Below are 56871 nucleotides of genomic sequence, written 5' to 3'. Positions count from 1 at the left end.
GCCAAAGCCCAAGCCAAAGCCAAAGCCAAAGCCAAAGCCAAAGCCAAAGCCAAAGCCAAAGCCAAAGCCAAAGCCAAAGCCAACGCCCTCGCATCCCGCGATCCCGCTTCCGTCAGCAGCTTCCGCGCCGCAGCCCGCGCTTCCATGCTCACCTCGGCACCGCCCAGCATGCGCGCCAGCTCTTCCTCGCGGCCCTTGGCGTCAAGCAGTTCAACCGCGCTCTGGGTCATGCCTTCCACCGGCGCCTTGCTTACCCGGTAATGGGAATGGCCCTTGGAGGCGACCTGCGGCAGATGGGTCACGCACAGCACCTGACGGCGTTCGCCCAGGGCGCGCAGCTTCTTGCCGACGATGTCGGCGATGGCGCCGCCGATGCCGGAGTCCACTTCGTCGAAAACCATGGTCGGCACGGCGTCCAGACCTAGTGCGGCGACTTCGATGGCCAGTGAGATGCGCGACAACTCACCGCCGGAGGCGACCTTGCGCAGGGCGCGGGCTGGCTGGCCGGCGTTGGCGGCGACCAGGAACTCGACCCGCTCGGCACCATTCGGGTCCGGGCGCAGCTGTGCCTGCGGCTCCAACTCGATCCGGAACTGACCGCCACCCATGCCCAGCTCGCCGATCAGCGTGGTGGTGGTGTCGGACAGTGAGGTGGCAGCGGCCTGGCGGCTGCTGGAAAGGATCGCAGCCACGGCTTGCCAGCGGGCAGCGGCCTTGTCGATCTCGCCGGCCAGCTTGGCCAGGCGCTCGTCGGCACCTCGTAGTTGTTCCAGTTCGGTTTCGAGGCAGTCGCGGGTGGCGGCGAGCTCTTCCATTGGCACGCGGTGCTTGCGGGCCAAGTCGTGCAGACGGCTTAGCCGACGCTCGATGTCCTCGAAGGCTTCCGGGTCGCTGTCCAGGTCGTCCTGTACCCGGTCCAGCTGGGCAAGCGCTTCGTGCAGCTGGATGCCGGCGGCATCCAGCATGGCGTCGACCTCGCCGAGGCGAGCGTCGTGCTGGCTGACCCTGCCCAGTTCGTGGCGTACCTGCTGCAGCAGCGACAACAGCGAAGGGCCGTCTTCATCGCCATTGAGCAGGCCGCCGGCGCGCTGGCAGGCTTCGATCAGTGCGGTGGAATGCGCCTGGCGGCGGTGGCTGGCGCCCAGCGCGACGATTGCCGCAGGCTCCAGGTCTTCGCGTTGTAGTTCGCCGAGCTGGTGCTCAAGAAAGCCGATCCGGTCGGAGACATCGCCCTGCTGCGACAGCGCGTCACGCTTGTCCAGAAGAGCTTGCCATTGGGCGGCAGCGCTGCGCACGGCGCCGCGCTCAGCTTCATTGCGGGCAAATGCGTCCAGCAGGGCGAGCTGGCTGGGCCGCGACAGCAGCGCCTGCTGGTCGTGCTGGCCGTGGATTTCGACCAGGAAACTGGCCAATTCCGACAGCTGCGACACCGGTACCGGGCGGCCGTTGATGAAGGCGCGGGAGCCGCCATCGGCGCGGATCACCCGCCGCAGCTGGCATTGCTCCTCGTCGTCGAGCTCGTTGTCGCGCAGCCAGCTGCGCGCCGGGGCGTCGTCGTCCAGGCTGAATTCGGCCGACAGCTCGGCGCGGCTGGCGCCGTGGCGGACCACGCCGGAGTCGGCGCGCAGGCCGGACAGGAAGCCTAAAGCGTCCACCATCAATGACTTGCCGGCGCCGGTCTCACCGGAAACGACAGTCATGCCTGGGCCGAACTCGAGTTCGGTGGCGCGGACAACGGCAAAATCCTTGATCGATAGATGTCTGAGCATGGCGGGCAGGTCTAGGGGCCGCGCAAAGCTAGCATGCGGGCCGGGCAGGTCAATGTAGGACAGGCGATGGCCGGCCCAGATTAGGAACAATGCGTCTCATGGAGTGAGTCGGAGCCTTGAAACTTTCGGTACAGCCCACATACGGGTCGGGGTAGGCGGCAGAACATCCGCCAAGGAACCGAAAATGAACCAAGAGCACACTGAATTCGACCCCGAGAACGCCGCCATGGGCGGTGACGACGCGCACCACGACCAGATCGAGGCGCTGCGCGCCGAGCTGGAGCAGGTCAAGGCCGAATCGCTGCGCGAGCGCGCCGATCTGGACAACCAGCGCAAGCGCGTGGCCCGCGACATCGACCAGGCCCGCAAGTTCGCCAACGAGAAGCTGCTTGGCGACCTGCTGCCGGTGTTCGACAGCCTCGATGCAGGCTTGGCTGCCGCTGGCAGCGAGCCCAATCCGCTGCGCGAAGGTATGGAACTGACCTACAAGCAGCTGCTCAAAGTAGCCGCTGACAACGGTCTGGTCCTGCTGGACCCGGCCGGCCAGGCCTTCAATCCGGAGCATCATCAGGCCATCAGCCAGGTGCCGGCACCGGCAGGCGTGGCCCCGGGCGCGGTAGTGACCGTGTTCCAGAAGGGCTACCTGCTCAACGAACGTCTGCTGCGGCCGGCGTTGGTTGTGGTGGCCCAGGCCGACTGATCGGCCGCGCTGGCTGGCCGCTGCCTAAATCAGGCGCAGCCGCCGGCAAACAGTGTTCCGGGGATGACTTGAATGTCATCAGGTCCTTCCCCATATCCCATTCATCCCCGGCGGCTGCCGGCAAACGAATACTCAGGAGTCCCCCATGGGCAAGATCATTGGTATCGACCTCGGCACCACCAACTCGTGCGTGGCGATCATGGACGGCGGCAAGGCCCGCGTCATTGAAAACTCGGAAGGCGACCGCACCACGCCCTCCATCGTCGCCTACACCAAGGACGGCGAAGTACTGGTGGGTGCCTCGGCCAAGCGTCAGGCCGTCACCAACCCGAAGAACACCTTCTACGCGGTGAAGCGCCTTATCGGCCGCAAGTTCACCGACGCCGAAGTACAGAAGGACATCGCCCACGTGCCGTACGGCATCCTGGCGCATGACAACGGCGACGCATGGGTACAGACCAGCGATGCCAAGAAGATGGCACCGCAGGAAATTTCTGCCCGCGTGCTGGAAAAGATGAAGAAGACCGCCGAAGACTTCCTCGGTGAAAAGGTCACCGAAGCGGTCATCACCGTGCCGGCCTACTTCAACGACAGCCAGCGCCAGGCCACCAAGGACGCAGGCCGCATCGCCGGTCTGGACGTCAAGCGCATCATCAACGAGCCGACCGCGGCTGCCCTGGCCTATGGCCTGGACAAGGGTGACAACAAGGACCGCAAGATCGTTGTGTACGACCTGGGCGGCGGCACCTTCGACGTGTCGATCATCGAGATCGCCAACGTCGACGGTGAGAAGCAGTTCGAAGTGCTGGCCACCAACGGTGACACCTTCCTGGGCGGCGAAGATTTCGACAACCGCGTCATCGAGTACCTGGTTGAAGAGTTCCAGAAGGACCAGGGCATCGACCTGCGCAAGGACCCGTTGGCCCTGCAGCGCCTGAAGGACGCCGCTGAGCGCGCCAAGATCGAGCTTTCGTCCGCGCAGCAGACCGAAGTGAACCTGCCGTACGTCACTGCAGACGCTTCCGGTCCGAAGCACCTGAACATCAAGCTGACCCGCGCCAAGCTGGAAAGCCTGGTCGAAGAGCTGATCAAGAAGTCGATCGAGCCGTGCCGCGTTGCGTTGAATGACGCCGGCCTGCGTTCGAGCGACATCAGCGAAGTGATCCTGGTCGGTGGTCAGACCCGCATGCCGAAGGTGCAGCAGGCTGTTACCGAGTTCTTCGGCAAGGAACCGCGCAAGGACGTCAACCCGGACGAAGCCGTGGCATTGGGTGCTGCGATCCAGGGCGGCGTGCTGGGCGGCGACGTCAAGGACGTGCTGCTGCTGGACGTGACCCCGCTGTCGCTGGGTATCGAGACCATGGGTGGTGTGTTCACCAAGATCATCGAAAAGAACACCACCATCCCGACCAAGGCCTCGCAGACCTTCTCGACCGCTGAGGACAACCAGTCGGCCGTGACCGTGCACGTGTTGCAGGGTGAGCGCGAGCAGGCCCGTTACAACAAGTCGCTGGCCAAGTTCGACCTGTCCGGCATCGAGCCGGCACCGCGTGGCATGCCGCAGGTTGAGGTGTCCTTCGACATCGACGCCAACGGCATCCTGCACGTGTCGGCCAAGGACAAGAAGACCAACAAGGAACAGAAGGTCGAGATCAAGGCCGGTTCGGGTCTGTCCGAGGAAGAGATCGCACGCATGGTCGCCGACGCGGAAGCCAACCGCGAAGAAGACAAGAAGTTCCAGGAGCTGGTGCAGACCCGCAACCAGGCTGACGGTCTGATCCACGCCACCCGCAGCGCCATCACCGAGCATGGCAGCAAGGTTGGCGGCGACGTGATCGGCAAGGTTGAGGCCGCACTGGCCGATCTGGAAACCGCGATGAAGGGCGACGACAAGGCACAGATCGAAGCCAAGTCGAAGTCGCTGGAAGAAGCCGGTCAGGCACTGTTTGCCGCCGCTTCGGCTGGTGAACAGGGCGGTCCGGCTCCGGGCGGCGACGCCGGTGCCCAGTCCAATGACGACGTAGTGGACGCTGAGTTCACCGAAGTCAAGGACGACAAGAAGTAAGCAAGGCCGGAGTTGTACCTGGGGATTCGGGATTCGGAACTACTGTTCCGGCTTCCGGATCCCCTTCCGGTATCTGCAATACCAGGCTTTCCGTCCCTGATTCTCAACCCCGATTACAGAACCTCATGTGCCAATGAAACGCGATTATTACGAAGTACTGGGCGTAGCCCGCACCGCCACCGATGAAGAGCTGAAGAAGGCCTATCGCCGTTGCGCGATGAAGCACCACCCGGACCGCAACCCGGGCGATGCTGCCGCTGAATCCGCCTTCAAGGAGTGCAAGGAGGCGTACGAAACCCTGTCCGACGGCAATAAGCGGCGCATGTATGACGCCCACGGCCACGCTGCGTTTGAACACGGCATGGGCGGTGGTGGCGGTGGTCCGGGTGGTCCGGACATGAATGATATTTTTGGCGACATCTTCGGCAATATTTTTGGCGGAGGTGGCGGCGGTCCGCGTCAGCCGCGTCGCGGTGCCGACATCGGCTACGTGATGGAGTTGGACCTGGAAGAAGCGGTGGCCGGCGTTGAGCGCCGCATCGAGATCCCGACCCTGGCCGAGTGCGGTGATTGCGACGGCAGCGGCTCGGAAGACCGCAAGGTCGAGACCTGTAATGTCTGCGGTGGTCGTGGCCAGGTGCGTGTGCAGCGCGGCATCTTCGCCATGCAGCAGGCCTGCCATAACTGTGATGGTCGAGGTCAGATCATCAGCAAGCCGTGCAAGACCTGCCACGGTAACGGTCGCATCGAAGAAGACAAGGTGTTGTCGGTCAAAGTGCCGGCAGGCGTTGATACCGGCGACCGCATCCGGCTGCAGGGCGAGGGCGAAGCTGGCCCGGCCGGTGCACCGGCAGGCGATCTGTACGTTGAAGTGCGCGTGCGCGAGCATGCCATCTTCACCCGTGATGGCGACGACCTGCACTGCGAAGTGCCGGTGCGCATCTCGCAGGCAGCGCTGGGCGACGCGATCCGCGTGGCAACCTTGGGCGGCGAAGCGGAGATCCGCATCCCGGCCGAGACCCAGACCGGCAAGCTGTTCCGTCTGCGTGGCAAGGGCGTCAAGTCGGTGCGCAGCCGCACCGAAGGCGACCTGTACTGCCGCGTCGTGGTGGAAACCCCGGTCAACCTGACGGCCGAGCAGCGCAAGTTGCTGGAGCAGTTTGAAGCCACCTTCAGCGGCGAAGAAGCACGCAAGCACTCGCCGAAGTCGGCGACCTTCATCGACGGCGTGAAGGGCTTCTGGGAACGCATGAAGTCCTGATGCGTCACCTGTAGTGCCGAGCCATGCTCGGCAATGGCGTTACCGATGGAACTTCTATCGAGCATGGCTCGGCACTACATGAATCAAAGCCGCAGCTTGCTGCGGCTTTTTTCGTTATGCCATCTGCTATTGGTTGCGCGCGCAAGCGTATGCAGTCGCGCCTTGTCCTGCGGACGTAGAATAGGGCGATGAACGAAGTCGACCATAGCCATCTCGTGCACGGTCGTCGGCAACGCCCGGATGGGCCGTCGCCGGTGGACGTGATTTCCGTGCAATCCCAGCTGGTCTACGGCCATGCCGGCAACAGCGCGGCAGTGCCGCCGCTGCGTGCCCTGGGCCTGCGCGTCGCCGAAATTCCCACCACCTTGCTGAGCAACGCGCCGTTCTACGCGACGCTGCGGGGCCGCGTGCTGCCTGCAGACTGGTTCGCCGAACTTCTGCAGGGAGCCAGCGAACGGGGCCTGCCGCAGCGAGCCGGTGCCTTGGTTTCAGGCTACTTCGGCAGCGTCGCCAACGGCGCCGCGTTTGCTGATTGGCTGGACGAAGTGCTGCCGCAATCGCCGCAGCTGCGTTACTGCCTGGACCCGGTGATCGGCGATACCCATACCGGCCCTTATGTTGAGCCGGGGCTGGAAAAGATCTTCATCGAGCGCCTGCTGCCGCATGCCTGGCTGGTCACGCCCAATGCCTTCGAGCTGGGCCGGTTGACTGGCTTGCCTGCGCTGGAACAGGACGACGCCATCGCCGCCTCGCGCAAGCTGCTGGAGCGCGGGCCGGAATGGGTTATCGCACATTCGGTGTCCGGTGATCCGGGCGAGTTGGTGACCTTGGCCATTGGCCGCGAGCAGATCTGGCGTTGGACGTCGCCGCATCTGCCGGTGGATGTGGCCGGCACCGGTGACGTGTTGATGTCGCTGCTGGTCGCCTTCCTGCTCAAGGGCCATAGCTTCGAGGACGGCGTGAGCCGCGCCATCGCCGGCGTGCATGCGGCGTTGGAAGCGACCCTGGCCACCGGCGTGGAGGAGTTCGACGTGCTGGCCGCTGCTCCGGCCGCGTTGGGTACCCCGTACCGCTTCCGCGCCGAGCGTCTGGCGTGACCATGCGTCCAGTCATCGGCATCGTCGGCAGCGGCGGTGCCTTTGGACGTTGGTTGCGTGGCTTCTTCGAATCGCGCATGGGCTTGCAGGTGATCGGTCACGATCCGGTCGATGCGGACTCGCAGACGCCGGAGCAGTTGCTGGAACGGGCCGATGTGCTGCTGTTCTCGGCACCGATCCGGCATACGCCTGCGCTGATCCGTGACTACATCCGCCAATCGGCCGGACGTGAGCGCGGCAAACTGTGGCTGGATGTCACCTCGATCAAGGCCGAGCCGGTGGCGGCGATGCTGGAATCACAGGCCTCGGTCGCCGGCCTGCATCCGATGACTGCGCCGCCCAAGGCGCCGACCTTGAAGGGCAGGGTGATGGTGGTCTGCGAAGCGCGGCTGGATGCGCGCTGGCAGGTATGGCTGGATGAGCTGTGCATCGCTTTGCAGGCCGAATGCGTGCGAGGCACTGCCGAACACCACGATCGGGTGATGGCGCTGGTTCAGGCGATGGTGCATGCCACGCACCTGGCCCAGGCTGGCGTGCTGCGCGAATATGCGCCGATGCTGGGCTCGCTGAGCGAATTGATGCCGTATCGCTCGGCCGCATTTGAACTGGATGCGGCGGTGATCTCGCGCATCCTGTCGTTGAACCCGGCCATCTATGAAGACATCCAGTTCGGCAATCCGCATGTCGGTGAAGTGCTGGATCATTTGCTGCAGCAGCTGCAGCAGCTGCGTGGTCTGGTGGGACAAGGCGACGATGCCGCGCGAGCGCTGTTCCGTAGCCAGTATCTGGCTGAGAACAAGGCAGCGGTGGACGATCAGACCCTGCGCGAGGGCAACTACAGCTTCGAGCGGGTCGGTTATCTGCTGGCGGATCTGACCGACCAGAGCGCAATGAGTGTGCATCTGCCGGAGGATCGCGCCGGCTCACTGCGCGAGTTGCTGCATGTGTTCGAGCGGCACGGCATCAGCCTGGCTTCGATTCACTCCTCGCGTACGCCGAGTGGTGAGGTCCACTTCCGCATGGGCTTCGTGCAGGCCTACGCGGCTGATGTGATTTCAGCGGCCAGCGACGAGATCAACAGCAGCGGCATAGGCCGTGTGCTCGAGCGGTAAGCCTGCAGCAGTTTTAGGAGGGCTGTGGGAGCGGCGTGAGCCGCGAAGCTCCCGCCACCAGCCGAAGCCGATAGCGCATTGCAGTTGCCTAGGTGTCGTAATCGTTCGGGATCGCCAGCTTCGTGGCTTACGCCGCTCCCACAAAAGCCATGGCGGCTAAAGCACCCCTCCCCAACCCTACCCCTTTGCTGTGCAAAAGGGAGGGGGCTCAAGCTTATTTGCGTCTCACCGGCTGCGACTTAATCCACAGCGGCGTGTGCGCAAGCATGTGGATAATCACTGACATCCCTTGGGGCACAAGGCTGTCAAGATGGTTGGTGAAAAATTGAGCAGCCACGGGCTGCATCGGCAAAGCGTATTCAGAATTACCCGGCCTGCCGGCAGCGGGGCCATCCTGTTGCGCGCCGGCAATGATCACGGCGCGCTGCAGAAGATGGGAATCAGGCCCGGTAGGGCTGGTTCATCGACAGGCTGACTTCGCCATCGGCACTGAACAGATTACTGCCCCGACGCAGTAGCGGCCGGCCATCGGCAAGCTCGTAGCGCGGCGGACGGCTTGTGCTGCTGGCCTGGCTGGTGCCGGGCTCATCCAGAAACTCGATGACGATGCAGCTTTCGCCATCGCGGGTGGTTGCAGGGAATTGTCGGAACGCCATAGCTCGCCTCCAATGCTGGGAAGGTGGTCGCAGTCCATCGGTGCGACCACCCTGTGAGCTTGCCGCCAGCGTTGTTAGCGATGCGTTACCGCAGCGTTCTCAATCTATGAATTGCAGCCGCGCCAGCTCGGCATACAAGCCATCCTGTGCCAACAGTTCAGCATGCGTGCCCTGCGCGACGATGCGGCCGTGGTCCATCACCACAATGCGGTCGGCCTTGAGCACGGTTGCCAGGCGATGCGCGATGACCAGCGTTGTGCGCCCAGCCATCAGCCGTTCCAATGCCTGCTGCACAGCACGTTCGCTCTGTGCGTCCAGCGCGCTGGTGGCTTCGTCCAGCAGCAGTACTGGTGCGTCCTTGAGCAGGGCGCGGGCGATCGCCACGCGCTGCTGCTGGCCACCAGACAGGCGTGCGCCACGTTCGCCCAGGTCGCTGGCATAGCCTTCCGGTAGCTGCGTCAGGAAGTCGTCTGCCTCGGCTGAGCGGGCGGCAGCGCGAACTTCCTCGTCGCTGGCTTCGAGCCGACCATAGCGGATGTTGTCGGCGGCGCTGGCCGCGAACAGGGCAGGCTGCTGTGGCACCAGGGCAATGCTCTGGCGCAGCTGTGCCGGGTCCAGCTCGCGTAGATCAATGCCATCCAGGCGCAGGCTGCCGCTGTCCGGATCGTGGAAACGCAGCAGCAGCGACAGCACCGTGCTTTTGCCGGCACCTGAGGGTCCGACGAGCGCCACGGTTTCGCCTGGCGCCACGGTCAGGCTGAAGTCATCCAGTGCCGGGTGATCGGGGCGTTGCGGATAATGGAACGACACATGCTCGAAGCGGATTTCGCCGCGGACCGGCGAGGGCAGCGGATGTGGCTGTGCGGGTGCGGTGATCTGCGGGTTCTCGGCCAACAGTTCACCAATACGGCCCATGCCGCCGGAGGCGCGCTGCAGTTCGTTCCAGACTTCGGCCAAAGCGCCAACCGAGCCGCCGCCGATCAAGGCGTACAGCACGAACTGGCCAAGCGTGCCGGCCGTCATGCGGCCGTCGACGACGTCGTGTGCTCCTGACCACAGCACCGCAACGATGGCCCCGAACACCAGCACGATGGCGATGGCGGTGACGAAGGACTGGGTGCGGATGCGGCGCTTCGCGGTGGCCACGGAGATGTCCAGCGCTGCCTCGAAGCGGCCGCGCTCGTAGGGTTCGCGGGCATGCGCCTGCACGGTACGCACCGCGCCGAGCGTTTCTGCGGCCAGGGCATTGGCATCGGCGACGCGGTCCTGGCTGGCGCGGGAGATTTTCTGCAGCTGGCGCGCGCCCAGCACGATCGGCAGTACCGCCAGCGGAATGCCGATCAGCGAATACACGGCCAAGTGTGGACTGGTGACGAACAACATCACCATCGCACCGATCACGGTGACGCTGCTGCGCAGTGCTACCGACATGGTCGAGCCGATCACGCTGCGCAGTAGTTCGCTGTCGGCGGTCAGCCGCGATACCAGCTCGCCGCTGCGGGTGCGGTCGTGGAAGCCGGCGTCCAGTCCGATCAGGTGCGCATAGAGCTTTCCACGCAGGTCGGCGACGACCTTCTCGCCCAGCAGCGATACGAAGAAGAAGCGTGCGGCGGTGGCCAATGCCAGCACTACCGCGACAATGAACAACAGCATGAACGCGCGGTTGATCTCGCCACCACCGGAGAAGCCGTGGTCGATCATCTGCTTGACCGCCATCGGCAGGCTCAAGGTTGCCGTCGAGGATACTGCCAAGGCAACCAGCCAAGCGGTGAACAGGCCGGCGTGGCGACGCACGAACGGCCACAGGGTTTTCAGGCTGCCGAGTTTCTGCAGCTTGCGCTGCGGCGGTGTGGAAGCTGCTTCAGTCATGGTCGACGGGTTTGCTCAGGCGTAGGCGGTCGCGGGTGGCGTCGCGCAGGCGTAGTGCCAGCGCATCGATCTGGTCTGCCGGCAGGCGCACATGCAGGCGCAGGCCTTCGGGCAGGAAGTGTTCGTCAAGTTTCTCTGCGCCGGTTGCGCTGAGCAGGGTATGCACGATGCCCATGTCTTCAAAGCCGCATTGAAGGATGCGTTCGGTCATCGGCACCAAGGGACTGCGCTGGGCCTGCCGCAGGCATTCGGCCGCGGTGCCGCCATAGGCCCGGACCAGGCCACCTGCACCGAGCTTGATGCCGCCGTACCAGCGTGTCACCACGACTGCGATGCGGTCATAACCCTGGCCATCTATCGCGGCGAGAATTGGACGTCCGGCGGTGCCTGCCGGCTCGCCATCGTCGCTGGAGCGGTAATCATTGCCATGCCGGTAGGCCCAGCAATTGTGGGTGGCATCGGCATCCGAAACTGACTGGATGAACGCCATCGCCGCGCTGGCATCGCTGATCGGCGCTGCCTGCGCGAGGAAGCGACTGTGTTTGATCTCCAGCTCGTGGCTGGCGGGTGCGGCGAGAGTGTCGAGCATTGCCGTCATTCTAGTGGCAGCGCTGCAAAGCGGTAGCGGATGCCGCTCAATCCTTGAGCAACGGCCGCAGGTCGCGCGGAATGCGCGCTTCCGGGTAGTCGTGGGCAAAGCGGCGCAGGCTGGCCTTTGCACCTTCCACATCACCGGCTTCGTGGCGCTGGCGGATGCGTTTTATCCATTGGTGGCGTGACAGCGTGGCGTCGGCCTCGATGTCGGATGTGCTGTCGGCGGCGATGGCTTCGGCACGCTGGCGACGCGCATCGGCGGCTTTGCTTACGGACTTGGTGCCAGCATGCGGAATCGATGTGGAGCCAAAAGGCGTCGGACGTGGCGGTGCAGCGCGTGCTGGCGCGGCCTCGCTGCGATAGAGGTCAGCTTGCGCGCCAGCGGTGCTGACGGTCTGTTCGGCTTGAACCGGGGCGGCCATAGGTGCCGGGGCCATCATCGGCATTGGTGCTGCGGGAGGCGCGGGTGGTGCCGGGGGCGCGACCGGTGCAGCTGAGAACGCACGTGGTGATTGCCCTGCATTGCTGGTGCTGGGTTGCTCGATGACGTTCGTTTCGTCGTTGCGCGCAACATTTGCCTGCGCAGCTTGTGCCGTATCGGCGCTGCGCTCTTTCGTGCTCGCCATGGATCGTGCTTGCGGCGCTGCAAGCGCCGGGGCGGCGGCATCTTCGGCTGCCGGGCTTGGCATCGGCGCAGCGGCCGGAACGGCAGCTGCCTCCGCGGCTGCCATATCGGCAGCAGGCGCGGCCACTTCGGCGTGCTGCATCGCTGGCTGCGGCGGTAGCGGGCGCAGCTGCCAGGCCAGGCCAACCACCAGCACCAGTGACGCTGCCACAGCCAATGAGGACACCAGTCCGCGACGGCGCCCCCAGCCACGGTTGCGCGATGCTGGGGGCAAGTTGGCTGTGGGCGCTTTGGGATGCGCGGCCTGCGTCTCTGATTGGGGCTGGGTCAGCGGCTGCGGGTTACCGTGGGCCATGGCCAGAATCCGGGCGTCCAACTGCGCGCTGGGCCCTGTGGTACCAGCTCCAGGGCGCCCGAGCAGGCGGGCCAGCTCGCGCTCTTCGGGAGTCAGCATGTCTGGGATGTTCATTCGCTCAACCTCGCGCGCAGCTTGTCCATCGCATAGCGCAGCCGCGACTTGACGGTTTCCCGGCCTACGCCGGTGATCTGCCCGATCTCCTCCAGGCTGAGTTCCTGTTCCAGTCGCAGGATCACGACTTCCTGTTGTTCCGGCGGCAACTCGGCCAATGCCTGGCGCAGTTGCAGGCGCTGGGCCTGTTCGTCTGCCAATAGTTCAGGCGTGCAGTTGTCGGCCAGGCGTGCGGTGCGCTCGTCGGCGTCTTCCGGTGCAGCCGGCCGATGGCGGGCCGCCCGCCAATGGTCGTTGAGGCGGTTGTGGGCGATGCGGAACAGCCAGGTGGCGAAGGCCGCGTCGGGCTTCCAGCCGGCGCGGGCATTGATCATCTTCTGCCAGACGTCCTGAAAGAGCTCCTCGGCCAAAGGCCGGTCGCGCAGCTGGCCGAGCAGATAGTGGAACAGTCGCGCGCGATGCCGGGCGTAGAGCTCGGAGAACGCATCGCTGTCACCGTCGGCATAGGCCAACATCAGCACTTCATCGGTAGGGGTTTGGACAGCGGTATCCACCCCGCAAGCGTAGTGGCTGGCTTGGATTCTGCCTAGCTCAACGGGAGTCTGTGGCGGTTTCATTCATAATTGTGAATAGGAATCTTTTTCTGCGACGCACTGCTCTTGACCGCTGTGAAAGGTATGCTGCGGGTTCAGGGGGGAGTTCCGGGATGCTGGGACCCAGAGAGAACGGATACATGTCGTATAGCGAGCTTGACGCGAAGGCCGAAACCCAGCGCGCCGATACATCTTCGCCGGTCACCAGAGTGGTAGCGACATTGCAGAGCTTGTTGCCTCCCGTCAGCACGGTTGCGCTGGCGTGGCGCGATGGCCTGCTGGGCAAGGGTAGCTGCAGTTTCCCGGAATCCGCCGATGGTCTATGCCAGTTGGCGCGTGACTGCCTTGCAGGCAAGGCTAGAGATCTTCCCGGCTCCGTCCAACTACTGGAATGGAGTCACGACAGCGACGCGGACTACGTGCTGCTGATCGATCCCGAACAGGCATTGCCGGTGGCGCGCCGCGAAGCATGGCAGGGCACGGCGCGGATGCTGATCTGCTCGGCCATGGAGCTGATGCGCCAGCGCATCCAGATCGAAGAACTGCAGCGCTCCAAACAGCTGCAGAAGGCCCTGTTCGAAATAGCGGATCTGGCCGGTGCCGATCTGGCGATGACCGAGATGATGGCGCATTTTCACCGCATTCTTGGTTCGTTGATGTACGCGGAGAACTGCTACATCGTCGAGTGCGATGAAAACCAGCAGAGCCTGGAATTCCTGTACTTCGTTGATACCCATGACAGCTACCTGCCTGACCCCGGGCGTCGCTATCGTTACGAGGAAATGCCGGCCAGTTTGACCTTTGCGGTGCTGCGCAATGGTCGGGCACTGAGCGGGCCGTCGCGTGAGCTGGCCAAATATCTGGAACAGCCGTACGAGGTATCGGAGGGCGAGGAGAGTACCGACTGGCTGGGTGTGCCGATGTGGCGCGACAACCGGGTGTGCGGTGCCATCGTGGTGCAAAGCTATGTTGCCGATGCCTGCTACGGCGAGGAAGAGCTGGCGCTGCTGAACTTTGTCGCCAAGCACATCCTCACCGCGATGGATCGGCATCAGGCGCATGCGCAGCTCGAGCAGCGGGTATGGCAGCGCACCCAGGATCTGGAACACATCAACGACCACCTGCAGGGCGAGATCATCGAACGCCGGCGTGCGGAATTGCTGCAGGCGGCGCTGTTCAACATCTCCGAGCTGGCGATGAGCGGCAAGGCCACCGGCGATTTCTATGCACAGGTGCACGAGATCATCGGCCGGCTGCTGGATGCCAGCAATTTCTACGTGGCGATGGTGACCGCAGATGCGACCGGCATCGAGTTCGTCTATTCAGTCGATCGCTTCAATCGCGAACGCGCAACCCGGATTTTCAGCGATGGCCTGACCGAGTACGCGTTGCAACGCCGCGAGCCGGTGCTGTTGACGCGGGCGGATATCGACAGGTTGATCGCGGCAGGGGACTTGAAGGAATTCGGCGCCAAGTCGCAGTGCTGGCTGGGCGTGCCCTTGTTCAGTGATGACGAAGTAGTAGGCGTCATCGCGGTGCAGAGCTACAACCCGGAGGTCGCGTTCACTGCCGATGATCAGCGCTTGTTGGTATTTGTTGCCCGCGCCATCGGCAACAGTCTTGCCCGCCAGCGCGATCAACAGCGCTTGCTGCAGGCCCACGCCGACCTGGAGCTGCGAGTGACAGAGCGCACCCGTGAGCTGGGCGAGGTGAATCAGAAGTTGCTGGGACAGATTGGCGAACGTATGCGTGCCGAGCAGCGTTTGACCCACCTGGCCATGCATGACGTGCTGACCGGGCTACCCAATCGCCTGCACCTGCAGGATCGCTTGGAGCGTGCAATCGAGAATGCGGAGTTGGGTATCGCCCCGCATTTCGCCTTGCTGTTCCTCGATCTGGATCGCTTCAAGTGGGTCAACGACAGTATCGGGCATGCTGCTGGCGACCAGATGCTGGTCGAGGTCGCGCGCCGGCTGGTGGGTCTGGTGCGTGGTGAGGACGTTGTGGCGCGGCTGGGCGGCGATGAATTCGCGCTGCTTGTGCACTCCGATCGCGGCTCGAATGCAGCGATGGACCTGGGTCGTCGCCTGCTCAAGGCGCTGGAAGCGCCGATGTGGGTGGACGGGCGTGAGCTGTTCCCGTCCGGCAGCATCGGCATCGCGGTATGGGATGCGCGCTATACCTCCGGCGCGGACCTGCTGCGTGATGCGGATGCTGCCATGTACCGGGCCAAGCTCAAGGGCCAGGACCGTTGCGTGATGTTCGACGGCGCGATGCACGATGAGGCGATGCGTAGTCTGGAGCTGGAAGCGGACCTGCGACGGGCGATCAAGAAGCGCGACTTCCTGCCCTATTACCAGCCCATCGTGTCACTGCTTGACGGCAAGGTGGTTGGCCACGAGGCGCTGCTGCGCTGGCAGCACGAGCGTCGCGGCGTGCTGGTGCCGGGCGAGTTTCTATCGCTGGGCGAAGAGAGCGGCCTGATCGAGCAGGTGGACTGGCAGATATACGAGCAGGTGATGCAGGACATGGCGGCTTCGGCTGCCGGCTACATCTCGGTCAACGTCTCGCCACGGCACTTCCGTTCGGCAGAATTTGTGCCGCGGCTGCTGGGAATGCTGGATGCGGCGGGGGCTGATCCCGGGCGCCTGCGTGTTGAGATCACCGAGATGGCCTTGCTCGATGACGAACCGCGCACCTTGCGTGCATTGCATCAGTTGCGTGAGCGCGGCGTGGTGGTGCAGCTGGATGACTTCGGCACTGGCTATTCGGCGCTGTCCTATCTGCATCGTTTCCCGATCAGTGCGCTGAAGGTGGACCGTAGTTTTGTTGCCGGTCTGCATGATGAAGGCAGCAACAGTACGCTTGCGCTGGTGGAAGGCGTGCTGTCACTTGCACGCACGCTGGGCATCGAGACGATAGGCGAGGGCATTGAGAATGAACGGCAGCTGCAAACGCTGACGGAGCTGGGCTGCAACTTCGGCCAGGGTTACCTGCTGGGCTACCCGGCGCCCCGCGAAGAGACCTTGCAGCGCGCATAAGCGCAGGCTTTTGTAGGAGCGGCGTCAGCCGCGAAGCCGGCAATGTCCCCGACGCGCATCGATTGCGATTGCACGATGCATGTTGGCCTTTGCTGTTGTTTGCTTCAAAGGCCTGCGGTCTGTGCAGGATACGAGCTTCGCGGCTCATGCCGCTCCCACAAAAACCAACCGGACGATTGTGGGAGCGGCGTGAGCCGCGGAGCCACAAATGCATCCGGCGCGCATCATCTGCAATTGCACGATGCAGGTTGGTTGTTACTCGCATGGAAGGCTGGCGATCTGCATGGAACGCCAGCTTCGCGGCTCACGCCGCTCCCACAAAAGACCGCCGTTTGCCTCAACGCAGCGCGTTGCGCTTCTTCTCGTCGAACCACTTGTCGGCCTGGGCCGGCGAGTAGTTGCGCATCCACTCCAGCATCTGCGTGGCGTCGTCGCCGTACCACAGGTCTTCGCGCTGCTCCGGGTGCAGGAAACGCTCGCTGACCATTGTGTCGATCATGCCGATCAGCGGCTGGTAGAAACCGTCGATGTCGAGGAAGGCGCAGGGCTTGTGGCCGATGCCGAGCTGGCGCCAGGTCAGCATCTCGAAGATTTCCTCGGCCGTGCCGAAGCCGCCGGGCAGGGCGACGAAGGCGTCGGACAGGTCGAACATGCGCGACTTGCGCTCATGCATGGAGCCGACGATCTCCAACGAGGTCACGCCCTTGTGCGCGACTTCCATGTCCACCAGGTGCTGCGGAATCACGCCGGTGACTTCGCCGCCAGCGGCGAGCACGCCGTCTGCCACCGCGCCCATAAGGCCGGTACGGCCGCCGCCATAGACCAGACGCAGCCCTTCGTTGGCGATGCGCGTGCCCAGTTCGGTGGCGCGTTCGACGTAGATGGGCTTGGCGCCGGGGTTGGAGCCGCAATAGACGCAGATGGACTTCATGTGTTGTTCCTGATGGATGGGAAGAGGTGGTCGTTCTGCCGCCGATGAATGCGCGTGCAGACCGGGGACTACAAAAGCAAGAAGGCTCCGCCTTGGCGGAGCCTTCAGGTCACAGGCCGTGGAGCTTAGTTGGCCTTGTGGATGGCGCGCTTGGTCACTGCCATTGCCGCGTCGTGTACTGCTTCGGACAGCGACGGGTGGGCGTGGCAGATGCGGGCCAGGTCATCGGACGAGCCGCTGAACTCCATGGTCAGCACACCTTCGTGCACCAGCTCGGAGACATTGGCGCCAACCAGGTGCATGCCCAGCACGCGGTCGGTTTCGGCGTGTGCCAGCACCTTGACGAAGCCAGCCGGCTCCACCATGGCGACGGCGCGGCCGTTGGCGGCGAACGGGAAGCTGCCGGCCTTGTACGGGATGCCCTCGGCCTTGAGCTGGGCTTCGGTCTTGCCGACCCATGCCAGTTCCGGCTCGGTGTAGATGACCCACGGAATGGTGTCGAAGTTGACGTGGCCCGGCAGGCCAGCGATCAGCTCAGCCACGGCGACGCCTTCCTCAAAGCCCTTGTGGGCCAGCATCGGGCCGCGCACGCAGTCACCCACCGCCCAGACGCCATCGACGCCGGTGTGGCAATGGTCGTCGACCACGATCTGGCCACGCTCGTTGATCTGCACGCCGGTGCCATCGGCCAGCAGGCCCTTGCTGGCAGCGCGACGGCCAACGGCCACCAGCAGCTTGTCGACGGTCAGGCTCTTCTCGCCTTCGGCATCGGTGTAGCTGACGATGACTTCTTCGCCCTTGATCTCGGTCTTGGAGACCTTGGCGTTGAGCAGGATGTTCAGGCCCTGCTTCTTGAATTCCTTGGCGGCAACCTTGGCGACTTCAGCATCGGCAGCAGCCAGGAAGTCCGGCAGTGCTTCCAGGATGGTGACGTCCGAACCCAGGCGCTTCCACACGCTGCCCAGTTCCAGGCCGATAACGCCAGCACCGATCACGGCCAGACGCTTCGGCACTTCGGTGAAGTCCAGTGCGCCGACGTTGTCGACGATGTGCTTGCCGTCAAACTTGGCGAACGGCAGTTCGATCGAATCCGAACCTGCAGCGATGATGACGTTGGTGCCCTTGAGCTCGACTTCCGAACCGTCGTGCTGCTTGACCTTGACCACGTTGCCGGCCTGCAGCTGGCCGAAGCCATAGTAGGTGGCAACCTTGTTGGCCTTGAACAACTGGGCGATGCCGCCGGTGAACTGCTTCACGATGGCGTCCTTGCGGCCGACCATCTTGTTCACGTCGATCTTGGCGTCGTTGAAACTGATGCCGTGCTGATCGAAGATGTGGCCCATGTTCCAGTACTGGCGCGAGGAGTCCAGCAGCGCCTTGGACGGGATGCAGCCCACGCGCAGGCAGGTGCCGCCCAGGGCCGGCTTGCCGTCCTTGCCCAGCGCTGCATCGATGCAGGCGGTCTTCAGGCCCAGCTGTGCGGCGCGGATGGCAGCGTGGTAGCCGGCCGGACCAGCACCGATGACGACGACGTCGAATTGTTCAGCCATTTGAGATTCCTTGTTGCCTGTCCCTTCTCCCGCCGGGAGAAGGTGGCGCGTAGCGCCGGATGAGGGTGCGGGTGAGGCTTGCCCTCACCCCAACCCCTCTCCCGCGGGCGGGAGAGGGGCTCGGAGCAATTACAGGCCGAACAGCATGCGGCCCGGGTTTTCCAGCTGGTTCTTGATGTCCACCAGGAACTGCACCGAATCCTTGCCGTCGATGATGCGGTGGTCATAGGACATGGCCAGGTACATCATCGGGGCGATCACGACCTGGCCGTTCTCGGCGATCGGACGGTCCTTGATGGCGTGCATGCCGAGGATGGCGCTCTGCGGCGGGTTGACGATCGGGGTCGACATCAGCGAGCCGAAGGTGCCACCGTTGGTCACGGTGAAGGTGCCGCCCTGCAGTTCTTCCAGCGACAGCTTGCCGTCACGGGCCTTCTTGGCGTAGTCGGCAATTGCCTTCTCGATGTCGGCGAACGACATGCGCTCGACGTTGCGCAGCACCGGGGTCACCAGACCTTTCTCGGTCGACACGGCGATCGAGATGTCCGAGTAGCCGTGATAGATGATGTCGTCACCATCGATCGAGGCATTGACCAGCGGGAAGCGCTGCAGTGCGTTGGCGGCAGCCTTGACGAAGAAGCTCATGAAACCGAGCTTGATGCCGTGGGCCTTGACGAACTCTTCCTGCAGTTCCTTGCGCGCAGCCGAAACCTTGGACAGGTTGACTTCGTTGAAGGTGGTCAGCATGGCGGTCGAGTTCTTCGACTGCATCAGACGCTCGGCAATGCGCTTGCGCATGCGGGTCATCGGCACGCGTTCTTCCGGACGTGCACCGCCGGCCTTGCCGACGCCGCCGTTGCGGGCGAAGTTGACGATGTCTTCCTTGGTCACGGCGCCGTGGCGACCGGTGCCGGACACGTCAGCCGGGTTCACGCCCTCGGTGATGGCCGAGAAGCGGGCGCCCGGGGGCAGGGTGTCGGCAGCCGACTTGGCAGCCGGGGCCGGTGCAGCGGCTGCAACCGGAGCGGCGGCGGCCGGGGCAGCAGCCTTCGGTGCTTCAGCAGCAGCGGCCGGAGCGGCAGCGGCAACCGCGCCTTCCTCGATGATCGCCAGCAGCTGGCTCGAGGTGACGGTGTCGCCTTCCTGGAACTTGATTTCCTTCAGCACGCCATCAACCGGCGCCGGTACTTCCAACACGACCTTGTCGGTTTCCAGGTCGAGCAGGTTCTCATCACGCTTGACCGCATCACCCACCTTCTTGTGCCAGGTGGCGATGGTGGCGTCGGAGACGGATTCGGGCAGTACCGGTACTTTGACTTCGGTGGCCATTTGGCTGATTTCCTGGTTTCGTTATTCTTGTGGAAAAGGGGGCTTATTCGGCGTAGTTGTCGTCGATCTTGTTGACCAGCGCGTCGGCGAGCAGCTGTGCGAGTTCGCGCAGGTGATCGGACATGTGGCCAACAGCAGGCGACGGAGAACGCGGGCGACCGGCATAGTGCAGCGCCTGGCCATCGGCCACGCATGCCTGCAGGTGGTGCTTGATCTGGTACCACGCACCCTGGTTCATCGGCTCTTCCTGGCACCACACGACGTCGGTTGCCTTGCCGTACTTCTTCAGTTCGGCAGCCAGCGCCGGGCGCGGGAACGGGTAGAGCTGCTCAACGCGGACCAGTGCCACGTCGTCCTGGCCGCGCTTGGTCACGTCTTCCAGCAGGTCGTAATAGACCTTGCCCGAACACACGACGACGCGCTTGACCTTCTTGACGTCCGCGGTGGCGTCGCCGATCAGGTGCTGGAACTCGCCGTTGGCCATTTCGTCCAGGCTGGACACGGCCAGCTTGTGACGCAGCAGCGACTTGGGCGACATGACGACCAGCGGCTTGCGGGTAGCCATGCGCATCTGGCGACGCAGCATGTGGAATGCCTGCGCCGGGGTCGACGGCACGCAGACCAGCATGTTCTCCAGCGCGCACAGCTGCAGGAAGCGCTCAAGGCGCGCCGAGCTGTGTTCCGGACCCTGACCTTCATAACCGTGCGGCAGCAGCAGGGTCAGGCCGGAGATACGGCCCCACTTTGCTTCGCCGGAGGCGATGAACTGATCGATCACGACCTGGGCGCCGTTGGCGAAGTCGCCGAACTGGCCTTCCCAGATGCACAGGGTGTTCGGATCGGTGGTGGAGAAGCCGTACTCGAACGCCATCACCGCTTCTTCGCTGAGCAGCGAATCGATGATGGTGGCCTGTTCCGGCGACTCGACCAGCTGACGCAGCGGCAGGTAGTAGTTGTCGGTCTTCTGGTCGTGCAGGATCGCGTGGCGGTGGGTGAAGGTGCCGCGGCCCACGTCCTGACCAACCAGGCGCAGTGCGTTGCCTTCGTCCAGCAGCGTTGCGTAGGCCAGGTTTTCGGCAAAGCCCCAGTCGCCCAGGATTTCACCGGCGGCCATCTTGCGACGGTCGTCGTACACCTTGGCAACGCGCGAATGCACTTCCACGCCTTCCGGAATGGTGTTGATCATGGTGGCCAGCTGGGTCAGCTTGCCCATGTCGACCTTGGTGCTGACCGGATCGGACAGCTTGCCCGAGAGGTACTTCGACCAATCCACGTACATCTTGCTGGTGGCTGGAGTCTTTTCGACCTTGGCCAGCTCGGTGGTGACTTCGCCCGAGTCCAGCTTGTTGCGGTAAGCGTCGACCATGTCCTTGCCGGCACCAGCAGCGATGACGCCTGCGGCTTCCAGCTGCTCTGCGTAGAGCTCGCGGGTGGTCTTGTGCTTGCGGATCACCTGGTACATCAGCGGCTGAGTGATCGCCGGTTCGTCGGCTTCGTTATGGCCCCAGCGGCGGTAGCAGACCAGGTCGATCACGACGTCCTTGTTGAACTGCTGGCGGAAGTCATAGGCCAGCTTGGCCGCGAACACCACGGCTTCGGGATCGTCGCCGTTCACGTGCAGGACCGGTGCAGCAACCATCTTGGCGATGTCGGTGCAGTACAGGGTCGAACGCGAGTCGTCGCGGTTGGAGGTGGTGAAGCCCACCTGGTTGTTGATGACGATGTGCACGGTGCCGCCTACCGCGAAACCGCGGGCCTGCGACATCTGGAACAGCTCCATCACCACGCCCTGGCCGGCGAATGCAGCGTCGCCGTGGATCAGGACCGGCATCACCTGCTTGCGTGCGGTGTCGTTGCGGCGTTCCTGGCGCGAGCGCACCGAGCCGACAACCACTGGATCGGCGATTTCGAGGTGGGACGGGTTGAAGGCCAGGGCCAGGTGCACCGGGCCGCCATCGCTGGCGACGTCGGCCGAGAAGCCCATGTGGTACTTCACGTCACCGGCAACGGCGCGGTCGTCGTGCTCGAACTTGCCTTCGAATTCGTCGAACAGCTTGCGCGGGTTCTTGCCGAGGGTGTTGACCAGCACGTTCAGGCGGCCGCGGTGGGCCATGCCGATGATCACGTCCTTGACGCCTTCCTTGCCGGCGTCGCGGATGATGGTGTCCATCATCGGGATCAGCGAGTCGCCGCCTTCCAGCGAGAAGCGCTTCTGGCCGACGTACTTGGTGTGCAGGTAACGCTCGAGGCCTTCGGCAGCGGTCAGGCGTTCCAGGGTGCGACGCTTGGTGTCGGCATCCAGGTTGTAGTTGCCACCGGCAGCTTCGAGGCGCTGGTAGAGCCACTGGCGCTGCTCGACTTCGGCGATATACATGAACTCTGCGCCGATCGAACCGGTATAGGTCGCCTTCAGGCGCGCAAACAGGTCACGCAGCTTCATCCGCGGCTGGCCGCCGACACCACCGGTGCTGAACTCGTCGTTGAGGTCGGCATCGCTGAGGTGGTGGAAGGGCAGGCCCAGGTCCGGCGGGTTGACCGGCGGTGTCAGGCCCAGCGGGTCGAGGTTGGCGCCGAGGTGGCCGCGCGAACGGTAGGCGGTGATCAGACGGCCGACGTTGCGCTCGCGCTCGTCGCCGGAACCGGCGTTACCGCCGACCTTGCCAGCGTTCTTTGCGGCTTCGGTGATGTGTGCGATGGCGGCGGAGTGCGGCACATCGCCAGCTTCGCGGCCTTTGAAGCCGTCAAAGTAGGACTTCCACTTGGGGTCCACACTGTCCGGGGAGACGAGGTACTGTTCGTACAGGTCCTCGACATAGGAGGCGTTGCCGCCGGCGAGCTGCGATGATTGCGCAAACTGCTTCAGTAGATTGTCCACGATGGAGAGTCGGATTCACTTGTGGGGTAGTTCTGGGAACCGGCGGACCTGCTACAGCGTCCCGCGCGGGCGTGTTCTAACCACGAAATTATACCCCTCACTGGACAGGAAGGGGCACCTACACTGTCCCGCGCATTAATACCTGACTGCGGCTTGTCCTGCCCCGGTCAATGCTCAGACACCTAGTACGCGAAGCCCGTTGCAATCACGTGAACGTTCCCAGATACGCTTGAACAGCGCTTCCTGCTGCTGCGCGTGGGCGGGGCTGTCCAGGGACAGCTCGCCTTCTACGCGGGCGCCCATTGGACGAAAGTAGCAGTCGCCCCGATCGTTGCTGATAGCGGCCGAACTGACCTCGCAGTCCATCGGGTCTACCGGCTCACGTAGCTTGAACACACTGGGCAGGCGCTGCGCCAGGGCGATGAAGGCTGAGGGCAGGGCTGGCAGGTCGGCTTCGTGCAGCAGCACCAGTACCTGCTTGTCGCGGCGGGCGGTGGCAAAGCGGCGCAGCGCATCCAGGACCAGCGCTTGGCCGAGCAGGGCGTCGTTGCCGCGCAGCTGCAGGTGCACGTGGCGACGTGCGCCGTGGATGACCGCGGCCATGGCGGCGCGGGCCTGGTCCGGGTCCTGCACCCGCATTGCCCCGTCCAGACGCCGGCGCATGGTCTGGTGACCGATGCCGGCTTCTTCAAATTCAACACCTTCCGGCAGAAACCCGTTACTGGCATAGAAGTCGCGGGCATGCAGCTGGGCATGCAGGCTGACTTCGCCCCAGCCGCGCTTGCGGGCGGCACCCAGTAGCGTATTCAGCAAGGCTTGGCCGACGCCCTTGCCGCGCCAGGTGGCGAGCACGGCCATGCGGCCGATGCGCTGGTCGGGGGTCAAGCGGGCGGCGCCGATGGCGTGGCCGTGTTCATCCAAGGCCAGGGCGTGGTCGCTGAGCGGGTCCAGCTCGTCTATTTCCAGCTCGGCAGGGACGTTCTGCTCGCTGACAAATACGGTATGACGCACGCCGTGCAGCAGGGACTGCTGCACGGTGTAGTCGGCGATCTCTACATGGAAGATCGCGGTTTGACTCATGCCGACGGGGTTTCCGCGTCGTCTTCGTCTTCTTCCTCGCCGTCGTCGCAGATCACCACGACCTCGACGCCTTCCTCATTGACCAGTACGGTCTCGATGCTGGCGCTGGACGGCTCGCCTTCACCGGCTTCGCTGTACTCGATCACTTCGATCTCGACTTCCGGGGCATCGGCTTCGTCGTCGAAGTCCTCGTCCTCGAAATCTTCCTCGGCCACGTCTTCCATGGCTTCCAGCGCATCCTGCTCGGCGAGCATGGCGGCAATGGTTTCCACGTCCAGCAGCTGGTAATGGCCGCCGACGATCAGTTCCATCAGCGCATCTCGGCCCTTGTTGCCGAGCTTGTTGAACAGGGTGATATCGATCTGCTCGGCGCCGGCCAGGGTCTGTGCGTCCTTGATCGACAGCTGGAACGCCAGCCCCGAGCAGTACAGCGAGGCACCGCGGGTGGCGCGGCGCCAGGCCAGGCGAGCCCAGGGGTGACGCTCCAGCACGCCGCCGTTTTCCAGTTCAGCGGTCACTTCTTCCGGCGACGGCGGTGCCTGCGAGGGCAGGATGTCGCCAGCGGCGCGGTAGGTGGTGATGAAGCGGCCGAACCAGTTGCCGAGACGATCCGGGTCGTTCATGCGCAGCGCGTTGAGCGCGGCGACCACACGCTTCATCGCGGCGGCGTCGATCTCGTTCGGGTCTTCCGGCAGCTTCAGGTCCGGGTCCTGGAAGCGGATCGATTCGTCGGCATCGGCGACCAGGTCGTCCAGGTAATCGCTGATCAGCTCGGCCGAGGACGGCGCGCGCATGCCGAACGAGAAGGTCAGGCAGGGGTTCACGGCAACGCCGTTGTGCGGCACGTTCGGCGGCAGGTACAGCATGTCGCCCGGGCCCAGCACCCAATCGTGGGTCGCCTTGAACTTCTTCAGCAGCTTCAGCTCGACGTCGGGGCGGAACTCCAGCGACGGACGCTTGCCCTTGGTCGACTCGCTGGCGTCGATCTGCCAGCGGCGCTGGCCATGGGCCTGCAGCAGGAACACGTCGTACTGGTCGACATGGGCGCCAACCGAGCCGCCAGTGGCGGCAAAGCTGATCATCACGTCGTCCATGCGCCAGCGCGGCAGGAAGTTGAAGTAGGAGGTCAGGGCGCGCACTTCCGGGTCCCACTTGTCCACGTCCTGCACCAGCAGGGTCCAGTCGTGGTCGGGCATGCCGGGGAAGTCTTCTTCCTGGAACGGGCCGGTACGCAGGGTCCAGCCATCGGTGGCGCGGTCATGGCTGACGATGCGCGCCAGCGCACCTTCTTCGCAGGCCAGGCCGGCCAGGTCTTCCGGCATTACCGGGGTTTCAAAATTCGGGAAGGCGGCGCGGATCAGCAGCGGGCGCTTCTGCCAGTAATCGCGCAGGAAGGTAGCCGGGCTCATGCCCAGCGGCAGGCCGGGCTTGGCCTGGACTTCAATCGGATAGGTCTTTTTCATCGTGCGCAACACCTTGGGGGAAGCCAAAATCAAAACCGGCCGATATCGGGCGGCGGGACACCATTTTCACCCAGGCGCTGCCAAAGCGCCTAACGGATTCGGCTCGACGGGCGTGAAGACCGCCGAAATCGAGGGATGTGCCCATGTATCGTCCTGCAACAACTCGCTCAGGGCCTCGGCCGGGCAGGGGGGGCTGAATAGATACCCTTGGGCGAGGGTGCAACGTTCTTCGCGCAGGAAATCCAGATGCTGTGCGTGCTCGACACCCTCGGCAATGACTTCCAGTCCAAGGCTATGGCCCAGCCCGATGATGGCGCGGCTGATCAGGCTCAGCTCGGTATCTTGTGGAACACCGCCGATGAAACTCTTGTCGATTTTCAAAATGTGCAATGGAAACCGTTTCAGATAGCTCAGCGAGGAGTAGCCGGTGCCGAAATCATCCAGCGCAAGGCGGACACCCATTTCCGCCAGTTGCCGCAGGGTGGCCAGTACCGACGCGCTGTCCTGCATCAGCTGGGTTTCGGTAAGCTCCAGAACCAGGCTGGCTGCAGGCAGGCCGCTGCTGCGCAGTGCGCAGATTACCGTGCTGACGAAGCTGTCCTGTTGCAGTTGGCGGTGCGACAGGTTTACCGAGCAGTACAGGTGCACATGACCGGCTAGTTGCCAGCGCCGGGTCTGCTGACAGGCTTGTCGCAGCACCCATTCACCAACGGCGATGATTTCGCCGGATTCTTCCAGTGATGGAATGAACTCCAGCGGCGCAATCAGGTGCCCGTTGTGTTTCCAGCGCAGCAGGGCTTCAACCCCGACCAGCCGTGCCTGCGGCTGTGCCAGATCGTGGATGGGCTGGTAGTGCAGCTCGAATTCCTGCCGGTGCAAGGCCTGCCCAAGGGCGCTTTCCAGCTCGAGCTGACGCATGGCGGCGGCTTGTAGCTCGGTGCTGTAGTACGCGAACTGGGCTTTTCCGCCTTTTTTTGCAAGGTGCAAGGCGAGGTCGGCCGATTGCAGGGCGTCTTCCTGATCGGGGGTGTGTTGCAGCCTTGCGATGCCGATGCTGGCATTGACCACCAGGGTTCGTTCGTCCAGCTGCATCGGCTGGTGCAGGTGCGAGAGGATGCGCTGGGCAACCTGTTCGGGGTTGGTGGCGCTGGCCGGATGGGTGAGCAGCACCACGAACTCGTCACCACCAAAGCGGAACAGGTGGTCGTCCTGGCCCAGGCACTGGCTCAGGCGCTCGCCGACCAGGATCAGCACGCGATCACCGAACAGATGCCCAAAGCTGTCGTTGATCAGTTTGAAACGGTCGAGGTCGATGAACAACAGGCTGGCCGCGGCAGCAGTGGCAGCGGGCGATTGTTGGATGCTGGCAAGCAGCTCATCCAGGCGCAGACGGTTGGCCAGTCCGGTCAGGGGGTCGTGGCGGGCAGCGTGGTGCAGTTCCTGTTCGATTTTCTTTCTGCGGCTGATATCGGTCTGCGATCCGGTCACGCGGATCTCGCCCTTGCTGTCGGCCTCGGCAATGCCGCGGCTCAGCACCCACAGCCATTCACCATCGTGGCGACGGATGCGGTATTCGTGGTGGATGGACTCGGTGATGCCGGTGAGGTGCAGGTGGATGGCGTTGCGCAGGCCTGGCAGATCATCAGGGTGTACGCGCGCGTACCAGCAATGGCTGGTGCGACCGAGGTTGTCCGCGGGCATGCCGATCATTTCCGCCCAGCGCTCGGACACGTACAGGCTGTCTTTGCCGACGTGCCAGTCCCAGATGCCATCATTGGCGCCGCGCAGTGCCCGCGCCAAGCGCGCTTCACTGTCTTCCAGCGCCTTGCGTTGCGCAGCGCTGTAGGTGTCGATGGCGATGGTCATGTCGAAAAATACTGCTTTGAGCAGACTGCACAGCAGTTCCACGCCATCGCTGTCAGCGCACAGGCGCTTGCTCATTTCATGCAGATACAGCCGATAGGCGCCCAGGTACCACTTCAGGTCGACCTGGTTCAGATGGTGGATCAGACCGATGCACAGCCGGTTGTGCAGGTAGTGGTCATCGTAAGGGCCTTGCCACAACTGCTGGTAGTACTGCAGTTGCTTGTGTTTGAGGCGCTGCAGCATGGCTGCATCGTCCAGTTGTGCTGACGGCGCCGGGAACTGTTCCAGATGTTGGTAGAGCTTGTCTATGAAGTCGCGCTGTGCGCCTGCGACGCTTCCCGCAGCGTGATTGAGCGCCAGCCTGTCACCATCCTGCCATTCAAGCAGCTGGTGGCGTTCGGCAAGCTCGGCCTGATCCAGGCCGATGCGCTGGATCAATTCCTGGAGTAGTTCGGCAGCACCCATTAGGTCCCCCTGTACACAACGGCGGTAGTGAAAAGACGCCGCGATTGCCACTGGGGCGCTACGGCAGTCACGGCAGCCTGTGCTGCAGGACCCTGGGGTCCTGCGCGGCTCAGTCGCTGTAGATCCTTCGGTGGCGCGCTGTCAGCCGGGTGTGGACAGATCTTCCAGCAGGCGCAGCAGGCGCTGCCGCAGTTGCCCCATCTCGCGCGAGCGGAACGCATTGCGGCTACGTTCCAGCGTTTCGATCGCATCACATAGCGCTGCCTGGACATGGCCGGCGGGGCCGAGTTCGCTGGGGTCGAGCCAGCGGCATAGCGGAGCTTGGCTGCAGTCACTGCTTTGGCTGATGACCTGGCCGTCCTCGAGATCTTCAAAGAACAACCGTAGCCGGCTTGCCAGTTGCGGGTCCGTGCAGACAATGCGGTTCATCACAGGCCTTCCATCGCGGGCCGGAAGTCTGGCGCGGCGCATGGCCGGTGTTTCTGCAGCGGCGGCGGTGTGCAGGGTGAGCGGGGTTTCATGCAAGGGCGGTGGGGCATCGCTGGCAATCGCGTCAACATCTTCGTTTCTCTCAACGGCTGGAAGCATCAACTTTCCTGGAGCTGTGTAAGGGGTGCCGGTCTGCCGCAGTGGTGCTGTCGTGGCGATGGCCGGGTGCAGGCGTTGCATCAAGTTGGAATCGCGAGATGGCCAGGGTCAGTGCATCAGCCTGTTGCTGCATGGCGTGAGTGGCGCTGTTGGTGTCCTGTACGAGTTTGGCATTCTGGCGGGTGGTGATATCCATCTGAGCGATGGTCCGGTTGATCCGCGATATGTCGCTGCTTTGTTCGCGGGAGGCGCTGGAAATATCGGCTGTTATCGCGGTGGCTTGACGGACCGAGGCGACAATGTCTTCCATGGTGATACGGGCCCGCTCCGCCAGCGCGGAACCGCTGGCTACCTTGTCCACGGATTCAGAGATGAGCTGGCGTATCTCCAGTGCCGCTGCCGCGGAGCGTTGCGCCAATGCACGTACTTCCGTGGCGACCACTGCGAAGCTTCGGCCGCTGTCACCGGCACGGGCGGCTTCCACGGCGGCATTCAGGGCCAGGATGTTGGTCTGGAAGCTGATGCCGTCGATGACGCTGATGATCTCGGCGATTTTTTTTGACGAGGCTTCGATCGCCAGCATTGTGGTTGCCACTTCACCAACCACTTGGTCGCCTTGTTGCGCGACGCAGGCTGCCTGCCGGGTAAGCAAGCTTGCTTGTTGCGCGGCATCAGCATTGTGGGTGATGACCTGGGTCAGCTGATCCAGCGATGATGCGGCTTCTTCCAGCGTTGTTGCTTGTTGCTCGGTGCGCGTGGAGAGCTCCTCATTGCCGCTGCCTATCATCTGCGCCGAGGTGTCGATGTCATTGGCGGTCTGCTGGATGCGGGCGACGATGGCAGCCAAGTGTGCGGCGGTGGCATTGGCATCCCCTTTCATCTCGCCGAACACCCCTTGGAAATCGCGTTTGATGCGATGGCTCAGGTCGCCACGGGATAGGGCGGAGAGAATCTGGCGCATTTCATTGGTGCTCTCCGAGGTGGCTTCCAGAAGACGATTGATTCCGTCGGAGAGGCGCCCCATCAGGCCGTCGTCGGTGTGGCTATGCAGGCGTTGATCCAAGTGGCCTTGAGCGGCGGCATCGATGATTGCGGCGATGTCCTGTTCCATGCGGAACTCGGTGGTACGGTCGTGCCACTCAACTACGAAGCCCATTGGCTTTCCGTCAGTGCAGTGCATCGGAGTGACGTTGAGGTGGAAGTGTGCGTCACCGATCTGGATGCGGCTGGAATGCGGGGCAGTAAGTGTGTCCAGTAGTGCACGCACGCGTGCCGGGTTGCGGTGGAATATATGGATGTTGGTGCCGACAAGTCTGTCGGGATCAAAGTTGGAAAATGCCTTGCGCAGCTCCTGCTGTTGATTGCGCAGAATGGCGATCACCGCGGGATTGGCGTAGACGATCTCATGGCTGGTATTTGCAATCATCATGCCGGCACAGGAGAAGCTCAGCGCACGTGCCATGTGATCTTCGCTGGCCAGTTGGGTGGATGAGGGTGGCGGTTCCAGGGTGCTGGAATTTGCATCCTGAGTACCGTTGGAGTTGTCGGTCTGGCTGTCTGCAGTGGCGGGATGCGGCGTGGAGAACACGCAGGAAATGCCTGCAACCAGCAATAGGCTGCTTATGTGTAGTGGCGTTGCAGCGTTGGCTTCCAGCCAGGTGTCATTGGCACTTGGCCAATGCGCGGCCAGATGGTGGACGACCATGACGATCGCCGCGCTGATGACGGGTGCGCGTTCACGGTAGTGGGCAAGCAGGCAGAGCAGGACGAGTTCGGTTGCCCACGCTTCATCGTGCAGCGTCGGCATCTGTATGGAAACGGCAACGACTACAACGCTCAACGACAGGGCCAGGATCACACGACTGCGCATGCCGCCGCTGGCTTGCGCGCGGCTGAACCAGGCGCCTATCAGCGTAGCTGGCACGGTTGCGCCCAGAAACGGTAGCCATGCGCCGGATCGTAAAGCCAGCAGTAACGAGGCGAGGCAAATAGCGCCAAGCGACAACCTGAGTAACCGGTCAGCGTGAATGACCGGGGCAGATGGAGCCAATGTCTGGACAGTAGCCATGAATTTCCCCCCTGTTGAAAATTCGGGCAAAAAAAAAGCGCCACCACATCCTCTCCATTACGAGTGGATGTGGTGGCGCTTCGTCTTGCAGGCCCTGTGTGTCCTGCCCGGCAAAGCCGGTCGCCGCCAATTGCGGCACCGCTAATCGCCTTTTCTACACTATTGGTTTCCAATCTTCCAGAGCCCTGAGGCAAGCGCGGGCACTCGCGACTTGTCGGTCAGCAATAGCGTTGTCATCCACGATCGGCCCGCGCTTCGCGGTTACCGGGTTTTGGCTGGCGGTGGATTCGAACGTTTCCGTCTGGCGGCGGATAGATAGTGAAGAGTGTTTCGGTTCCTCTCACCCGATGATGGGGGAGAGGAACCTGCGCTGCTGAGGGCGTTGGGCTCAGCTGAGGGCGTTGGGCTCAGATCGCCTTGGCCAGCTCAGCCGCCAAGCCGGCATACCCGCCCGGGGTGAGCTCGCGCAGGCGCTGCTTGGCGTCGGCCGGTAGTTCCAGGGTCTCGATGAACTCGCGCATCGAATCGGCGGTGATGCCGTGACCGCGGGTCAGGGCCTTGAGCTGCTCGTAGGGGTTCGGCAGGCCGTGGCGGCGCATCACCGTCTGCACGGCTTCGGCCAGCACTTCCCAGGCAGCGTCCAGATCGGCGTCCAGGCGCTCCGGGTTCACGGTCAGCTTGCCCAGGCCCTTGGCCAGCGACTCCAGGCCCACCTGGCTGTGGCCGAAGGCGGTGCCGACGGCGCGCAGTACGGTGGAATCGGTCAGGTCGCGCTGCCAACGGCTGATCGGCAGCTTGGCGCTGAAGTGTTCGAACAGGGCGTTGCCGATACCGAAGTTGCCTTCTGCGTTCTCGAAGTCGATCGGGTTGACCTTGTGCGGCATGGTCGAGGAGCCAACTTCGCCTTCCTTGAGCTTCTGCTTGAAGTAGCCCAGCGAGATATAGCCCCAGATGTCGCGCGACAGGTCGATCAGGATGGTGTTGGCGCGGCGCGCGGCGTCGCCGATCTCGGCGACGTTGTCATGCGGTTCGATCTGGGTGGTGTAGGGGTTGAACACCAGGCCCAGCGAGGTGACGAAGCGCTCGGCGAAGGCCGGCCAGTCGATGTTCGGGTAGGACACAACGTGGGCGTTGTAGTTGCCGACAGCGCCATTGATCTTGCCGGTCAGTTCGACCGCACCAATCTGGCGGATCTGTCGTTCCAGGCGGGCGACGACATTGGCCAGTTCCTTGCCCAGGGTGGTCGGCGAGGCGGTCTGGCCGTGGGTGCGCGACAGCATCGGCTGCTCGGCCTGGGCATGTGCCAGCGCGCGCAGAGAGGCGGCGATGCCGCTGTAACCGGGCAGGATCACCTTGTCGCGGGCTTCGGCCAGCATCAGGCCGTAGGACAGGTTGTTGATGTCCTCGCTGGTGCAGGCGAAGTGCACGAACTCCAGTGCAGGTGCCAGCTCGGCGTCGTCCTTGAGCTGCTCCTTGATGAAGTACTCCACGGCCTTGACGTCGTGGTTGGTGGTGCGCTCGATTTCCTTGACGCGGGCGGCATTCTCGACCGAGAAGCCATTGGCCAGTGCATGCAGCTTGGCCTTGCCGGCGGCCGAGAAGTCGGCCAGCTCGGTGATGCCCGGCTCGGCGCCCAGCGCCAGCAGCCATTCGATCTCGACCTTGACGCGGGCCTTGATCAGGCCGTACTCGGAGAAGATCGGGCGCAGAGCGTCGACCTTGCCGGCATAACGGCCATCAAGCGGGGACAGGGCGAGCAGGGCGGCTTCTTGGCGGGACGTATCCGTCATGGCGGCAGGCTTTGGGCAGTAGCGGGGGCGCATATTCTACGCTGCCGGGGCAACCGCCGCTGGCGGGCCATTGAATCCCGTCGGCCGCAGGTGCCAACGCCGCATTTGACGGGTATGGTGTGCGCAGCCGCCAGCCAGGGAAGCCTGCCCATTGCCAGCCGCAGCTTCCTTTCCCCCCAATGAAGAAGTGCGGAGTAGATGATGAGCAAGGTTGCCAAAAGTGGTTTCCGGACCGAACACGACAGCATGGGCGAGCTGCAGGTGCCCGCCGAGGCCCTCTGGGGCGCGCAGACCCAGCGCGCGGTTGAGAATTTCCCGATTTCCGGGCAGCGCATGCCGCGCGCCTTCATTCGTGCGCTGGGCCTGATCAAGGGTGCCGCGGCCGAGGTCAACACCGGCCTGGGGCTGCTGCCCAAAGGTGTTGGCAAGGCGATCCAGTCGGCGGCTACCGAAGTTGCGATCGGCGCGCATGACAGCCAGTTTCCGATCGATGTCTACCAGACCGGCTCGGGCACCTCGTCCAACATGAATGCCAACGAGGTCATTGCCACGCTCGCCAACCACGGTGGCAAGGCCGGCAAGACGGCGGTGCATCCCAACGATCACGTCAATCTGGGGCAGAGCTCCAATGACGTCATCCCGACCGCCATCCGTGTTTCGGCCCAGCTCGAGGTGGTGGAATCGCTGCTGCCGGCGCTCAAGCACCTGCGCAAGACCATCGACAAGCGCGCCCGCACGTTGGGCAAGATCGTCAAGACCGGCCGCACCCATCTGATGGACGCGATGCCGCTGACCTTCGCCCAGGAATTCGGTGCCTGGTCGGCACAGCTGGCTTCGGCCGAAGGACGCATCGAGGATGCCTTGAAGCGCCTGCGCCGTTTGCCGCTGGGAGGCACAGCGATCGGTACCGGCATCAACGCCGATCCGCGCTTTGGCGGAAAGGTGGCGCGGGCGCTGTCGCTCAGCACCGGGGTCAAGTTCGAGAGTGCGGCCAATAAATTTGAAGGGCTGGCCGCGCAGGATGACGCAGTGGAACTGTCAGGTCAGCTCAATGCGCTGGCGGTGGCTTTGATCAAGATCGCCAATGACCTGCGCTGGATGAACTCCGGTCCGCTGGCCGGCCTGGGCGAAGTGGAGCTGCCAGCCTTGCAGCCGGGCAGCTCGATCATGCCGGGCAAGGTCAATCCGGTGATCCCGGAGGCAACCGTGATGGTGGCTGCGCAGGTGATTGGCCACCATGCGGCGATCACCGTGGCCGGGCAGACCGGCAACTTCCAGTTGAACGTTGCACTGCCGCTGATCGCGGCCAACCTGCTGGATTCGATCCAGCTGCTGTCCAATGTGATGAGCCTGCTGGCCGACAATGTGTTCGTGGGTCTGGTGGTCAAGCAGGAGCGGGTGCGCGAGGCCTTGGCCCGCAATCCCATCCTGGTGACTGCATTGAACCCGATCATCGGCTACGAGAAGGCTGCGGCGATTGCCAAGCGCGCCTACAAGGAGCAGCGGCCGGTGCTGGAAGTGGCGCTGGAGGACAGTGGCTTGTCCGAGGCCGAGTTGAAGCGCCTGCTGGATCCGGCAGCGCTGACCCTGGGCGGCATCCACGATCATTGATCGGCTTGCACCCTCCCTTTCGCGTAGCGAAGGGGAGGGCTGTTGAGGGGTTGGCTTTCGGCCCTTCGGTTGCTGTTGGCGTCGCGGTTTACGCGGCTTCTGCGGGAGAGGTTGCTGGGCAGGCCTTTGCCGAGCATGGCTCGGCACTACATTGACCTTGCCGGTACAGCCATTGCCGACCATGGGTTGGCACTACAGGCTCAGCGCACAGCGCGCAGATTGGCCAGGGCTTCGTCGTATTTCTCGAACTCGGGAATCTGCTTGGCCAGGTCCGGCGGGAAGGGCGACTGGCCTTCGGGGATCTGCAGCGGCAGCGTGCGTTCCTGTGCCAACGCCGGGTCGGCATCCACCAGCGTGTTCTGCCGCAGGATCTGCAGTTTGACGTAGCTGGTGTGCAGCAGCTCCTGCTGCTCGGCATTCAACGGAATGACGATGTCATCAACGCGCAGGCGGCCGTCCGGCAGGATGTCCAGGTTCGGGTAGGGGGCGCGACGGATCGCGATGCGCTCCAGGGTGACCTCGGTCTTGGGCTTGCTGCGCTCGCTGCGGTGCTCGGCGTACTTTTCGCGATCACAGCCCGTGGCCAGGGTGGCGAAGGCGACGAGGATCAGTAACAGCAGTTTGTTCATGGTGACGGGCAACAACAACGGCGGGGGCGGCCATTCTACCGCCCCCGCCTGTACTGGTCAGAAGGACTGCGAGTTGCCGTTGCGGCAGTCGTCAATATCGGTCTGGTCCATTTTTGCGTACGGCGCGAACTCGGGCACGGCCGCAGCCAGTTGCTGCTGGGTGGCCATCAGCGCAGGCAGCTGGTCGCACAGCTTGGCGGCACTGGCCTTGATCTTGTCAGCTTCGGCATTGATGCGCGCTTCGATCTGCTCGGAGTTGCCAGAGAAGATGCCCTTGATCGCCTCGCCCGCAGCCTTCGCACCCAGGTTGGCACCTTGCACGCCAATGTCGATGCCGGCTTCGGCGACGCCGAGCATCTGCGTGCGATAACGCAGGGTGATCGCGCGTTGGCTGTCGTTGAGCGGGATGGATGCGCCGTTGATCAGCAGGTCGCCGGTTGGGGTGAGTTCCACCTTGGCGCCATCGGAGCCGATGCTGATATTGCCTTCGGCCATCTCCTTGCGGGCTTTGTCGGTGGCTTCGCGGACTTTCGCGCCAACGGTGGTGTCGGTAGCCGGCCCATTGGTCGCCGGCTTTTCACCGCAGGCGGCCAGCGGGATTGCCAAGGCCAAGGCGAGCAGGGAAGCGTTGAGGATCTTCATGGTGTGCGTTCCGTTGCGGTTGGAAGGAGTTAGTGCTTTTTGGGCAGATCGACGCTGCCGCTGATGCCGGAATGATTCACCGAGCCGCTGCCAAGCCGGTCAACCTTGAGGCTGGCGGCGCCACGGACGTCCAGGTCGCCCGAACCCAGCGAGCCCAGGCGCACCGCGCCGCGGCTGTCGCGAATGTCGACGTCACCCGAGCCGATGCTTTCAATCGTCACCGCACCTTGTACGCCCTGCAGTTCGATATCACCGGAGCCAACGCTGCCCACCCGCACGTCGCCGCGCACGCCAGTAGCCTTGGCATCGCCCGAACCTACCGAGAGGACGTGAAGCGAGCCGATGTTGTGGAACTCGACATCGCCTGACCCCACTGCTGCCGTGGCCAGGCCTTTGATGTCACGTGCACTGACATCGCCCGAACCCACATCGGCGCTCATGCTCTGCGCGCCGGCCAGGGAGGCATCACCGGAGCCGACCTTGAGCTGTACCAGGATGTCGTCCGGCAGGCTGCCGGTCAGGTCCAGATAGGCGTAGGTGTGGCCCATGTTGATGTTCAGCCCCTGGTTCCGGCGTTCCAGCGTCACCACCAGCTTGTCGCCAACCTTGCGCTGGCTCAGCGAGAGCTGGTCCAGCAGTTCCTGGCTGGAAGCGCAGCCGCGTCCGCTCACGGCTGCTTTCGCGCCCGGGCTGGCCTGCAGGCGCAGGTCATGGCTGTTCACTTCAAACATCACGGTCTTGCTGCCGCCCAGGTCCAGGTTCAGCGACTGGGGGGCGGTAAACGCGCAGGGCTGGCTGGCGAAGGCTGCGCCCGGGGCAGCCAGCAATGCGGCCAGTACAAACGTCTTGTGCATGAACATTCTCCTGATCGAGCTTCAGATGTCGTCGCGACGGCGGCGCAGGTAAACAGCTGCGACGATGAGGGCGATGCCGACAACCGCGCCAATCCAGATATCGGGATTGGACAGTACTTTGCTCAGGCTGTGATGCTGCAGCAACCACTGCACCAGATCGGCCGGCGTCTGCAGATCATTGTCACTGATGTTGGTGTCGGTCAAACCGCGTGGCAGCCACGATGAGGGGAACACGCTGAGCAGGCCGCGGTAGGCAACGGTGTACCAGATCCAGCCCAGCGGCAGCTTCACGCCCGGCATGGCGCCGAGGATGCTGATCATGGTGCAGGCCAGCAGCGGTATCAGCACCGCCCACAGGAACGGCTTGGTCCGCACCAGCGCCGAGCAGAACATCAGCCAGCCCACGGTTGGCAATGCCCAGAGCAGACTCACCGGAAGGGTGCTCAGGACCAGGCCCAGGATGCGGAACGGGTGCGAGTGGGTGGCAATCGCCCAGGGACTGGTGGCGCCAGCACCGGCCGCGCCCAGCATGGCCACTACCCATAGCACCAGCCCGACAGCCAGGCCGATGGCCATCGCGATCAGCGGTGCCAACACCAGTGCCCACAATGCCTTGGACAGCACGGTCTGGGTGTCGGAGACCGGCAGTGACTTCCAGAACAGCACACTGCGGTCGCGACGGTCGTCGTAGAGGCTGCCAAGTGCGTAGAAGAACACCACGAAGGCCAGGATCAACGAGGCCAGGAAGATGCCGGCCAGCAGCAGGCCATCGCCGAACGCACCCATGACCTTGAGGTATTCGCTGACATCGCCGGTGTGATTGATGCCATCGGAGTTGCGGGCGGCGAACACGCCAATCAGCGCGCCGATGATGGCGAACAGGATGGCGATGCCGCCGGTGATGACCTGGGCCCAGACAAAGCCGCCCCGGTTTTCCCAGTACTCACGCTTGAGCAGCCATTTGAACTTGCCGAGCGGGGTGATGTGGTGAGCGGCGTTCATGCGTAGGTTCCCTTCATGGTGGCCACGAACAGGTCGGCCAGGCCGGGGGTGCGGATTTCGCCCATGGCGGCGAGTTGGTTGCGGTTGGCGCCATCGAACAGCAGCACCGTCTTGCCGAATGGCAGGGCGCGTTCTTCAATCGGACCAAGGGCGCGGGCTGCCTGCAGCGTGTCGGCCGAGGCCAGCAGTTCGGTGTAACGCTCGGCCAGTGCCTCCATGTCGGAGGAGAGCACGATCGAACCGTCGCGGATGAACAGCACGTCGGTCAGGATGTGCTCGATCTCCTCCACTTGGTGGGTGGTGATGATGATGGTCTTCTGCTCGTCGAAGTAATCCTCCAGCAGGCGCTGGTAGAACTCCTTGCGGTACATGATGTCCAGGCCCAGCGTGGGTTCGTCCAGCACGAGGATCCTGGCGTCGATGGCCATCACCAGGGCAAGGTGCAGCTGTACCACCATGCCCTTGGACATCTCCCGCACGCGTTGCTTGGGGCTGAGCTTGGTGTTGGCCAGGAAGCGCTCGCAGCGGGCGCGGTCAAAGCGTGGATGCACGCCGGCCACAAAGTCGATGGCCTCCTTGACGCGCAACCAGCGCGGCAGCACCGCTACGTCGGCGATGAAGCAGACATCATTCATCAGGTCATCGCGCTGGCTGCGCGGGTCCATTCCCAGGACCTGCAGGTCGCCGTCAAACGAGGTCAGGCCGAGCAGGGCTTTGAGTGCCGTGGTCTTGCCGGCGCCGTTGGGGCCGATCAGGCCGACGATGCGGCCCGGTTCGATGGTGAAGCTGGTGTTGTCCAGCGCTGGCTTCTGCTTGTAGGCCTTGCGCAGGCCCTTGGCGGAAACGACGGCTTCGACGGCGGCGTTCATAGAGTGGTCCCCGGTGGCAGCAAATCTTTCATGGTCAGGCCCAGACGCTGGATGCGCTCCAGCACGGCCGGCCATTCGTCATTGAGAAAACGATCACGCTCGTTGCCGCGCAGCTTCTGGGCGGCCTCCTCGGTCATGAACATACCAAGGCCACGGCGTTTCTCGACCAGGTTCTCGTCGGCCAATTCCTGATAGGCGCGCGAGACGGTGATCGGATTCAATTGGTACTCGGCCGCGACCTGGCGTACCGAGGGCAGGGCGTCGCCCGGCTTCAGGATCCCGTCCAGCATCATCGCGATCACGCGATCCTTCAGCTGGCGGTAAATGGGAGCGCCATCGCTCCACTGGATATCGCTCATGGGTCAGCTCCGCGAATTCAGCTGTGCGAAAGAAAAATAAGGCATCGAAAGGCTGGTCCGCATACGGCGGGCCGGTCGTTTCGCTTTGGGAGTTTCGTCGGCGTCCTGCCCATCACCGCCCACCTGGGCTGCATAATCCGTGGCATCGGCAAGGCCGTTGCCGAGAGAGGTTGAGCAGCCCAGCAACAGCAAGGTGCCTGTGACCATCAGTGCGTGGAGAGCGTGTCTGCCGTGCTTGGTGTTCATAAGGCCCCTGTGTAGGGTGGCTGGTGTTGTATGCAACTATAACACCGACACGCTGACATGCAACTGGTTCTGACCAAACTAATGGCCTATGCCGCTCCAAACTTGCTTGTTGTGCTCAGGAGAAACCAGTGAACATTCGTAATTTATTGATTTCAATTGCCTTTGTGGCGGGCGCTGGTGGTGCGTTGGATGTGGTTGCAGGTCCGTTGCTGGACCGCAACTACCGCTCGCTGGCCGGAAAAGACGAGGTGAACCTGAATCGCGCGTACGGTGGCAAGGTGCTGTTGGTGGTCAATACCGCCTCCAAGTGCGGATTCACCCCGCAGTACGAGGGGCTGGAGGCATTGCAACAGGAGTTGTCACCGCGTGGTTTTGCCGTGTTGGGCTTTCCGTCCAATGATTTCAAAGGCCAGGAGCCGGGTAGTGAGGCGCAGATCCAGGAGTTCTGCACACTTACTTATGGGGTGAAGTTCCCCATGTTCGAGAAAGTGCATGTGGTCGGGCCGGAAGCGACACCGCTGTACCAGGACCTGACCCGCCTCAGTGGCGTTGCACCGGGCTGGAACTTTCATAAATATCTGATTTCCCGCGATGGGCGCGTGCTGGCGCAGTTCCCAAGCAAGGTGAAGCCGGATGACCCGGAACTGCGTGCGGCAATCGATCGCGCGCTGGCCGCACCAGCACCACAGCGCTGACGCGCCTCGACATCTGCGGCGCGCGTGCGACAATATCGCCCCTCGCGCCGCCGGTGGCGTTTGTTCACTTCCAGGAATGCAGCGAATGAAGATGGGAAAGCGTGGCGCGGTTGCGTCGCTTCTGATTTTGGCGATGGCGGCCCCCGGGGTCGTTTTTTCGCAACAACCTGCCGCTGCGGCGGCGACCAAGGAGAAGTCTGTTTTGACCTCGGATCGTGAAAAGATTGGTTACGCCATCGGCATCGACGTGGCCAGCTCGTTTGAGCCGGTTGCCTCGGAAGTAGACGTGGCCGCAATGCGTCGCGCTGTTGAGAACGCCTTTGCTGGCGGCCAGCCGCTGCTGTCGCAGGAAGATGCGCAGAAGACCGATCAGGCGCTGCGCACCGTGATGATGGCCCGTTCGGGCCAGCAGGTTCCGGGCATGGCACCGGGCAGCGCGCCGCCGTCGGTTGACCGCGAAAAGGTCGGCCTGATGCTGGGCAGCTTTGCCGTTGGTCCGTCGCTGGCACGCATCAAGAATGAGATTGATCTGGATTCCGTGTTCCAGGCCATCAGCACCGTGTTCGCCAAGGGCACCCCGCTGATGACCCACGAGCAGGCGCAGGGCGTGCTGCAGGCATTCAGCGCCACCAAGGAAGCTGAAATGAAGGCTGCGGCCGGCAAGGCCGCCCAGACCAACCGTGAAGAAGGCAATGCCTTCCTCGCCAAGAACAAGACCCAGCCGGGCGTGGTGACCACCGCTTCGGGCCTGCAGTATCAGGTGATCCGCGCCGGCAGCGGCGAGCGCCCGATGGCCAGCAGCCGCGTGCGTGTGAACTACGAAGGCAAGCTGCTCAACGGCGAAGTGTTCGACAGCAGCTACCAGCGCGGCCAGCCGGTTGATTTTGGTCTGGACCAGGTCATCAAGGGCTGGACCGAAGGCGTGGCGCTGATGCCGGTTGGTTCCAAGTACCGCTTCTGGATTCCGGGCGAACTGGCCTATGGCGAAGCCGGCACCCAGGGCGGTCCGATCGGTCCGAACGCGACGTTGAGCTTTGACGTCGAGTTGCTGGGCATCATGCCGTAAGGCTGAGTGACGGAGTAGGCGCAACCATGCGTGTAGCTATTTTCGGAACCGGCTATGTGGGTCTCGTCACCGGGACCTGCCTGGCGGAAGTAGGGCACGATGTGGTCTGCGTCGATATCGACCAGGCCAAGGTCGACGGTTTGGAGCGGGGCATCATCCCGATCTACGAACCTGGCCTTGAGCCGATGGTGAAGGCCAATCACGCCTCTGGGCGTTTGGCCTTCACCACCGAAGCAGCGAAGGCCATCGACCACGGTGAAGTGATCTTCATCGCGGTCGGTACGCCGCCGGACGAGGACGGCAGCGCCGACCTGCAGTACGTGTTGGCGGTAGCCCGCACCATCGGCCGCCATCTGGTGCGGCCCACGGTCGTGGTCAACAAATCGACGGTGCCGGTAGGTACCGCAGACAAGGTTCGTGCTGCCATCGCTGAAGAGCTGGCAGCGCGCGGCCAGGAGATCGCCTTCGATGTGGTCTCCAACCCCGAATTCCTGAAAGAAGGCGATGCGGTCGCAGATTGCATGCGCCCGGATCGCATCGTCATTGGTGCCAATAACGTCCATGCGGTGGCGGTATTGCGGCGGCTGTACGCGCCGTTCAACCGCAACCGCGACCGCGTTGTGGAAATGGACGTGCGTTCGGCCGAGCTGACCAAGTACGCCGCCAATGCGATGTTGGCGACCAAGATCAGTTTCATGAATGAGATTGCCAATATCGCCGAGCGCGTAGGCGCCGACATCGAGCAGGTGCGCCAGGGCATAGGCTCTGACCCACGCATCGGCTGGCACTTCATTTATCCCGGCGCCGGCTATGGCGGCTCCTGCTTCCCCAAGGATGTGCAGGCACTGGCGCGTACCGCTGCCCAGCATGGCCACCAGCCGCAACTGCTCAATGCGGTGGAGGCGGTAAATGCCGCCCAGAAGGGCCATCTGTTCGAGTTGATCCAGCGGCATTACGACCGCGGTGAAGACGAAGGTGTGCGCGGCAAGACTTTCGCTGTGTGGGGCCTGGCATTCAAGCCCAATACCGACGATATGCGCGAGGCACCGAGCCGGCGGGTATTGGCGCAGCTGTGGGAAGCCGGCGCCAAGGTGCAGGTGTTTGATCCAGAAGCCATGGACGAAGCCCGTCGCGTTTTTGGCGAGCGTGAGGACCTGGTGTTCTGTGACTCCGCCTTTGCAGCACTGCATGATGCAGACGCTCTGGTGGTAGTCACCGAGTGGAAGCAGTTCCGCAGCCCGGACTTTGCGCGCATACGCGAAGCGCTTGGTGATGCGGTGGTATTTGATGGCCGTAACCTCTACGACCCGGCTGAAATCGAAGCCGCAGGCCTGGCGTATTACGGCATTGGTCGAGGACGTTCCGTACATGCATGAATCAACTTCCGAGCAGCGCGAACAGGCGCTGGAAGCACGCTTGGTTGAGCTGGAGATGCGTGTCTCTTTCCAGGAGCACGCGCTGGCAGAGATGAGTGAAGCACTGGCGGACGCCCGTATGCAGGGCTCACGCAACGCCGATCTGCTGCGCCACCTACTTGATGACCTGGGCAAGGTACGCACGACGTTGTATGCCGATGCTGCCGATGAACCACCGCCCCCGCACTACTGATATCTCCTATGAGTGACAATATTCGTGACCAGCTGCTAGGGCTGGGTTTCAAGCCTGCTCCCAAGCCGGAGCGCAAGCCGGAAGCGCGCCGTGACGGCCGTCCGCCGCAGGGCAAGCCGGGACAGGGCCGGCCGCAGCAGGCGGGCAACAAACCCGCCCATGCAGGCAAGCCAGCCCAACACGGCAAGCCGTCCAATCCGGCTAAGCCCGGGCAGGGCCGGCCGCAGCAGGGTCCGCGCAAGCCACGCTCGCAGGAAGACATCGATCTGGCCAAGGCCTATGCGATCCGTGCGCAGAAGGAAAAGGACGAGCGCATCCAGGCCGAACAGGCCAAGCAGGAAGAAGCACGCCTGCGCCGTGAAGCGCGGGCCAAGCTCGATGAGCTGATCAAGGACAAGGGGCTGAATGATCCCAACGCCGACATTGCCCGTCACTTCCCGTACGGCGGCAAGATCAAGCGCGTCTACGTCAACGCTGATCAGCTCAAGGCGCTCAACGCCGGTGAGCTTGGCGTGCTGCAGCAGAACGGTCGCTACCTGCTGGTGACAGCCGAAGTGTTGGCGCAGGCCGAGGAGATATTCGCCCAGGCCGTGGCGCTGAAGGTTGATCCGAATGCCCCGGCCGACGCGGACCCGTACGCGGACCCGCAGTACCAGGTGCCGGACGATCTGGTCTGGTAAGCGATTGGCTATGATGCAGATAACGGGCGCCGCTGGCGCCCGTTTTTTTAATGGGGAAAACAATGCAGGGACAGTTGAAGCAGGAAGGCTATCTCCCCCACGTTGACGGCCTGCGCGCCATTGCCGTGCTCGCTGTCATCTTCTACCACCTCAATCCGAGCTGGTTGCCAGGCGGGTTTACCGGCGTGGATGTCTTCTTCGTCATCTCCGGCTACGTGGTCAGCGCTTCGGTGGCGCGCTCTTCCGGGTTCGTCGGCTGGAAGGGGATGCTGGCCTTCTATGCGCGACGCATGCGCCGGATCATGCCGGCGCTGCTGGTGTGTCTGCTGGCTACCGGCCTGCTGAGCACCTTGTTCATTCCCGAATCCTGGCTCAGCGAAACCAGCGGCAAGACCGGACGCATGGCCTTTGTCGGGCTGAGCAATTGGGTGTTGGCGGGCACGGGCAATGACTATTTCTCGCCACGTAGTGAGTTCAACCCTTACACGCATACCTGGTCGCTGGGTGTGGAGGAGCAGTTTTACCTGCTGTTCCCGTTGTTGTTCATGGCCTGGTCCAAGGGCGGGCGGGGCCGGGGCTTGTCGATGCTGCTGTTTGGCTTGGCCACCGCCGGTTCGCTGCTGTTTGCCATCATCCGCGCGCTGCAGGGCGGACAGGAGATCGCCTCCTTCTATCAGACCACCACGCGGTTCTGGCAATTGGGTGCGGGCGTGCTGCTGTTCCAGCTGCTCGATATGCGTGGGCGTGCGAACAGTGAAGCGGGTCCAACAGGGCTTTGGTCCATGCTGTTGCAGTTGGGCAGCGCCAGCTTGCTGGGCTACGGCTTGTGGGCAGCGCGTCCCGGCCACTCACCGTGGATCGATGGCTTGTGGCCGGTGCTTGGCACGTTGGGGTTGCTGGGGCTGTTGCACCGTTCCGCCGCCGGCTGGATTGGTAGCAGTCTGTCGGCGCGGCCGATGCTGGTGATAGGGCGGATGTCGTACTCGCTGTATCTGTGGCATTGGCCGGTATTCGTGCTGTTCCGCTGGACGCTTGGTCTGGACTCGCTGGGTACCGGGGGATTGGCATTGTTCTGCACCGCACTGCTGGCCTGGCTGTCTTGGCGATGGGTGGAACAGCCGCTGCGCTTTGGCAGGCGCTGGCGTGCCTCGGATCTGCGTTGGGTGGTAGGCGGCGTGGTGCTGTTGCTGCTGGGCATGGGCTTGCAGAAGCAAATGGAACGCGCCGCCAAGCACATCTCCTTGAGTACGGTCAGTCGCCATCCGTTGGACTGGTATCCGTATGCCAAGGGCTTAAAAAAGGAATTCCCTGATTGCGAGCTGCTGGTGTCGCGTCTGCCGGTCGCGGGTGCTCAGGTGCAGCAGTTCGAGCGTGGCAAGTGCGCTATGGGGAAAGGCGGTGAGCGGCGTTTGTTCGTAGCGGGTGATTCACACGCGCTGGCTTACAGGGAGATGCTGCGTCGTTCGGTTTTGCTCGACGGTGGGCAGGTCCGCCTGTATGCGGGCGCTGGCTGTGCGTTGGTCGGGCTGCAAGGCCGACAACAGGCCGATCCGGGCTGCGCCTCCTACGTGACCCAGACCCTGGCAGATGTAGCCATGCAGGCCCGCGCCGGCGATGTGCTGTTCCTCCCAGGCCTTCGGGTACCAAGACTGGTTGAACAATATGAGTTGCTGGATCAGCAGCACGCACTTGCAGCTGTGCAGAGTGGGGAGGCTGCGGTAAAGCGGGAGGAGGAGGTTCACCTCGCAATTGCTGCACTGAAGCCCCTGGCCAATCGCGGCATTCGGATCGTACTGGAAGCACCAAAGCCGGTGCTGGCTGCGCCACCGTTCCGTTGCTCGGATGCGTTCAATCGCGGCAATCCGATCTGCGTGAACGGCATGGCGGTTTCGCGTGAACGAATGGAGGCACTACGGGCACCTGTGATGGCCAGCTTGCAACAGGTTGCGCAGGCACTGCCTGGCGCGAGTGTCTGGGATCCTTTGCCGGTACTGTGCCCGGGGACGACCTGCCAGCCAGAGCAAGCGGGCAAGCCTCTCTATTTCGACGGTGACCATTTGAGTGGTTACGGCAATCGAGTGTTGCTGTCCTCGTTCCGCGATCATCAGGCGACAGAAGTGCATTGAGCCGCGCGCGTTCTGCGCTCGGCATGGAGCGCGCGATCGCTCCCGTAGCACGGGAGCGGGCGCTGTAGGCTCTGTGCTTGTCAGTGCAGCAAGATCAGGCGCTACGCGCGTGTGCAAGGTGGCGTGACCGAGTATCAGCTACACGATTCCAGCGCCCTGTCAGGCGACAGGTTCAACGGGGTACTGCAACGTAACTGGCGCTGGCATTGCCACGTAAACCGGTCCCGGATTTGGGGTTGAGTGACAGCCGCATTTGGATGCCGCGGTCTTCACCATTGCCGCGCCAGGTGTAGGTGTGGACCGTCCAGCCCCTTTCGTCGATGGAGGTCATGTCCATGGTCGAGGTATAGCCATCCGGGGCCATTCGGCCAAGCCTTCCGAACTCTTTGGCAATCTCCTTGGGCTCACCGCTCATGATGGTGACCCGGCAGGTTCCATCGTCGGCCCAGGAGAAGCCATAGGGGATGCTTTCGAAGCTGACAAGCCAGGCCTTGCCTGGCTTGTCGCGAAGAAACTCTCTCGCCTCCGGATCCTGCACACGGTCGCCCTGAGCGCTCATTACCTCGGCGAAGGTGTCGGGCTTGTCGAGCAGATCGACGCAGGCAACGGCAAAGATGCCGATCGGCGCCGTTGAGGCTTCGTTGGCGCGAGCAGTCCCGGTCGCAAGCAATGGCAGTGCTGCCAGCAAGGTGTAGAAACTGGAACCGTATTTCATGACAGAGCCCCCTGTGCCGTGAGATGGCGCACTTATAACAGGGATTGGGCCTGCCTGCAGGATTCAGCGCTTGAACCGGGCCTGGCGCGAAGGCGGCAGCCAGTACCAGGCGATCAGGGTGCCGAGCAGGGCGAAACAGCCGCCGACGATGAAGGCGACCTTGCCGTCGCCGAACTGCCAGAGCTGGCCAGCGATCAGGGCGCCGAGCACGCCGCCCAGGCCGGACGAAAAACCATAGAACAGGCCTTGGCCATGGCCATTGAGGTTGCCCGGGAAGTAGCGCGCCAGCAACTGCATGGCCGAGGCGAAGAACGCGGCGAAGCCCAGGCAATGGGTGGTCTGCGCGACCAGCATCACCGGCAGGTTCTCCGGCCACAGCGCGGTGGCCCACCAGCGCAACACGGCGCTTCCCATGGAAATGATCAGCAGCCAGCTGGCATCCCAGCGACGGAAGAAACGCGCGATCAGGAAGAACACCGCTACTTCGAACACCACGCCGACGGTCCACATCAGCCCGAGCAGCGAGGTGCTGTAGCCGTGTTGGTCCATGTAGAGCGAGAAGAAGGTGTAGTAGGGGCCGAACGACAACTGTTCGAGGAAGGCGGCGATGAAGAAGGCCATGACCGGCTTCTGCCGCACGATGCTCCAGAAGCCTGCATCGTGTTGGCTGCGCGCGCCGATATTGCGCGCATAACGGTTGAGGAAGGCCGAGCCGACCATCAGTACAAACAGCGGCAGCATCAGCCATGGCAGCTTGCCGGCACCGTGCTTTTCGATCAGCCAGCCGAACAGGGTGACGACGATGATGAAGCCCACCGAGCCCCAGACCCGGATCATGCCGTAGCGATGACTGTCCGCGCCCAGATGAGTGAGGGTGATCGATTCGAACTGCGGCATCACCGCGTTGTAGAAGAAGCAGAACGCGATCATCACCACGTACAGCGTCCACGGCGGCGCGGGCACCAGGAAGCCGGCGAAACAGACGATGGTCAGTACGCAGCCGACGCGAAGCCAGCGGATCGGATGCGGCGAGACAGCCGCCAGCGAGGTCCAGGTGCTGGGTGCGACCACCCGCGTGGCGTACCACAGGCTCATCATCACGCTGATGGCGGTGACTGTCATGCCGCGCGACTGCAGGTACAGGCTCCAATACGGCGTGAACGCGCCAAGCGCGGCGTAGTAGAAAAAGTAGAAGCTCGACAGGCGTGCGGTAGGCACGGCCCGTGATGGCAAGGCAACGGACGTCATGGGAGGGCGCTGGATGCGCTGGGCAGGCAAAGGGGGGGCTGCAGTTGCAGCAGTCCCTATTGTGCCCTTTGCCGTCTTTGGATGGCAGTTCGCAGAGTCGCGATCCGGCTGATTCCCGTTGTTTCAGGTGAACCGAACGTTCGTTGGTGCAATGTTGGCAACTTTCGCCAAGCAGCGTCCGCCAGCTTGCAGTTGACTGTGGGAGCGGCGTAAGCCGCGAAGCTGGCTTTGCTGCAGTTCCAGATGTCTGTGGAATCTGATGGTGTTCCTGCTTCGCGGCTTACGCCGCTCCCACAAATTTTAGGTTTGCGTGTTGTTCGGCTGGGGCTGGCTCTGACTGTGGGAGCGGCGTGAGCCGCGAAACTGGCTTTGCTGAAGTCGTCGATGCATGTGCGATCGGATGACTCCCTTGCTTCGCGGCTTACGCCACTCCCACAAAGAACGGGGCTACGGATACAGCTCGGTGTGTGCGTGGTCCGACCCTGGACGGCAACGGAGGGCACAGATATCAGGGTTTCGCCTGCGCGTTCCACTCGCTGACCTGCGCCTTGGTCCGCGCCAGCATCGCGTCCAGTGCGGCACGGTCATGGACCTTGCCGCGCATCACCACGGTATTGATCGCGCGGGTGGCTGCTATGTCCTGCAGAGGGTTGCGGTCCAGCAGCACCAGGTCCGCCGCCTTGCCTTCGGCGACCGCACCATAGCGGTCCAGCTTGCCGAACCAGGCTGGGCCGGCACGGGTGGCCGACTGCAGCACCTGCAATGGCGTCAGCCCTTCGCGTACATACAGTGCCAACTCGTTGTGCAGACCGATTCCAGGGAAGTTGTAGGAGTTCAGAAAGCCTGCGTCCGTGCCGGCCATGATGCGCACGCCGGCTTCCTGCAGCATCGGCAGCACCGCGGCCACCTGTGCGTAGTGGGCGTGGCGTGCCTCGATCTGAGCGGGCGTGGCTTTGGCGGCGCGCTCGACGCGCCACTTGTAGGTATCGCGCAGCCCCGGGCCGATGTAAGCCAGGTAAGGGTCGCTGTCGCGCGGTTCCACATCGAGGAAGTCGATGATGCGGCCACCGTCGAGGGTCGGGGTCACGGCGACGCCGAGTTCGGCAAAACGGCGGTACGCCGCCATTGCGGTGGCGCGGTCGAAGCCGGCATGCAGCCTGCGGTTGGCCTCGGCCCGGTCGATCTTTCCGGCGGCGAAGTCGGCAGCGATCGCAGCCTCATCCTTGACCCCGGCCTTGAAGGCGTAGTCCAGGTGCTCGATCGAACTCATGCCGGCCTCGATGGCCTGGCCTACGGTCAGGGCCATCGGTACGTGACCGGAACTGCGCAGACCTCGCGCCTTGGCCTGGCTGACGGCGTACAGGAACAGCTCCGGCTTCAGCGTGCTGTCGGTGATTTTCACGAAATCGACCTGGTCGCGCTGCTCGCGATCCAGCGCGGCGTCCACACCGGCCTTGTCGCCGGCTTCAATCGTGCCTTTCCAGACAGGCGCCAGGCCTTCGATCTTGGCGCCGGAGGTGAACAGCTGCGGCCCGAACAACTGACCACTGGCGATCTGCCCGCGCCACGACAAGACCTGCTCGGCGAGATCCCCCGACGCGTCACGCACGGTGGTGATGCCATGCGCGACGTATAGCGGCAGCAGGGCCTTGTTCTCTTCGATCAGTGCCGGGCCGCCGCCAAAGTGGACGTGCATGTCCCACAGTCCGGGAATCAGATAGCGGCCGCGGCCATCGATGGCGGTGGTGGCGCGCCATTGGGTGCCCAGCTGTGCATCATCACCGACGGCGACAATGCTGCCGTCACGGATGGCGACGGTCTGGTCGGGTATCGCACGGCCATGTTCGACATCGATCACGGTTGCATGGCGGATCACTACGTCCGCCTGGGATTGGGCGGCGATTGCGGGCGAGATGGTTGCTGCGAGTGTGGTCAGCAGCAGGCCGAGCGTGGTCTTCATGGCGTATTCCAGTGATAAGCGATGGCCTCAGGGCGGGCCAGATATGAGTCGCCGCACGGCACAAGCGAAGGCGACTGCGTGCGGCCTGCTGGTTCTGGTGTTTGCCCGAGGTTGCAAGCGATGCTACAAGTGCAGTGAGCTATCGTGAAATTAAATGTCGTGGTCGAGTCCAGTTCAAAAACAAATAGGGCCTACTTCGAGCTGGATCTGCTGCGGGCGTTGGTGATGGTGGCCGATTGCGGCAGTTTCACTGCCGCCGCCGCGCGTCTGCATTCCACCCAGTCGACCATCAGCCAGAAAGTGCGGCGGCTGGAGGACCTTGCCGGGCACCGCCTGCTGGATCGGGGGGTGCGCGATGTGCGACCGACGGATATCGGTGAGACCGTATTGGGTTACGCCCGGCGCATGTTGTCGCTCAACGAGCAGCTGGCAGAGGCCATGTCGGGCGATGGTGCTGCGGTGGTCATAAGACTGGGTGTGCCGGAAGATTTCGCTGCAGGGCGCACCACGCCGGTGCTGGCTGAGTTCACCAGGGCCTATCCGCGGGTGAAGCTGGAAGTCAGTAGCGGCTTGAGTCGTGCCTTGGCCGAGGGCTACGACCGCGGCGAGCTCGACCTGATCCTGGTCAAGCAACGGCGTGGCAGCCGTGAGGGCGTGGCCTGCTGGCCCGAACCGATGTGCTGGGTGGACAGTGCCAGCAGTCCCTCGTTCGGGACCGAGCCGGTGCAGCTGGTGGCGTTTCCGCCGCGTGGCATGTACCGCGAAGACATGATCGACGCGATTGAACACCTGGGTCGGCGGTGGCGCATCAGTTTCACCAGCTCCAGTCTTGGTGGCATCCAATCAGCAGTTGCCGATGGATTGGGCATCAGCCTGTTGCCGGCGCGTGCGATGACAGCCGGACATGTGGTGCTGGGGGTGGAAACTGGCTTGCCACGAATCGACAGCGTCGAGCTGGCGGTCCTGCACCGTCCGTCGGCGGACCCGGAAGCCAAGGCCTTGGCCGCGTTGCTGATCCAGATGCTTGAGCAGGAAATGGGTTGAGATCTGCGGCAGCCGGGTAGCTGGCGACTGCCAACTACGTCAGAACAGGTCTTGGACCGGCGTATCCAGCAGCTCTTTGGCGCTGTGGGTGAAGCGGCGCAGGCTCGAAATGCCCAGGTCGCGGATCAACGAGTGGGTGGTGTGGGGCAGGGCGGCGTCGTAGATGTCCTGCGGTGCGACGTTCTTGCCGTGGACACCTGGCAGCAGATCGATGCCGGCCGCTGCGTAGCAGTGCTGCACCATCGCCGAGCAGTACAGCGCGCCTTCCTTGGATAGCAGGTTGCTGCGCCGACGCAGGCGGGTGCTGTGCATCGCAAACAAGGTGCCGACCAGCTCGCTCAGCGAGTAGCTGGACAGCCCTGACAGCAGATCCAGCGCGGCAACCTGCACCTTGTGAGTCTGTGCGGCATCCAGGCCGAAATCGAGGATGGCCAGGTTCGGGAAGGCCTCGTCGTCGAAGTAGCGATCGGCGCGGTTCTCCTGCGCACCGAGCCGCAGCTGGCGATTGCGCAGGTCCAGGTCCGACTCCAACACCCACCAATGACCATCCAGCCGTTGCTCACTGAACAGGAATGCGTGCGACCACAGGCTGCGGTGGCCGTCCTGGGTCAGTGGCGCCTGCGCCTTGCGGATGGCCTTGCCGACCCAGTCATCGGTGCCGCATAGGCCAATGCGACCAGGCGCGGCGTGCTTGCGGATCAGCTCTGCATTGCGACTCTGCATGGGGTCTGGGCTTGGAGGGCAGCTGGCAGGATAGGCGCTGGCGGCGCAGTTGTCGCCGCCAGCAGTTGCGGCTTATTCCGGATCGTAGTCGAGGTTGGAGGCCAACCAGCGCTCTACCTGCGCGCGATCCACGCCCTTGCGCTTGGCGTAGTCAATGACCTGCTCGCGCGATACCCGGCCAACCACGAAATACTGGCTTTGCGGGTGGCTGAAGTAATAGCCGGAGACTGCTGCAGTGGGCAGCATGGCGAAGCTTTCAGTCAGCGACATGCCGATGCCTTCCGCGTTCAACAGCTGGAAGATGGTCTGCTTTTCACTATGTTCCGGGCAGGCCGGGTAGCCGGGGGCTGGGCGGATGCCGCTGTACTTCTCGGCGATCAGCGCCTCGTTGTCGAGTTGCTCATCCTTGGCGTAGCCCCAGAATTCGGTGCGCACACGCTGGTGCAGACGCTCGGCCATGGCTTCGGCCAAACGATCTGCCAAGGCTTTGAGCAGGATGGCGTTGTAGTCGTCGTGGTCGGCCTCGAAACGGGCAACGTGTTCATCGATGCCAATGCCGGCAGTAACCGCGAACGCGCCGATCCAATCCTGCTTGCCGCTGTCTGCTGGCGCGATGAAGTCGGCCAGGCAGAAGTCCGGGCGCTCAGCAGGCTTGTCGACTTGTTGGCGGAGGAAGTGGAGGGTTTGCTGCTCAAGCCCCTCTCCCTCCGGGAGAGGGGTTGGGGTGAGGGCAGACGGCACAAGCAATGGAGCCAAAAGCTTGCCCTCATCCGCCCTTCGGGCACCTTCTCCCGCAAGCGAGAGAAGGGAAGAAGCGGCACCTTCTCCCTTCGGGAGAAGGGAAAGCACGACATCATCGCCACTGCTATTCGCCGGCCAAATCCCAAACGCCGCCCTGGCCGTCAGCCACTTCTCATCCACGATCCGCTTCAGCATCGCCTGCGCATCGGCAAACAGATCACTGGCCTGCGGACCCACGATTTCATCCGTTAGGATCGCCGGGTATTTGCCAGCCAGTTCCCAGGCCTGGAAGAACGGCGTCCAGTCGATCACTGGCAGCAGATCTTCCAACGGATAATTGTCGAACACATGCACGCCCGGCTGGTTCGGCGTCGGCGGGGTGTACTGGCTCCAGTCGCAGGTAAAACGCTGGCCGCGTGCATGTTCCAGCGAGACCAGACGTTTGGCATCACCACGGTTGCGGTGGCGCTGGCGGATATCCGCGTAGTCGGCATCGTTGGCGGCGACGAAGCTGGCGCGCAGTTCGCGCGAGATCAATGACTGCGCTACGCCGACCGCGCGCGAGGCGTCCTTCACCCACACCGTCGGTGCGCTGTAGAACGGGTCGATCTTCAGCGCGGTGTGCGCGCGCGAGGTGGTGGCACCGCCAATCATCAGCGGCAGCTCGAAGCCCTGCCGCTGCATTTCCTTGGCGACATGACTCATTTCTTCCAATGACGGCGTGATCAGACCAGACAAACCGATGATGTCGGCGTTTTCTGCGCGGGCTGCGTCCAGAATTTTCTGCGCCGGTACCATCACACCAAGATCGACCACCTCGAAATTGTTGCAGGCAAGCACGACGCCGACGATGTTCTTGCCGATGTCATGCACGTCACCCTTGACCGTGGCCATGATGATCTTGCCATTGGACTTGCCGACTTCGCCGGTACGCGCCTTCTCTTCTTCGATGAAGGGCAGCAGATAGGCCACGGCCTTCTTCATCACGCGTGCAGACTTCACCACCTGCGGCAGGAACATTTTGCCGGCGCCGAACAGATCACCGACCACGTTCATGCCGTCCATAAGCGCGCCTTCGATCACATCCAGCGGACGACTGGACTGCTGGCGGGCTTCTTCGGTGTCTTCCTCAACCCAGGCATCCAGACCTTGCACCAGCGCGTGGGCAAGTCGATCGCGTACCGGACGCTCACGCCAGGCCAGGTCTTCAACCTTCTTCTCGCCCTTCTTGCCCTTGTAGCGTTCGGCGATTTCCAACAGGCGCTCGGTACCGTCGCGACGGCGGTTGAGGATCACGTCCTCCACGCGCTCGCGCAGTTCCGGGTCGAGCTGATCGTAGATCGGCATCGCGCCGGCGTTGACGATACCCATATCCATACCGGCCTTGATGGCGTGGTACAGGAACACCGAGTGGATCGCCTGCCGCACCGTTTCATTGCCTCGGAACGAGAACGAGACGTTCGACACGCCGCCGGACACATGGCAATGCGGCAGCGTGCGCTTGATGATGCGGGTGGCTTCGATGAAGTCCACCGCGTAGTTGTCGTGTTCCTCGATGCCGGTGGCCACGGCAAAGATGTTGGGGTCGAAGATGATGTCTTCCGGCGGGAAGCCGACCTGCTCGGTCAGGATGCGATAGGCGCGGGTGCAGATCTCTACCTTGCGTTCGCAGGTATCAGCCTGGCCGACTTCATCGAATGCCATCACCACCGCGGCAGCGCCGTAGCGGCGCACCAGGCGAGCGTGTTCGATGAACAGTTCCTCGCCTTCCTTGAGCGAGATCGAGTTGACCACGCTCTTGCCCTGCAGGCATTTGAGGCCGGCCTCGATCACGCTCCACTTGGAGGAATCGACCATTACCGGGATGCGGGCGATATCCGGCTCGGACATGATCAGGTTGAGGAAGCGCGCCATTGCCTTCTCGGAATCGATCAGGCCCTCGTCCATGTTGACGTCGAGGATCTGTGCGCCGCTGGCGACCTGCTGGCGGGCAACGTCGACAGCCTCTTCGTAGCGTTCTTCCTTGACCAATTTGCGGAACTGCGCGCTACCGGTGACATTGGTGCGCTCGCCGACGTTGATGAACAGCAGGTCAGGAGTGATGACCAGCGGTTCAAGGCCAGACAGACGGGTGTAGTGGGTTGCGGTGTCGTTGCTCATTACCAGACCTTGAAAACCTGTCCATTGGCGATGCCATCGATGCTGCGCTGGTACGCCAGTGCGGCGCGCGCGGCGGAGACCGGTTCAAAGCCGGGGAAAAAGTCGCCGTAAGCATCCAGTGCTTCGGTCAGCACGCTGGGGCTTATCGCGTTGATGCGCAGGCCGCGCGGCAGTTCGAGTGCTGCGGCGCGAACGAAACCTTCGATGGCGGCATTGACGCTGGTGGCGCTGGCGCCTTGCGCGATCGGCTGTTCGGTGAGGATGCCGGTGGTCAAGGTGATGCTGCCGCCATCGCGCAGATGATGTTGGCCCAACAAGGCCAAACGTACCTGACCAAGCAGTTTGTCGTGCAGTCCCTTCGCGAACTGCGCAGGGCTCATTTCCGTCAGCGGCCCGAAGTGGACGCTGCCGGTGGTGGCGACGATGGCGTCGAGCGGACCGACTGTCTGCAGCAGTGCGTTCACGCTGTCATCGCTGCCCAGATCAACGCTGTGCAGCGGGTCCGAACGCGATGCGGTGATGACTTGATGGTGTTGCTGCAGATGTTGCGCAACCGCCGAACCCAGGGTGCCACTGGCACCGATCAACAGGATCTTCTTCATCGTGTAGTCCTCAGGCAGCCTTGTCTGCAGCCAGCGGCAACGCGCGCGGCGGCAATCCCGCAACGGCTTTGGCAATGGCGCGGATGTGATCGGGCGAGGTGCCGCAACAGCCGCCGACCAGATTCAACAGGCCGGACTGGGCGAACTCTTTCAGCGTGGTCGCCATTTCCTCGGGCGTCTCGTCGTACTCGCCAAAGGCGTTGGGCAGGCCGGCGTTCGGGTGGGCGCTGACATAGCCACTGGATACCTGCGACAGCGTTTCAATATGCGGACGCATATCGGTGGCGCCCAGTGCGCAGTTGAAGCCGATCGACAATGGTTGGCTGTGCGAGACCGAGGCATAGAAGGCTTCGGCGGTCTGCCCGGACAATGTGCGGCCGGAGGCATCGGTGATGGTGCCGGAGATCATGATCGGCAAGCGCCCGCCACGCGCGTCGAATACCTCTTCGATGGCGAACAACGCCGCCTTGGCGTTGAGCGTGTCGAAGATGGTTTCCACCATCAGTGTGTCGGCGCCACCGTCGATCAGACCATCGATGGCCTCGCGGTAAGTGGCGCGCAGCTCGTCGAAGCTGGTGTTGCGGAAGCCTGGATCGTTGACGTCGGGGCTGATCGAGGCAGTGCGGCTGGTCGGGCCAAGCACGCCAATGACGAAGCGAGGCTTGTGCGGTGTGATTGCTTCAACTGCGTCACAGCACTTACGTGCCACCTGCGCGCCGGCCTTGTTCAACTCATAGACCAGATGCTCAAGGTGGTAATCAGCCTGGCTGACCGAGGTGGCGTTGAAGGTATTGGTTTCCAGCAGATCCGCACCGGCTTCGAGGTAGGCGGTGTGGATGCCGGCGATCACTTCCGGCTTGCTCAGCAGCAGCAGGTCGTTATTGCCCTTGAGGTCATGCTCGCAGCCTGCACCATGCACGTGCTGGCTGTCGAAGCCGCCAGCGAAACGCACACCGCGATAATCGCCTTCTTCCAGACGATGGCGCTGGATCATCGTGCCCATGGCACCGTCGATGATCAGGATGCGCTGTTCAAGCGCACTGAGCAGCTTGGTGACGCGTTCGGGATGGAGCCAGGGCAGGGCGTGCATTGGGGCAATCAACCAGGTAGGGGTATCAGGGGCGGTGCGCGATCAGCGAGATCACTTCGAAGTGGGGCGGGCGCTTTTCGCGGGTCACGGTCTCCAAGCTCGAGACTTCCAGCCCGGCCTTCTCGACAAACTTGCGCAGTTCCTTGCCGGTGAAGCCGAGGTTGACGTGGCCATAGGCCTCGACGGCGGCCTTGTGCTCGTGGCGGGCCAGGCTGCACAGCATCAGCCGGCCTTGCGGGCGCAATACACGGGCGCACTCGGCAACGGCCTTGGCTGGCTGAGTGGCGTAGGTGAGGGCGTGCATCATCACCACCAGATCGAAGCTACCGTCGGCGAACGGCAGCTTGTGCATGTCGCCCTCCAGCACTTCCACGTTGGGCAGCTTGCGCAGGCGCTCGCTGGCAGCAGCCACCACGCGGGCGCTGGTGTCGATGCAGACATAGCGCTGTGCGTGCGGAGCCAACAGTTCGGCCAGCACGCCATCGCCGGAGGCGATGTCCAGCACGTCGCCGGTTTCCAGCAAGGGCAGGGCGCTGCGCGCCATCGCTTCCCAGGTACGGCCAGGCGAGTAGTGGCGCTCCATGTCACCGGCGACGCTGTCGGCCCAGTTCTGGTCGGCCGCGCGCATGGCAAGCACGGACGGCACGCGTTCGGCGTCCTGGCGCAGCAGAGGATCGTCGCTGCCGCTGCTCAAGGCATGCCACAATGCGCGCTGTGCCGGGTCCAGCGCGGCCTCGTCAAAGCGGTAATACGCCGAGACGCCGGCACGCCGATCACGCACCAGGCCGGCTTCCTTGAGCCTGGCCAGATGGGTGGACACGCGCGGCTGGGCCAGCGTGGTGATGGCCGACAGCTCGGCCACGGTCAATTCTTCCTGTTCCAACAACGTCAGCAGACGCACGCGCGTCGCATCGGCGAACACTTTCAGACGGGTTGACCAGTCTTCCAGATCCATAAATATCTACCTATCGCGATATAGAGATATTCTCCCTGTGTTGCCAGTTTCGGTCAAGGCGATGCATAGGCTGAATGGGGTTGCGATGGTTACAATCGCAACTTGATCAGACCCTGGGAGGGGTGTTGTGGATTTCAGTTATTCCGACGAGCAGCTGATGCTGCAGGACGTCGCGCGTCGCATCGCCAAAGAAAAGATCGCCCCCAGCGCTGAGCACTTCGACGCTACCGGTGAGTACCCGCTGGACAATATCCGTCTGTTGGGTGAGAACGGCTTGATGGGCATCGAGGTGCCGGTCGAGTACGGCGGCTCCGGCATGGATCCGATTTCCAGCGTGCTGGCCATCGTCGAGGTGTCGGCTGCCGACGCGGCACATGCCACCATCATGTCGGTCAACAATTCGCTGTTCTGCAACGCCCTGCTGGGTTATGGCACCGAGGCGCAGAAGCAGACCTACGTACGTGCGATTGCCGAAGGCCGAGAGATTGGCGCGTTCGCGCTGACCGAATCGCAGTCCGGCTCCGACGCGACCGCGATGCGTTGCCGTGCCGTGAAGCAGGCCGATGGTTCGTTCGTGATCAACGGCCAGAAGAGCTGGATCACCTCCGGTCCGGTGGCGCGTTACATCGTATTGTTTGCGATGACCGACCCGGAACAGCGCTCGCGCGGCATCACCGCTTTCATGATCGACACCAGCAAGCCTGGCTTCGGTCGCGGCAAGACCGAGCCCAAGCTGGGTGTGCGTGCATCGGCGACCTGCGAGATCGAGTTCCAGGACTACGTCGCTGCAGCGGAAGATGTGATCGGCAAGGAAGGCGAGGGCTTCAAGATCGCGATGAGCCTGCTGGATTCGGGCCGTATCGGCATTGCTTCGCAGGCGGTCGGCATCGCTCGTGCTGCATACGAGGCATCGCTGGCGTACGTGAAGGACCGCAAGTCGTTTGGTGCGCCGATCGGCAGCTTCCAGATGATCCAGGCCAAGATCGCCGACATGAAGTGCAAGCTCGATGCGGCGATGCTGCTGACCCTGCGCGCGGCCTGGACCAAAGCACAGGGCAAGCGCTTCTCCACCGAGGCGGCGGTAGCCAAGCTGACCGCGTCCGAGGCAGCGATGTGGATCGCCCACCAGGCGGTGCAGATCCACGGTGGCATGGGTTATTCCAAAGAAATGCCGCTGGAGCGTTATTTCCGTGATGCCAAGATCACCGAGATCTACGAAGGCACCTCGGAGATCCAGCGTCTGGTCATTGCCCGCAACGAGACCGGCGTGCGCTGATCACCCTGCAATGCCGGGCAATGCCCGGCAGATGTGCTCATGTAGTGGGGGGCGGCGCGGCGGGGGACGGCGCCGGTGGGTGGAGAGGGCAAGCGCGGGGGGGGCGCGGGGGCC

The 56871-nt window shown here is 63.3% G+C and carries 46 protein-coding genes; 15 read left to right on the top strand and 31 right to left on the bottom strand.

Annotation, left to right across the window (positions count from 1 at the left end):
- Window positions 1-1769: DNA repair protein RecN (gene recN / locus ACVOLL_RS16435; RefSeq protein WP_481513859.1), on the bottom strand; the 1769-nt coding region annotated here is incomplete at its 3' end.
- A gap of 184 nt (window positions 1770-1953) precedes the next feature.
- Between recN and grpE the strand changes: the two genes are divergently transcribed.
- The 5 genes from grpE (at window position 1954) to ACVOLL_RS16410 (ending at window position 8004) form a co-directional block, all read left to right on the top strand.
- Window positions 1954-2469 (top strand): nucleotide exchange factor GrpE, encoded by a 516-nt coding sequence (grpE, locus tag ACVOLL_RS16430; protein ID WP_481513858.1) that lies wholly within the window; start codon window positions 1954-1956, stop codon window positions 2467-2469.
- Window positions 2470-2614: 145 nt separating this feature from the next.
- Entirely contained in the window at window positions 2615-4534 is a 1920-nt protein-coding gene (dnaK, locus tag ACVOLL_RS16425; protein WP_481513857.1) for a molecular chaperone DnaK, read from the top strand.
- Window positions 4535-4667: 133 nt separating this feature from the next.
- The gene (gene dnaJ / locus ACVOLL_RS16420; RefSeq protein WP_481513856.1) at window positions 4668-5795 is read left to right on the top strand and encodes a molecular chaperone DnaJ; all 1128 of its coding nucleotides are present in this window, start codon (window positions 4668-4670) and stop codon (window positions 5793-5795) included.
- Window positions 5796-5983: 188 nt separating this feature from the next.
- Window positions 5984-6892: a pyridoxal kinase gene (pdxY, locus tag ACVOLL_RS16415; RefSeq protein ID WP_481513855.1), complete on the top strand. Its 909-nt coding sequence runs from the start codon at window positions 5984-5986 to the stop codon at window positions 6890-6892.
- A complete protein-coding gene (locus ACVOLL_RS16410; RefSeq protein WP_481513854.1) occupies window positions 6889-8004 on the top strand; it encodes a prephenate dehydrogenase in 1116 nt (371 codons plus the stop codon). The genes pdxY and ACVOLL_RS16410 overlap by 4 nt, the downstream gene beginning before the upstream one ends.
- A gap of 440 nt (window positions 8005-8444) precedes the next feature.
- Here the strand turns inward: ACVOLL_RS16410 and ACVOLL_RS16405 are convergent, their stop codons facing one another.
- The 5 genes from ACVOLL_RS16405 to ACVOLL_RS16385 form a co-directional block, all read right to left on the bottom strand.
- A complete protein-coding gene (locus tag ACVOLL_RS16405; protein WP_481513853.1) occupies window positions 8445-8660 on the bottom strand; it encodes a hypothetical protein in 216 nt (71 codons plus the stop codon).
- A 99-nt stretch (window positions 8661-8759) separates the two neighbouring features.
- Window positions 8760-10529: an ABC transporter transmembrane domain-containing protein gene (locus tag ACVOLL_RS16400; RefSeq protein WP_481513852.1), complete on the bottom strand. Its 1770-nt coding sequence runs from the start codon at window positions 10527-10529 to the stop codon at window positions 8760-8762.
- A complete protein-coding gene (locus ACVOLL_RS16395) occupies window positions 10522-11118 on the bottom strand; it encodes an IMPACT family protein (protein WP_481513851.1) in 597 nt (198 codons plus the stop codon). Before ACVOLL_RS16395 ends, ACVOLL_RS16400 begins: the two co-directional genes overlap by 8 nt.
- Before the next feature lie 46 nt (window positions 11119-11164).
- Window positions 11165-12217 (bottom strand): hypothetical protein, encoded by a 1053-nt coding sequence (locus ACVOLL_RS16390; protein WP_481513850.1) that lies wholly within the window; start codon window positions 12215-12217, stop codon window positions 11165-11167.
- Window positions 12214-12771, bottom strand: a complete 558-nt coding sequence (locus ACVOLL_RS16385) for an RNA polymerase sigma factor (RefSeq protein ID WP_481513849.1) — start codon at window positions 12769-12771, stop codon at window positions 12214-12216. Before ACVOLL_RS16385 ends, ACVOLL_RS16390 begins: the two co-directional genes overlap by 4 nt.
- 152 nt (window positions 12772-12923) lie before the next feature.
- Between ACVOLL_RS16385 and ACVOLL_RS16380 the strand changes: the two genes are divergently transcribed.
- The gene (locus ACVOLL_RS16380; RefSeq protein ID WP_481513848.1) at window positions 12924-15851 is read left to right on the top strand and encodes a bifunctional diguanylate cyclase/phosphodiesterase; all 2928 of its coding nucleotides are present in this window, start codon (window positions 12924-12926) and stop codon (window positions 15849-15851) included.
- A 337-nt stretch (window positions 15852-16188) separates the two neighbouring features.
- On the opposite strand, the gene ACVOLL_RS16375 is transcribed toward ACVOLL_RS16380, so the two are convergent.
- The 10 genes from ACVOLL_RS16375 to purB all read right to left on the bottom strand — a co-directional run bounded on the left by ACVOLL_RS16375 (window position 16189) and on the right by purB (window position 31856).
- Window positions 16189-16782 (bottom strand): LOG family protein, encoded by a 594-nt coding sequence (locus ACVOLL_RS16375; protein ID WP_282272078.1) that lies wholly within the window; start codon window positions 16780-16782, stop codon window positions 16189-16191.
- A 125-nt stretch (window positions 16783-16907) separates the two neighbouring features.
- Entirely contained in the window at window positions 16908-18332 is a 1425-nt protein-coding gene (lpdA, locus tag ACVOLL_RS16370; protein ID WP_296246216.1) for a dihydrolipoyl dehydrogenase, read from the bottom strand.
- 129 nt (window positions 18333-18461) lie between these two features.
- Complete coding sequence (sucB, locus tag ACVOLL_RS16365; RefSeq protein ID WP_481513847.1) at window positions 18462-19661, bottom strand: dihydrolipoyllysine-residue succinyltransferase; 1200 nt, start codon at window positions 19659-19661, stop codon at window positions 18462-18464.
- Between the two features lie 43 nt (window positions 19662-19704).
- Window positions 19705-22536, bottom strand: coding sequence for a 2-oxoglutarate dehydrogenase E1 component (locus ACVOLL_RS16360; protein WP_481513846.1), 2832 nt, complete (start codon window positions 22534-22536; stop codon window positions 19705-19707).
- A 174-nt stretch (window positions 22537-22710) separates the two neighbouring features.
- Window positions 22711-23616: a GNAT family N-acetyltransferase gene (locus ACVOLL_RS16355; protein WP_481513845.1), complete on the bottom strand. Its 906-nt coding sequence runs from the start codon at window positions 23614-23616 to the stop codon at window positions 22711-22713.
- Entirely contained in the window at window positions 23613-25088 is a 1476-nt protein-coding gene (locus ACVOLL_RS16350) for a ribosomal protein uL16 3-hydroxylase (RefSeq protein WP_481513861.1), read from the bottom strand. Before ACVOLL_RS16350 ends, ACVOLL_RS16355 begins: the two co-directional genes overlap by 4 nt.
- Window positions 25089-25145: 57 nt before the next feature.
- On the bottom strand, window positions 25146-27410 hold the full coding sequence (locus ACVOLL_RS16345; protein WP_481513844.1) for an EAL domain-containing protein: 2265 nt from the start codon (window positions 27408-27410) through the stop codon (window positions 25146-25148).
- Window positions 27411-27551: 141 nt separating this feature from the next.
- Complete coding sequence (locus ACVOLL_RS16340; RefSeq protein ID WP_481513843.1) at window positions 27552-27998, bottom strand: hypothetical protein; 447 nt, start codon at window positions 27996-27998, stop codon at window positions 27552-27554.
- A complete protein-coding gene (locus ACVOLL_RS16335) occupies window positions 27982-30096 on the bottom strand; it encodes a methyl-accepting chemotaxis protein (protein ID WP_481513842.1) in 2115 nt (704 codons plus the stop codon). The genes ACVOLL_RS16340 and ACVOLL_RS16335 overlap by 17 nt, the downstream gene beginning before the upstream one ends.
- 377 nt (window positions 30097-30473) lie before the next feature.
- Complete coding sequence (gene purB / locus ACVOLL_RS16330) at window positions 30474-31856, bottom strand: adenylosuccinate lyase (RefSeq protein ID WP_481513841.1); 1383 nt, start codon at window positions 31854-31856, stop codon at window positions 30474-30476.
- A gap of 201 nt (window positions 31857-32057) precedes the next feature.
- Between purB and ACVOLL_RS16325 the strand changes: the two genes are divergently transcribed.
- Window positions 32058-33467, top strand: coding sequence for a class II fumarate hydratase (locus tag ACVOLL_RS16325; protein ID WP_481513840.1), 1410 nt, complete (start codon window positions 32058-32060; stop codon window positions 33465-33467).
- Window positions 33468-33667: 200 nt separating this feature from the next.
- Here ACVOLL_RS16325 and ACVOLL_RS16320 read toward each other — a convergent pair whose 3' ends face one another.
- From ACVOLL_RS16320 to ACVOLL_RS16290, 7 genes are read right to left on the bottom strand one after another with little or no spacing between them, the layout of a single operon-like run.
- Entirely contained in the window at window positions 33668-34096 is a 429-nt protein-coding gene (locus tag ACVOLL_RS16320; RefSeq protein WP_481513839.1) for a hypothetical protein, read from the bottom strand.
- Window positions 34097-34153: 57 nt separating this feature from the next.
- Entirely contained in the window at window positions 34154-34738 is a 585-nt protein-coding gene (locus tag ACVOLL_RS16315; protein WP_481513838.1) for a DUF2884 family protein, read from the bottom strand.
- Window positions 34739-34767: 29 nt separating this feature from the next.
- On the bottom strand, window positions 34768-35592 hold the full coding sequence (locus ACVOLL_RS16310; RefSeq protein WP_481513837.1) for a DUF4097 family beta strand repeat-containing protein: 825 nt from the start codon (window positions 35590-35592) through the stop codon (window positions 34768-34770).
- 21 nt (window positions 35593-35613) lie between these two features.
- Window positions 35614-36594 carry an ABC transporter permease gene (locus ACVOLL_RS16305; RefSeq protein ID WP_481513836.1) on the bottom strand — a complete coding sequence of 327 codons (981 nt, stop codon included), beginning with the start codon at window positions 36592-36594 and terminating at the stop codon, window positions 35614-35616.
- Window positions 36591-37463 (bottom strand): ABC transporter ATP-binding protein, encoded by an 873-nt coding sequence (locus ACVOLL_RS16300; RefSeq protein WP_481513835.1) that lies wholly within the window; start codon window positions 37461-37463, stop codon window positions 36591-36593. The genes ACVOLL_RS16305 and ACVOLL_RS16300 overlap by 4 nt, the downstream gene beginning before the upstream one ends.
- Window positions 37460-37822, bottom strand: a complete 363-nt coding sequence (locus tag ACVOLL_RS16295; protein WP_062166162.1) for a GntR family transcriptional regulator — start codon at window positions 37820-37822, stop codon at window positions 37460-37462. Before ACVOLL_RS16295 ends, ACVOLL_RS16300 begins: the two co-directional genes overlap by 4 nt.
- Before the next feature lie 3 nt (window positions 37823-37825).
- On the bottom strand, window positions 37826-38068 hold the full coding sequence (locus ACVOLL_RS16290; protein WP_481513834.1) for a hypothetical protein: 243 nt from the start codon (window positions 38066-38068) through the stop codon (window positions 37826-37828).
- Window positions 38069-38214: 146 nt separating this feature from the next.
- Here ACVOLL_RS16290 and ACVOLL_RS16285 point away from each other — a divergent pair, with 146 nt between their 5' ends.
- From ACVOLL_RS16285 to ACVOLL_RS16260, 6 genes are all read left to right on the top strand, one after another.
- A complete protein-coding gene (locus ACVOLL_RS16285) occupies window positions 38215-38763 on the top strand; it encodes a glutathione peroxidase (protein WP_481513860.1) in 549 nt (182 codons plus the stop codon).
- Between the two features lie 85 nt (window positions 38764-38848).
- Window positions 38849-39829, top strand: coding sequence for an FKBP-type peptidyl-prolyl cis-trans isomerase N-terminal domain-containing protein (locus ACVOLL_RS16280; RefSeq protein ID WP_481513833.1), 981 nt, complete (start codon window positions 38849-38851; stop codon window positions 39827-39829).
- A gap of 26 nt (window positions 39830-39855) precedes the next feature.
- A complete protein-coding gene (locus ACVOLL_RS16275) occupies window positions 39856-41205 on the top strand; it encodes a UDP-glucose dehydrogenase family protein (RefSeq protein WP_481513832.1) in 1350 nt (449 codons plus the stop codon).
- Window positions 41198-41437 (top strand): SlyX family protein, encoded by a 240-nt coding sequence (locus ACVOLL_RS16270; RefSeq protein ID WP_481513831.1) that lies wholly within the window; start codon window positions 41198-41200, stop codon window positions 41435-41437. Before ACVOLL_RS16275 ends, ACVOLL_RS16270 begins: the two co-directional genes overlap by 8 nt.
- An 8-nt stretch (window positions 41438-41445) precedes the next feature.
- A complete protein-coding gene (locus ACVOLL_RS16265) occupies window positions 41446-42117 on the top strand; it encodes a DUF2058 domain-containing protein (RefSeq protein WP_481513830.1) in 672 nt (223 codons plus the stop codon).
- A gap of 62 nt (window positions 42118-42179) precedes the next feature.
- On the top strand, window positions 42180-44243 hold the full coding sequence (locus ACVOLL_RS16260; RefSeq protein ID WP_481513829.1) for an acyltransferase family protein: 2064 nt from the start codon (window positions 42180-42182) through the stop codon (window positions 44241-44243).
- Between the two features lie 172 nt (window positions 44244-44415).
- Here the strand turns inward: ACVOLL_RS16260 and ACVOLL_RS16255 are convergent, their stop codons facing one another.
- From ACVOLL_RS16255 to ACVOLL_RS16245, 3 genes are all read right to left on the bottom strand, one after another.
- Window positions 44416-44958, bottom strand: coding sequence for an NMCC_0638 family (lipo)protein (locus ACVOLL_RS16255; RefSeq protein ID WP_481513828.1), 543 nt, complete (start codon window positions 44956-44958; stop codon window positions 44416-44418).
- A gap of 63 nt (window positions 44959-45021) precedes the next feature.
- Window positions 45022-46206 carry an MFS transporter gene (locus tag ACVOLL_RS16250; protein WP_481513827.1) on the bottom strand — a complete coding sequence of 395 codons (1185 nt, stop codon included), beginning with the start codon at window positions 46204-46206 and terminating at the stop codon, window positions 45022-45024.
- A 508-nt stretch (window positions 46207-46714) separates the two neighbouring features.
- On the bottom strand, window positions 46715-48166 hold the full coding sequence (locus ACVOLL_RS16245; RefSeq protein WP_481513826.1) for an amidohydrolase family protein: 1452 nt from the start codon (window positions 48164-48166) through the stop codon (window positions 46715-46717).
- A gap of 144 nt (window positions 48167-48310) precedes the next feature.
- Between ACVOLL_RS16245 and ACVOLL_RS16240 the strand changes: the two genes are divergently transcribed.
- Complete coding sequence (locus ACVOLL_RS16240) at window positions 48311-49210, top strand: LysR substrate-binding domain-containing protein (protein WP_481513825.1); 900 nt, start codon at window positions 48311-48313, stop codon at window positions 49208-49210.
- Between the two features lie 39 nt (window positions 49211-49249).
- On the opposite strand, the gene ACVOLL_RS16235 is transcribed toward ACVOLL_RS16240, so the two are convergent.
- From ACVOLL_RS16235 to ACVOLL_RS16215, 5 genes are all read right to left on the bottom strand, one after another.
- The gene (locus ACVOLL_RS16235) at window positions 49250-49933 is read right to left on the bottom strand and encodes a hypothetical protein (protein WP_481513824.1); all 684 of its coding nucleotides are present in this window, start codon (window positions 49931-49933) and stop codon (window positions 49250-49252) included.
- A gap of 72 nt (window positions 49934-50005) precedes the next feature.
- Entirely contained in the window at window positions 50006-52834 is a 2829-nt protein-coding gene (gene metH / locus ACVOLL_RS16230) for a methionine synthase (RefSeq protein ID WP_481513823.1), read from the bottom strand.
- Window positions 52834-53436, bottom strand: a complete 603-nt coding sequence (locus ACVOLL_RS16225) for a short chain dehydrogenase (RefSeq protein ID WP_481513822.1) — start codon at window positions 53434-53436, stop codon at window positions 52834-52836. Before ACVOLL_RS16225 ends, metH begins: the two co-directional genes overlap by 1 nt.
- A gap of 10 nt (window positions 53437-53446) precedes the next feature.
- Entirely contained in the window at window positions 53447-54526 is a 1080-nt protein-coding gene (locus ACVOLL_RS16220) for a homocysteine S-methyltransferase family protein (RefSeq protein ID WP_481513821.1), read from the bottom strand.
- A gap of 25 nt (window positions 54527-54551) precedes the next feature.
- Entirely contained in the window at window positions 54552-55481 is a 930-nt protein-coding gene (locus ACVOLL_RS16215; protein ID WP_481513820.1) for an ArsR/SmtB family transcription factor, read from the bottom strand.
- Between the two features lie 127 nt (window positions 55482-55608).
- On the opposite strand from ACVOLL_RS16215, the gene ACVOLL_RS16210 reads away from it, so the two are divergent.
- On the top strand, window positions 55609-56757 hold the full coding sequence (locus tag ACVOLL_RS16210; protein ID WP_481513819.1) for an acyl-CoA dehydrogenase family protein: 1149 nt from the start codon (window positions 55609-55611) through the stop codon (window positions 56755-56757).
- Window positions 56758-56871 lie beyond the last annotated feature (114 nt).

The sequence above is a fragment of the Stenotrophomonas sp. STEN035 genome, assembly GCF_056759935.1.
Note: the sequence above shows the minus strand (reverse complement) of the source record. Positions and strands in the feature narration are given on the sequence as shown.

What these genes read in the sequence shown, in the direction of transcription:
- grpE (WP_481513858.1), top strand. Translation starts at nt 1,954, where the DNA reads ATGAACCAAGAGCACACTGAATTCGACCCCGAGAACGCCGCCATGGGC.
- dnaK (WP_481513857.1), top strand. Translation starts at nt 2,615, where the DNA reads ATGGGCAAGATCATTGGTATCGACCTCGGCACCACCAACTCGTGCGTG.
- dnaJ (WP_481513856.1), top strand. Translation starts at nt 4,668, where the DNA reads ATGAAACGCGATTATTACGAAGTACTGGGCGTAGCCCGCACCGCCACC.
- pdxY (WP_481513855.1), top strand. Translation starts at nt 5,984, where the DNA reads ATGAACGAAGTCGACCATAGCCATCTCGTGCACGGTCGTCGGCAACGC.
- ACVOLL_RS16405 (WP_481513853.1), bottom strand. Translation starts at nt 8,660, where the DNA reads ATGGCGTTCCGACAATTCCCTGCAACCACCCGCGATGGCGAAAGCTGC.
- ACVOLL_RS16400 (WP_481513852.1), bottom strand. Translation starts at nt 10,529, where the DNA reads ATGACTGAAGCAGCTTCCACACCGCCGCAGCGCAAGCTGCAGAAACTC.
- ACVOLL_RS16395 (WP_481513851.1), bottom strand. Translation starts at nt 11,118, where the DNA reads ATGCTCGACACTCTCGCCGCACCCGCCAGCCACGAGCTGGAGATCAAA.
- ACVOLL_RS16390 (WP_481513850.1), bottom strand. Translation starts at nt 12,217, where the DNA reads ATGAACATCCCAGACATGCTGACTCCCGAAGAGCGCGAGCTGGCCCGC.
- ACVOLL_RS16380 (WP_481513848.1), top strand. Translation starts at nt 12,924, where the DNA reads ATGCTGGGACCCAGAGAGAACGGATACATGTCGTATAGCGAGCTTGAC.
- ACVOLL_RS16375 (WP_282272078.1), bottom strand. Translation starts at nt 16,782, where the DNA reads ATGAAGTCCATCTGCGTCTATTGCGGCTCCAACCCCGGCGCCAAGCCC.
- lpdA (WP_296246216.1), bottom strand. Translation starts at nt 18,332, where the DNA reads ATGGCTGAACAATTCGACGTCGTCGTCATCGGTGCTGGTCCGGCCGGC.
- sucB (WP_481513847.1), bottom strand. Translation starts at nt 19,661, where the DNA reads ATGGCCACCGAAGTCAAAGTACCGGTACTGCCCGAATCCGTCTCCGAC.
- ACVOLL_RS16355 (WP_481513845.1), bottom strand. Translation starts at nt 23,616, where the DNA reads ATGAGTCAAACCGCGATCTTCCATGTAGAGATCGCCGACTACACCGTG.
- ACVOLL_RS16345 (WP_481513844.1), bottom strand. Translation starts at nt 27,410, where the DNA reads ATGGGTGCTGCCGAACTACTCCAGGAATTGATCCAGCGCATCGGCCTG.
- ACVOLL_RS16340 (WP_481513843.1), bottom strand. Translation starts at nt 27,998, where the DNA reads ATGCTTCCAGCCGTTGAGAGAAACGAAGATGTTGACGCGATTGCCAGC.
- purB (WP_481513841.1), bottom strand. Translation starts at nt 31,856, where the DNA reads ATGACGGATACGTCCCGCCAAGAAGCCGCCCTGCTCGCCCTGTCCCCG.
- ACVOLL_RS16325 (WP_481513840.1), top strand. Translation starts at nt 32,058, where the DNA reads ATGAGCAAGGTTGCCAAAAGTGGTTTCCGGACCGAACACGACAGCATG.
- ACVOLL_RS16320 (WP_481513839.1), bottom strand. Translation starts at nt 34,096, where the DNA reads ATGAACAAACTGCTGTTACTGATCCTCGTCGCCTTCGCCACCCTGGCC.
- ACVOLL_RS16315 (WP_481513838.1), bottom strand. Translation starts at nt 34,738, where the DNA reads ATGAAGATCCTCAACGCTTCCCTGCTCGCCTTGGCCTTGGCAATCCCG.
- ACVOLL_RS16310 (WP_481513837.1), bottom strand. Translation starts at nt 35,592, where the DNA reads ATGCACAAGACGTTTGTACTGGCCGCATTGCTGGCTGCCCCGGGCGCA.
- ACVOLL_RS16305 (WP_481513836.1), bottom strand. Translation starts at nt 36,594, where the DNA reads ATGAACGCCGCTCACCACATCACCCCGCTCGGCAAGTTCAAATGGCTG.
- ACVOLL_RS16300 (WP_481513835.1), bottom strand. Translation starts at nt 37,463, where the DNA reads ATGAACGCCGCCGTCGAAGCCGTCGTTTCCGCCAAGGGCCTGCGCAAG.
- ACVOLL_RS16295 (WP_062166162.1), bottom strand. Translation starts at nt 37,822, where the DNA reads ATGAGCGATATCCAGTGGAGCGATGGCGCTCCCATTTACCGCCAGCTG.
- ACVOLL_RS16290 (WP_481513834.1), bottom strand. Translation starts at nt 38,068, where the DNA reads ATGAACACCAAGCACGGCAGACACGCTCTCCACGCACTGATGGTCACA.
- ACVOLL_RS16280 (WP_481513833.1), top strand. Translation starts at nt 38,849, where the DNA reads ATGAAGATGGGAAAGCGTGGCGCGGTTGCGTCGCTTCTGATTTTGGCG.
- ACVOLL_RS16275 (WP_481513832.1), top strand. Translation starts at nt 39,856, where the DNA reads ATGCGTGTAGCTATTTTCGGAACCGGCTATGTGGGTCTCGTCACCGGG.
- ACVOLL_RS16270 (WP_481513831.1), top strand. Translation starts at nt 41,198, where the DNA reads ATGCATGAATCAACTTCCGAGCAGCGCGAACAGGCGCTGGAAGCACGC.
- ACVOLL_RS16265 (WP_481513830.1), top strand. Translation starts at nt 41,446, where the DNA reads ATGAGTGACAATATTCGTGACCAGCTGCTAGGGCTGGGTTTCAAGCCT.
- ACVOLL_RS16260 (WP_481513829.1), top strand. Translation starts at nt 42,180, where the DNA reads ATGCAGGGACAGTTGAAGCAGGAAGGCTATCTCCCCCACGTTGACGGC.
- ACVOLL_RS16255 (WP_481513828.1), bottom strand. Translation starts at nt 44,958, where the DNA reads ATGAAATACGGTTCCAGTTTCTACACCTTGCTGGCAGCACTGCCATTG.
- ACVOLL_RS16250 (WP_481513827.1), bottom strand. Translation starts at nt 46,206, where the DNA reads ATGACGTCCGTTGCCTTGCCATCACGGGCCGTGCCTACCGCACGCCTG.
- ACVOLL_RS16245 (WP_481513826.1), bottom strand. Translation starts at nt 48,166, where the DNA reads ATGAAGACCACGCTCGGCCTGCTGCTGACCACACTCGCAGCAACCATC.
- ACVOLL_RS16235 (WP_481513824.1), bottom strand. Translation starts at nt 49,933, where the DNA reads ATGCAGAGTCGCAATGCAGAGCTGATCCGCAAGCACGCCGCGCCTGGT.
- metH (WP_481513823.1), bottom strand. Translation starts at nt 52,834, where the DNA reads ATGAGCAACGACACCGCAACCCACTACACCCGTCTGTCTGGCCTTGAA.
- ACVOLL_RS16225 (WP_481513822.1), bottom strand. Translation starts at nt 53,436, where the DNA reads ATGAAGAAGATCCTGTTGATCGGTGCCAGTGGCACCCTGGGTTCGGCG.
- ACVOLL_RS16220 (WP_481513821.1), bottom strand. Translation starts at nt 54,526, where the DNA reads ATGCACGCCCTGCCCTGGCTCCATCCCGAACGCGTCACCAAGCTGCTC.
- ACVOLL_RS16215 (WP_481513820.1), bottom strand. Translation starts at nt 55,481, where the DNA reads ATGGATCTGGAAGACTGGTCAACCCGTCTGAAAGTGTTCGCCGATGCG.